Annotated in this window: 58 protein-coding genes; 29 read left to right on the forward strand and 29 right to left on the reverse strand. The window is 66.8% G+C overall.

What is annotated here, in order from left to right:
• Both HNQ66_RS06995 and HNQ66_RS07000 read right to left on the reverse strand, forming a co-directional pair.
• The coding region (locus HNQ66_RS06995) for a DnaJ domain-containing protein (protein ID WP_184142268.1) at nt 1-164 on the reverse strand (164 nt) is incomplete at its 3' end.
• 71 nt (nt 165-235) lie between these two features.
• Complete coding sequence (locus HNQ66_RS07000) at nt 236-667, reverse strand: MarR family winged helix-turn-helix transcriptional regulator (protein WP_184142270.1); 432 nt, start codon at nt 665-667, stop codon at nt 236-238.
• A 164-nt stretch (nt 668-831) separates the two neighbouring features.
• On the opposite strand from HNQ66_RS07000, the gene HNQ66_RS07005 reads away from it, so the two are divergent.
• A complete protein-coding gene (locus tag HNQ66_RS07005) occupies nt 832-2,649 on the forward strand; it encodes a chloride channel protein (RefSeq protein ID WP_184142272.1) in 1,818 nt (605 codons plus the stop codon).
• Nucleotides 2,650-2,691: 42 nt separating this feature from the next.
• On the opposite strand, the gene HNQ66_RS07010 is transcribed toward HNQ66_RS07005, so the two are convergent.
• Nucleotides 2,692-3,012 (reverse strand): hypothetical protein, encoded by a 321-nt coding sequence (locus HNQ66_RS07010; RefSeq protein WP_184142274.1) that lies wholly within the window; start codon nt 3,010-3,012, stop codon nt 2,692-2,694.
• Nucleotides 3,013-3,161: 149 nt separating this feature from the next.
• Between HNQ66_RS07010 and HNQ66_RS07015 the strand changes: the two genes are divergently transcribed.
• From HNQ66_RS07015 to HNQ66_RS07025, 3 genes are read left to right on the forward strand one after another with little or no spacing between them, the layout of a single operon-like run.
• Nucleotides 3,162-5,063, forward strand: coding sequence for a potassium transporter Kup (locus tag HNQ66_RS07015; protein WP_184142276.1), 1,902 nt, complete (start codon nt 3,162-3,164; stop codon nt 5,061-5,063).
• Nucleotides 5,064-5,114: 51 nt separating this feature from the next.
• Nucleotides 5,115-5,681 carry a TetR/AcrR family transcriptional regulator gene (locus HNQ66_RS07020; protein WP_184142278.1) on the forward strand — a complete coding sequence of 189 codons (567 nt, stop codon included), beginning with the start codon at nt 5,115-5,117 and terminating at the stop codon, nt 5,679-5,681.
• Nucleotides 5,682-5,731: 50 nt separating this feature from the next.
• Nucleotides 5,732-6,709, forward strand: coding sequence for a quinone oxidoreductase family protein (locus tag HNQ66_RS07025; RefSeq protein WP_184142280.1), 978 nt, complete (start codon nt 5,732-5,734; stop codon nt 6,707-6,709).
• A 7-nt stretch (nt 6,710-6,716) separates the two neighbouring features.
• Here HNQ66_RS07025 and HNQ66_RS07030 read toward each other — a convergent pair whose 3' ends face one another.
• Genes HNQ66_RS07030 through napE form a run of 6 tightly spaced genes read right to left on the reverse strand, consistent with a single transcriptional unit; the run spans nt 6,717 to nt 11,349 of the window.
• Nucleotides 6,717-7,421, reverse strand: a complete 705-nt coding sequence (locus HNQ66_RS07030; RefSeq protein WP_184143261.1) for a cytochrome c3 family protein — start codon at nt 7,419-7,421, stop codon at nt 6,717-6,719.
• A gap of 5 nt (nt 7,422-7,426) precedes the next feature.
• Nucleotides 7,427-7,918 (reverse strand): nitrate reductase cytochrome c-type subunit, encoded by a 492-nt coding sequence (locus HNQ66_RS07035; RefSeq protein WP_184142282.1) that lies wholly within the window; start codon nt 7,916-7,918, stop codon nt 7,427-7,429.
• Nucleotides 7,888-10,392, reverse strand: a complete 2,505-nt coding sequence (napA, locus tag HNQ66_RS07040) for a periplasmic nitrate reductase subunit alpha (RefSeq protein WP_184142284.1) — start codon at nt 10,390-10,392, stop codon at nt 7,888-7,890. The genes HNQ66_RS07035 and napA overlap by 31 nt, the downstream gene beginning before the upstream one ends.
• Nucleotides 10,367-10,651, reverse strand: coding sequence for a chaperone NapD (locus HNQ66_RS07045; protein WP_184142286.1), 285 nt, complete (start codon nt 10,649-10,651; stop codon nt 10,367-10,369). Before HNQ66_RS07045 ends, napA begins: the two co-directional genes overlap by 26 nt.
• Entirely contained in the window at nt 10,644-11,156 is a 513-nt protein-coding gene (gene napF / locus HNQ66_RS07050; protein ID WP_184142288.1) for a ferredoxin-type protein NapF, read from the reverse strand. Before napF ends, HNQ66_RS07045 begins: the two co-directional genes overlap by 8 nt.
• Before the next feature lie 10 nt (nt 11,157-11,166).
• On the reverse strand, nt 11,167-11,349 hold the full coding sequence (gene napE, locus HNQ66_RS07055) for a periplasmic nitrate reductase, NapE protein (protein WP_343059465.1): 183 nt from the start codon (nt 11,347-11,349) through the stop codon (nt 11,167-11,169).
• A 392-nt stretch (nt 11,350-11,741) separates the two neighbouring features.
• Here napE and HNQ66_RS07060 point away from each other — a divergent pair, with 392 nt between their 5' ends.
• Genes HNQ66_RS07060 through HNQ66_RS07100 form a run of 9 tightly spaced genes read left to right on the forward strand, consistent with a single transcriptional unit; the run spans nt 11,742 to nt 17,391 of the window.
• Nucleotides 11,742-12,182 (forward strand): Rrf2 family transcriptional regulator, encoded by a 441-nt coding sequence (locus HNQ66_RS07060; RefSeq protein WP_210308703.1) that lies wholly within the window; start codon nt 11,742-11,744, stop codon nt 12,180-12,182.
• 16 nt (nt 12,183-12,198) lie between these two features.
• The gene (gene ccoN, locus HNQ66_RS07065) at nt 12,199-13,857 is read left to right on the forward strand and encodes a cytochrome-c oxidase, cbb3-type subunit I (protein ID WP_184142294.1); all 1,659 of its coding nucleotides are present in this window, start codon (nt 12,199-12,201) and stop codon (nt 13,855-13,857) included.
• 2 nt (nt 13,858-13,859) lie between these two features.
• Nucleotides 13,860-14,594, forward strand: a complete 735-nt coding sequence (gene ccoO, locus HNQ66_RS07070; RefSeq protein ID WP_184142296.1) for a cytochrome-c oxidase, cbb3-type subunit II — start codon at nt 13,860-13,862, stop codon at nt 14,592-14,594.
• 2 nt (nt 14,595-14,596) lie between these two features.
• A complete protein-coding gene (locus tag HNQ66_RS07075) occupies nt 14,597-14,767 on the forward strand; it encodes a cbb3-type cytochrome c oxidase subunit 3 (RefSeq protein ID WP_184142298.1) in 171 nt (56 codons plus the stop codon).
• 2 nt (nt 14,768-14,769) lie between these two features.
• Nucleotides 14,770-15,648, forward strand: a complete 879-nt coding sequence (gene ccoP / locus HNQ66_RS07080; protein WP_184142300.1) for a cytochrome-c oxidase, cbb3-type subunit III — start codon at nt 14,770-14,772, stop codon at nt 15,646-15,648.
• On the forward strand, nt 15,645-15,848 hold the full coding sequence (locus tag HNQ66_RS07085; RefSeq protein ID WP_184142302.1) for a hypothetical protein: 204 nt from the start codon (nt 15,645-15,647) through the stop codon (nt 15,846-15,848). Before ccoP ends, HNQ66_RS07085 begins: the two co-directional genes overlap by 4 nt.
• A gap of 15 nt (nt 15,849-15,863) precedes the next feature.
• Complete coding sequence (locus HNQ66_RS07090) at nt 15,864-16,649, forward strand: DUF2189 domain-containing protein (RefSeq protein WP_184142304.1); 786 nt, start codon at nt 15,864-15,866, stop codon at nt 16,647-16,649.
• Entirely contained in the window at nt 16,646-17,113 is a 468-nt protein-coding gene (locus HNQ66_RS07095) for a group III truncated hemoglobin (protein WP_184142306.1), read from the forward strand. Before HNQ66_RS07090 ends, HNQ66_RS07095 begins: the two co-directional genes overlap by 4 nt.
• Nucleotides 17,110-17,391, forward strand: a complete 282-nt coding sequence (locus tag HNQ66_RS07100; RefSeq protein WP_184142308.1) for a DUF6522 family protein — start codon at nt 17,110-17,112, stop codon at nt 17,389-17,391. The genes HNQ66_RS07095 and HNQ66_RS07100 overlap by 4 nt, the downstream gene beginning before the upstream one ends.
• A 3-nt stretch (nt 17,392-17,394) precedes the next feature.
• Here the strand turns inward: HNQ66_RS07100 and HNQ66_RS07105 are convergent, their stop codons facing one another.
• Complete coding sequence (locus tag HNQ66_RS07105) at nt 17,395-18,111, reverse strand: histidine utilization transcriptional repressor HutC (RefSeq protein ID WP_184142310.1); 717 nt, start codon at nt 18,109-18,111, stop codon at nt 17,395-17,397.
• Between the two features lie 123 nt (nt 18,112-18,234).
• Between HNQ66_RS07105 and HNQ66_RS07110 the strand changes: the two genes are divergently transcribed.
• The 9 genes from HNQ66_RS07110 to HNQ66_RS07150 all read left to right on the forward strand — a co-directional run bounded on the left by HNQ66_RS07110 (nt 18,235) and on the right by HNQ66_RS07150 (nt 26,424).
• Nucleotides 18,235-19,407 carry a CaiB/BaiF CoA transferase family protein gene (locus HNQ66_RS07110; protein ID WP_184142312.1) on the forward strand — a complete coding sequence of 391 codons (1,173 nt, stop codon included), beginning with the start codon at nt 18,235-18,237 and terminating at the stop codon, nt 19,405-19,407.
• On the forward strand, nt 19,404-20,558 hold the full coding sequence (locus tag HNQ66_RS07115; RefSeq protein ID WP_184142314.1) for an acyl-CoA dehydrogenase family protein: 1,155 nt from the start codon (nt 19,404-19,406) through the stop codon (nt 20,556-20,558). The genes HNQ66_RS07110 and HNQ66_RS07115 overlap by 4 nt, the downstream gene beginning before the upstream one ends.
• Before the next feature lie 64 nt (nt 20,559-20,622).
• Nucleotides 20,623-21,441 (forward strand): transporter substrate-binding domain-containing protein, encoded by an 819-nt coding sequence (locus HNQ66_RS07120; protein ID WP_184142316.1) that lies wholly within the window; start codon nt 20,623-20,625, stop codon nt 21,439-21,441.
• Nucleotides 21,442-21,580: 139 nt separating this feature from the next.
• On the forward strand, nt 21,581-22,228 hold the full coding sequence (locus HNQ66_RS07125) for an amino acid ABC transporter permease (RefSeq protein WP_184142318.1): 648 nt from the start codon (nt 21,581-21,583) through the stop codon (nt 22,226-22,228).
• Nucleotides 22,228-22,890, forward strand: coding sequence for an amino acid ABC transporter permease (locus tag HNQ66_RS07130; protein WP_184142320.1), 663 nt, complete (start codon nt 22,228-22,230; stop codon nt 22,888-22,890). The genes HNQ66_RS07125 and HNQ66_RS07130 overlap by 1 nt, the downstream gene beginning before the upstream one ends.
• A 1-nt stretch (nt 22,891) precedes the next feature.
• The gene (locus HNQ66_RS07135) at nt 22,892-23,665 is read left to right on the forward strand and encodes an amino acid ABC transporter ATP-binding protein (RefSeq protein WP_184142322.1); all 774 of its coding nucleotides are present in this window, start codon (nt 22,892-22,894) and stop codon (nt 23,663-23,665) included.
• A 199-nt stretch (nt 23,666-23,864) separates the two neighbouring features.
• Nucleotides 23,865-24,944 carry a methionine ABC transporter ATP-binding protein gene (locus HNQ66_RS07140; RefSeq protein ID WP_184142324.1) on the forward strand — a complete coding sequence of 360 codons (1,080 nt, stop codon included), beginning with the start codon at nt 23,865-23,867 and terminating at the stop codon, nt 24,942-24,944.
• Nucleotides 24,934-25,602 (forward strand): methionine ABC transporter permease, encoded by a 669-nt coding sequence (locus HNQ66_RS07145; protein ID WP_184142326.1) that lies wholly within the window; start codon nt 24,934-24,936, stop codon nt 25,600-25,602. The genes HNQ66_RS07140 and HNQ66_RS07145 overlap by 11 nt, the downstream gene beginning before the upstream one ends.
• A gap of 45 nt (nt 25,603-25,647) precedes the next feature.
• A complete protein-coding gene (locus HNQ66_RS07150) occupies nt 25,648-26,424 on the forward strand; it encodes a MetQ/NlpA family ABC transporter substrate-binding protein (RefSeq protein ID WP_184142328.1) in 777 nt (258 codons plus the stop codon).
• Between the two features lie 68 nt (nt 26,425-26,492).
• On the opposite strand, the gene HNQ66_RS07155 is transcribed toward HNQ66_RS07150, so the two are convergent.
• The 7 genes from HNQ66_RS07155 to araD all read right to left on the reverse strand — a co-directional run bounded on the left by HNQ66_RS07155 (nt 26,493) and on the right by araD (nt 34,911).
• Nucleotides 26,493-27,557, reverse strand: a complete 1,065-nt coding sequence (locus tag HNQ66_RS07155; RefSeq protein ID WP_184142330.1) for an Ldh family oxidoreductase — start codon at nt 27,555-27,557, stop codon at nt 26,493-26,495.
• A gap of 62 nt (nt 27,558-27,619) precedes the next feature.
• Nucleotides 27,620-29,140: an ABC transporter substrate-binding protein gene (locus HNQ66_RS07160; RefSeq protein ID WP_184142331.1), complete on the reverse strand. Its 1,521-nt coding sequence runs from the start codon at nt 29,138-29,140 to the stop codon at nt 27,620-27,622.
• Between the two features lie 150 nt (nt 29,141-29,290).
• Nucleotides 29,291-30,199, reverse strand: coding sequence for a dihydrodipicolinate synthase family protein (locus HNQ66_RS07165; protein WP_184142333.1), 909 nt, complete (start codon nt 30,197-30,199; stop codon nt 29,291-29,293).
• Nucleotides 30,196-31,101, reverse strand: a complete 906-nt coding sequence (locus tag HNQ66_RS07170; protein WP_184142336.1) for a 5-dehydro-4-deoxyglucarate dehydratase — start codon at nt 31,099-31,101, stop codon at nt 30,196-30,198. The genes HNQ66_RS07165 and HNQ66_RS07170 overlap by 4 nt, the downstream gene beginning before the upstream one ends.
• Nucleotides 31,102-31,249: 148 nt before the next feature.
• Nucleotides 31,250-31,960 carry a ribonuclease activity regulator RraA gene (locus tag HNQ66_RS07175; RefSeq protein WP_184142338.1) on the reverse strand — a complete coding sequence of 237 codons (711 nt, stop codon included), beginning with the start codon at nt 31,958-31,960 and terminating at the stop codon, nt 31,250-31,252.
• Between the two features lie 12 nt (nt 31,961-31,972).
• The gene (locus tag HNQ66_RS07180) at nt 31,973-33,163 is read right to left on the reverse strand and encodes an L-talarate/galactarate dehydratase (protein ID WP_184142340.1); all 1,191 of its coding nucleotides are present in this window, start codon (nt 33,161-33,163) and stop codon (nt 31,973-31,975) included.
• 11 nt (nt 33,164-33,174) lie between these two features.
• Nucleotides 33,175-34,911 carry an L-arabinonate dehydratase gene (gene araD / locus HNQ66_RS07185; protein WP_184142342.1) on the reverse strand — a complete coding sequence of 579 codons (1,737 nt, stop codon included), beginning with the start codon at nt 34,909-34,911 and terminating at the stop codon, nt 33,175-33,177.
• 142 nt (nt 34,912-35,053) lie between these two features.
• Here araD and HNQ66_RS07190 point away from each other — a divergent pair, with 142 nt between their 5' ends.
• Entirely contained in the window at nt 35,054-35,770 is a 717-nt protein-coding gene (locus tag HNQ66_RS07190; RefSeq protein ID WP_184142344.1) for a GntR family transcriptional regulator, read from the forward strand.
• A gap of 6 nt (nt 35,771-35,776) precedes the next feature.
• On the opposite strand, the gene HNQ66_RS07195 is transcribed toward HNQ66_RS07190, so the two are convergent.
• The 5 genes from HNQ66_RS07195 to HNQ66_RS07215 form a co-directional block, all read right to left on the reverse strand.
• On the reverse strand, nt 35,777-36,724 hold the full coding sequence (locus tag HNQ66_RS07195) for a 2-hydroxyacid dehydrogenase (RefSeq protein WP_184142346.1): 948 nt from the start codon (nt 36,722-36,724) through the stop codon (nt 35,777-35,779).
• Nucleotides 36,721-38,355: an ABC transporter ATP-binding protein gene (locus tag HNQ66_RS07200; RefSeq protein ID WP_184142348.1), complete on the reverse strand. Its 1,635-nt coding sequence runs from the start codon at nt 38,353-38,355 to the stop codon at nt 36,721-36,723. Before HNQ66_RS07200 ends, HNQ66_RS07195 begins: the two co-directional genes overlap by 4 nt.
• A complete protein-coding gene (locus tag HNQ66_RS07205) occupies nt 38,348-39,274 on the reverse strand; it encodes an ABC transporter permease (RefSeq protein WP_184142350.1) in 927 nt (308 codons plus the stop codon). The genes HNQ66_RS07200 and HNQ66_RS07205 overlap by 8 nt, the downstream gene beginning before the upstream one ends.
• Nucleotides 39,275-39,277: 3 nt before the next feature.
• Complete coding sequence (locus HNQ66_RS07210; RefSeq protein ID WP_184142352.1) at nt 39,278-40,192, reverse strand: ABC transporter permease; 915 nt, start codon at nt 40,190-40,192, stop codon at nt 39,278-39,280.
• Nucleotides 40,193-40,369: 177 nt separating this feature from the next.
• Nucleotides 40,370-41,245 carry a DMT family transporter gene (locus HNQ66_RS07215; RefSeq protein WP_184143263.1) on the reverse strand — a complete coding sequence of 292 codons (876 nt, stop codon included), beginning with the start codon at nt 41,243-41,245 and terminating at the stop codon, nt 40,370-40,372.
• A gap of 210 nt (nt 41,246-41,455) precedes the next feature.
• Here HNQ66_RS07215 and ku (HNQ66_RS07220) point away from each other — a divergent pair, with 210 nt between their 5' ends.
• Complete coding sequence (gene ku, locus HNQ66_RS07220) at nt 41,456-42,286, forward strand: non-homologous end joining protein Ku (RefSeq protein WP_184142354.1); 831 nt, start codon at nt 41,456-41,458, stop codon at nt 42,284-42,286.
• Nucleotides 42,287-42,288: 2 nt separating this feature from the next.
• Nucleotides 42,289-44,826 carry a DNA ligase D gene (gene ligD, locus HNQ66_RS07225; RefSeq protein WP_184143265.1) on the forward strand — a complete coding sequence of 846 codons (2,538 nt, stop codon included), beginning with the start codon at nt 42,289-42,291 and terminating at the stop codon, nt 44,824-44,826.
• A 3-nt stretch (nt 44,827-44,829) separates the two neighbouring features.
• On the opposite strand, the gene ku (HNQ66_RS07230) is transcribed toward ligD, so the two are convergent.
• Together ku (HNQ66_RS07230) and HNQ66_RS07235 are read right to left on the reverse strand one after the other, a co-directional pair.
• Nucleotides 44,830-45,627, reverse strand: coding sequence for a non-homologous end joining protein Ku (gene ku, locus HNQ66_RS07230; protein ID WP_184142356.1), 798 nt, complete (start codon nt 45,625-45,627; stop codon nt 44,830-44,832).
• Nucleotides 45,627-45,848: a hypothetical protein gene (locus HNQ66_RS07235; protein WP_184142358.1), complete on the reverse strand. Its 222-nt coding sequence runs from the start codon at nt 45,846-45,848 to the stop codon at nt 45,627-45,629. Before HNQ66_RS07235 ends, ku (HNQ66_RS07230) begins: the two co-directional genes overlap by 1 nt.
• Before the next feature lie 105 nt (nt 45,849-45,953).
• Here HNQ66_RS07235 and HNQ66_RS07240 point away from each other — a divergent pair, with 105 nt between their 5' ends.
• Entirely contained in the window at nt 45,954-46,247 is a 294-nt protein-coding gene (locus HNQ66_RS07240) for a DUF3175 domain-containing protein (protein WP_184142360.1), read from the forward strand.
• On the opposite strand, the gene HNQ66_RS07245 is transcribed toward HNQ66_RS07240, so the two are convergent.
• Nucleotides 46,248-47,165 carry a LysR family transcriptional regulator gene (locus HNQ66_RS07245; RefSeq protein WP_246434229.1) on the reverse strand — a complete coding sequence of 306 codons (918 nt, stop codon included), beginning with the start codon at nt 47,163-47,165 and terminating at the stop codon, nt 46,248-46,250.
• A 110-nt stretch (nt 47,166-47,275) separates the two neighbouring features.
• On the opposite strand from HNQ66_RS07245, the gene HNQ66_RS07250 reads away from it, so the two are divergent.
• Nucleotides 47,276-48,142 carry an aldo/keto reductase family oxidoreductase gene (locus HNQ66_RS07250; RefSeq protein WP_184142362.1) on the forward strand — a complete coding sequence of 289 codons (867 nt, stop codon included), beginning with the start codon at nt 47,276-47,278 and terminating at the stop codon, nt 48,140-48,142.
• Nucleotides 48,143-48,161: 19 nt separating this feature from the next.
• Here HNQ66_RS07250 and pcaF read toward each other — a convergent pair whose 3' ends face one another.
• Genes pcaF through HNQ66_RS07265 form a run of 3 tightly spaced genes read right to left on the reverse strand, consistent with a single transcriptional unit; the run spans nt 48,162 to nt 50,771 of the window.
• Nucleotides 48,162-49,367 (reverse strand): 3-oxoadipyl-CoA thiolase, encoded by a 1,206-nt coding sequence (gene pcaF / locus HNQ66_RS07255; protein ID WP_184142364.1) that lies wholly within the window; start codon nt 49,365-49,367, stop codon nt 48,162-48,164.
• Nucleotides 49,368-49,377: 10 nt separating this feature from the next.
• Nucleotides 49,378-50,067: a CoA transferase subunit B gene (locus HNQ66_RS07260; protein ID WP_184142366.1), complete on the reverse strand. Its 690-nt coding sequence runs from the start codon at nt 50,065-50,067 to the stop codon at nt 49,378-49,380.
• Complete coding sequence (locus tag HNQ66_RS07265) at nt 50,064-50,771, reverse strand: 3-oxoacid CoA-transferase subunit A (RefSeq protein ID WP_184142368.1); 708 nt, start codon at nt 50,769-50,771, stop codon at nt 50,064-50,066. Before HNQ66_RS07265 ends, HNQ66_RS07260 begins: the two co-directional genes overlap by 4 nt.
• Before the next feature lie 374 nt (nt 50,772-51,145).
• Between HNQ66_RS07265 and HNQ66_RS07270 the strand changes: the two genes are divergently transcribed.
• Together HNQ66_RS07270 and HNQ66_RS07275 are read left to right on the forward strand one after the other, a co-directional pair.
• Nucleotides 51,146-51,901, forward strand: coding sequence for an IclR family transcriptional regulator (locus tag HNQ66_RS07270; protein WP_184142370.1), 756 nt, complete (start codon nt 51,146-51,148; stop codon nt 51,899-51,901).
• 60 nt (nt 51,902-51,961) lie between these two features.
• Nucleotides 51,962-52,612, forward strand: coding sequence for a sulfite oxidase-like oxidoreductase (locus HNQ66_RS07275; RefSeq protein WP_184142372.1), 651 nt, complete (start codon nt 51,962-51,964; stop codon nt 52,610-52,612).
• Here the strand turns inward: HNQ66_RS07275 and HNQ66_RS07280 are convergent.
• A complete protein-coding gene (locus HNQ66_RS07280) occupies nt 52,597-53,478 on the reverse strand; it encodes a helix-turn-helix domain-containing protein (RefSeq protein WP_184142374.1) in 882 nt (293 codons plus the stop codon). The two genes, HNQ66_RS07275 and HNQ66_RS07280, sit on opposite strands and share 16 nt — an antisense overlap.
• Between the last annotated feature and the right edge of the window lie 41 nt (nt 53,479-53,519).

Below are 53,519 nucleotides of genomic sequence, written 5' to 3' on the forward strand. Positions count from 1 at the left end.
AGAAGGTCGTAGGCGGCCGCCACCTCCTTGAACTTCTCCTCCGCCGACTTGTCGCCCGGATTGAGGTCGGGGTGCAGCTTCTTGGCAAGCTTGCGGTAGGCACTCTGGATCTCGGCCGGCGAGGCGCTCGCCGAAACGCCAAGAACCTCATACGGATTGCTCACGGGTACGCTCCGGTTGGGATTGAATTCGTCATTATATGAGGTCGGAGCCCGCCTTCGGCAACGGGCAGCCTTTACGCGTTCGCCTCCCGCGCCTCCTGCAGCCGCATCAGGATATCGATGAGGCGAGGGGCCATTTCTCGGATCTCGGTGAGGTGGATGGCGGTCAGCCGTTCGAGCACGTCGTCGGCCTTGTCGGTCAGTTCCAGCGTCTGGCGGCGGCGGTCGGCCGGATCGGTGCGGCGGCGCACATAGCCGGCGGCAACCAGCCGGCCGACCAGTTCTGTCGCCGAATGGGGCGCGATCAGCAGGCGCTCGGCGAGCTTGCCCACTGTCATGGCCTCGCCCTCCCGATAGCCGCGGATCGCCAGCAGGGCCTGATGCTGCTGGGGCGGCAGCCCCTCGCCATGGGCCGCCGACGTGCTGAAATCCATGAACCGCCGCAGCGTGTAGCGCAGGTTGGACAGGCCCTCGTAGTCGGCATCGGTCAGTTTTTCCTTCGGCATTCCCCCATCCCTGCTTTCCGTGACGCGTGCAACCAGCCTTAACCCATTGCGCCGCAAACGTGTAGGCCGGCCCGATGTCGTCGCTTCGGCACGGCACCTGTTGATTTATATCGCAGTACGATATATTGGCGGCCTCCACCAGAACGCAAGCGACAGGACGCAGCATGCCGCAACAGAAAAGCCCTCACCGGCCGCACGACTTCACCGGGGGCCTTGCCCGGCGCGAGGCCGGAGACTTCACGACGGACAGGCGCGTCCTCGCGCTGATCGGCATGGCGCTGATCATCGGCACCGCCGGCGCCTTCTCCGCCCGGCTGCTGCTGGATCTCATCGCGCTCGTCACCAACCTCGCCTGGTTTGGGCAGTTCAGCATCGGCCCGGCCACGCCCGGCGAAGCCCACCGCTCGCTGTGGATGGTCGCGGTGCCGGCCATCGGCGGCCTCATGATCGGCCTGATGGCCCGCTACGGATCGGAGAAGATCCGCGGCCACGGCATTCCCGAGGCCATCGAGGCGATCCTCATCGGCGGCAGCCGCATGTCGCCGAAGGTCGCGGTGCTGAAGCCGCTCTCCTCGGCGATCTCCATCGGCACGGGCGGCCCCTACGGCGCGGAAGGCCCGATCATCATGACGGGCGGGGCCATCGGCTCGCTCTTCGCCCAGTATTTCCACCTGAGTTCGGCCGAGCGCAAGACGCTGCTGGTCGCCGGCGCCGCCTCCGGCATGACGGCGATCTTCAGCTCGCCGATCGCCGCCGTGACGCTCGCCGTCGAACTCCTGCTCTTCGAATGGAAGCCGCGCAGCTTCATTCCGGTCGCCGTCGCGGCCTGCGTGTCGGCCTGCTGGCGCCCCTTCCTGTTCGGCAGCGGCGCGCTTTTCCCCAAGCAGTTCCACATGGACCTGCCCTGGTGGGTCATCGGCCTCTGCGCGCTGATGGGCATCGTCACCGGCCTGCAGTCCGGCCTCTTCACCGCGCTGCTCTACAAGATCGAGGACACCTTCGAGGCGCTGCCCATCCATTGGATGTGGTGGCCGGCCATCGGCGGCGCCATCGTCGGCCTCGGCGGCCTGATCGAGCCGCGCGTGCTCGGCGTCGGCTACGACATCATCGACGGCCTGCTGAACAGCCGGCTGCTGCCGCAGGCGGTGCTGACGATCCTCGTGGTCAAGGCCTCCGTCTGGCTCGTCTCGCTCTCCTCCGGCACATCGGGGGGCGTGCTTGCGCCGCTCCTCATCTTCGGCGGGGCGCTCGGCTGGCTGATCGGCCTCGTCTTGCCCGGCGACCCGGGCTTCTGGGCGCTGCTCGGCATGGCCGCCATGATGGGCGGCACGATGCGCGCGCCGCTGACCGGCACGTTCTTCGCGATGGAGCTGACCGGCGACGTCTCGATCCTGATGCCGCTTCTGGCGGCGACGGTCTCGGCCTATGCCGTGACCGTGCTCCTCCTGCGCCGGTCGATCCTCACGGAAAAGATCGCCCGCCGCGGCCAGCACATCACCCGCGAATACGGCATCGATCCCTTCGAATACACGCGGGCGCGCGACATCATGATCGGCGAGGTCGACACGCTGCCGGCCGACATGACGGTCGAGGCGGCCTCCGCCTTCTTCGCCGAGACGGCGCGCACGCACCGCGTCTATCCGGTCGTCGATGCGGACGGGCTGGTCAAGGGCCTCGTCTCGCGCGGCGACGCGCTGCGCTGGCAGCAGGACCGGACGCCGGACAAGCAGACCCTCGACGATCACGTCTCCGACACGTCGGTGCCCGTCGCCCATCCCGACGACACGATCGGCTACGTCGCCGACCTGATGCTCGCCGCCGATGTCGGCCGCATCCCGATCGTCGATCCGCAGACGGGACGCCTGCAGGGCCTCCTGGCCCGCAAGGACCTGCTGCGGCTTCGCCATGCGGCCAATGCGCTGGAAAACGAGCGGAAGCCCTATCTCGGGCCGAAAAAGGCGGAAGCCGGCAAGGCCGGCTGAGCGGCGCTGCCGCGGCGGCGGCGGCCAAGGCCGCCGCGCTTCTCAGCGCGGGAGCACGGAGCCCTGCGTGGGGGACTGGCCGGCCGGTTCCGTGTTGAACCCGGAATCCACTTGGCTCATCCACTGGCGGGCATGGTCGAAGAGCAGCGCGAAATCGTAGCGCCATTCGAGGAGAAGAAGCTGCCACGCATTGCCGTCGAGGCTGCCCAGCCGCTCGTCGAGCTTGCTCTTCAGCGCCGCCATCTGCCCCGAGGGAGGCGTGGCGGCGGCCTCCGGCCCGTGCGCCTGAGGGCGCGCGGCAAGCTGGAGTTGGCGGTCCAGTTCGAGAAGCTCGGCTTTCAGGCTTTCCAGGTTTTCGGACATGGCTTCGGGTCTCCATCCAAGATCGCCATTATATCGTATCACGATATAATTTCAAGCTGGCCGCGCGGGCCCGGAACCGGACCGCATTGCAAGCGATTGTGCTTTGCACCATATTCCCGCTCACCAAGCAGATCGCAGGGATCCATTCCATGACATCGTTGCACGCCGCCGCCGGCGACAAACCCGAACTGCGCAAGTTCCTTGTGCTGCTTCTCGGCTCGATCGGTGTCGTCTACGGCGACATCGGCACCAGCCCGCTCTATGCCTTCCGCGAGGCGCTGCGGCCGTTCGTGGCCAACGGGGTCGTCCGGCAGGACGTCGTCATCGGCCTCATCTCGCTGATGGTCTGGACGCTGACGGTCATCGTCACCTTCAAATACGTGCTGTTCCTGCTGCGCGCCGACAACGACGGGGAGGGGGGCACGCTCTCGCTGCTCGCCCTTCTCATGAAGAAGTCGGGCAGCTACCTGCCGGTCCTCTTCTTCGCCGGCGTCATCGGCGCGGCGCTCTTCATCGGCGATGCGATGATCACCCCCGCGCTCTCCGTCATGTCGGCGCTCGAAGGCCTCAACCTCGTGACGCCGGCCTTTGCCGGCTACGTGCTGCCCATGTCGGCGGCGATCATGGTGGGGCTCTTCCTCGTCCAGTCGAAGGGCACCGCCGCCGTCTCCAACTTCTTCGGCCCGGTCATGGTGCTCTGGTTCTTCGCCATGGCCTGGGGCGGCCTCATCCACATGGGCGACGACCTGACGATCCTTGAAGCGCTCAACCCGCTGAACGCGCTCTGGTTCATCACCCATGCCGGCAGCGTCGGGCTGATCGTGCTCGGCGCCGTCTTCCTCACCGTCACCGGTGCCGAGGCGCTCTATGCCGACCTCGGCCATTTCGGCCGCAAGCCGATCCAGATCGCCTGGTTCATCCTCGTCTTCCCGGCGCTCGCGCTCAACTATCTCGGCCAGGGCGCGCTGATCCTCACCCATCCGGAGGCGGTCGCCAATCCGTTCTTCCTGCTCTATCCCGACTGGGCGCTGCTGCCCATCGTCATCCTCGCCACCATGGCGACCATCATCGCCAGCCAGGCGGTGATCACCGGCGCCTTCTCGCTTGCCCGCCAGGCCGTGCACCTCGGCTTCCTGCCGCGCCTGATGATCAAGTTCACCTCCGAGACCAATACCGGGCAGATCTACGTTCCGGCGGTCAACGGGGTCCTCTTCATCGGCGTCATCGTCCTCATCTTCTCCTTCCGCAGTTCCGAATCGCTGGCGACGGCCTACGGCATCTCGGTCACCGGCGCGATGGTCGTCACGACGCTGATGGCGCACCAGTTCCTGCGGCAGATCTGGCGCTATTCCACCGTCACCGCCACGCTGCTCCTCCTGCCGCTCCTCATGATCGAGGGCGTGTTCCTGGCGGCGAACCTCCTGAAGATCCATGACGGCGGCTGGGTGCCGGTGGCGCTCGCGCTCTCCATCATGATCGTCATGTGGACATGGACGCGCGGCACGAAGTACCTCAAGGACAAGACAGCGCAGAACGACGTCCCGCTCACCGACTTCATTGCCGCGCTGGACAAGAAGTCCGCCCATGCCCCCGCCATCGTGCCCGGAACGGCCGTGTTCCTGACCAGCGTGCCGGATCGCACCCCGGCAGTCCTCCTGCACAACATCAAGCATAACCACGTCCTGCACGAGCGGAACGTCATCCTTACCGTCTGGACGCAGGACAAGCCCTACGTGCCGGAGGAAAACCGCATCGCCATGCAGACGCTCAGCGACCGCTTCCTGCGCATCGACCTCACCTTCGGCTTCATGGAGGAGCCGAACATCACCAAGGCCCTCAGCCTCTGCCGCAAGAAGGGCTTCAAGTTCGAGATCATGCAGACCTCGTTCTATCTCGGCCGGCGCAACCTCGTGCGCTCGCCGACGGTCGGCCTGCCGGCCTGGCAGGAGCGGCTCTACATCGCGCTCGCCGATTTCGGCATCGACCCGTCGGACTATTTCCGCCTGCCGGCCAACCGCGTCGTGGAACTCGGCGAGCAGGTCGCGATCTGAGGCCCGAACCTAATTCTTGACAGATCGTTCCAGTATTCCTATATCCCCCTCATGGCACGGAACAAGGAATTCGACAGGGACGACGCGCTGGACGCGGCAATCGGGGTTTTCCGGGAGCACGGCTTCGAGGGCACGTCGACGGACATGCTGGTGCGGGCGATGAAGATCGGCCGGCAGAGCCTCTACGACACCTTCGGCGACAAGTGGAAGCTCTACTGCCTCGCCGTCGAGCGCTATTCCATCGCCGAGACGCGCGCCCATATCGCCACGTTGCGCGGCGAACCCCGCGCGGTGGACGGCATCCGGGCGATGATCGGACGCGTCGTCGAGGATGCGCAGCGGGCGTGCCTCGGGGTCGGCTCGATCTGCGAATTCGGCGAGAGCCGGCAGGAGCTCTCGGCGCTCCGCCAGACCGCCGGGCTCCAACTCAAGACCGCCGCCGAGGAGCGTATCCGTAAGGCACAGGCCGACGGCGACATCGCCGTCGACGCCACGGCAGGGGAGATCGCGAACTTCCTCATCGCCGGCATCGCCGGGATCCGCGTTGCAGCGCGGGGAGGGGCGAGCCGCGACGACCTGCGCTCGCTGGGCAGGATGACGCTCCGCGCCATCGCCTGAGCAAAAAATTTTCGTTAATTCTGGAATAAACAGTCAAGAAAGGACACGAAATGAAAGCCATCGTCATGAACGGCATCGGCGGGACCGATGTCATGGACCATGTCGACCGCCCCGAACCTGTGGCCGCGCCCGGGCACGTCGTCGTCGAGATCGCCGCCGCCGGCGTGAACTTCATGGATATCGGCGTCCGCCAGGGCATGGCCTGGACCGAGACGGCGAACCCGAAGGTTCTGGGCGTCGAAGGGGCAGGACGGATCCTCGCCCTCGGCGAGGGCGTGCGGGACTTTGCCATCGGCGACCGGGTGGCCTGGGTCTATGCGCCCGGCAGCTATGCCGAGCGGCTTTCGATACCGGCGGATGGGCTGGTCGCCATTCCGGACGGCGTCGACGACCGCACCGCCGCCGCCGTGATGATGCAGGGGCTGACGGCAAGCCACTTCGCCACCGATTTCTACCCGGTGCAGCCGGGCGACACCGCGCTCGTCCACGCCGCCGCCGGCGGCCTCGGCCTGCTCCTCACCCAGATCGTCCGGATGCGCGGCGGGCGCGTGATCGGCCGGGTCTCGTCCGAGGCCAAGGTCGCCGCCGCCAGGGAAGCCGGCGCCGAGTACGTCGTCGTGGATGCGAAGGGAGAATTCGCCGATGCCGTGCTGGCGCTGACCGGCGGGGAGGGCGTGAACGTCGTCTATGACGGCTCGGGGCCGGCGACCTTCCAAGGCTCGCTGGCCGCGCTCAGGCGGTCCGGCACCTTCTGCTGGTACGGCCCGGTGCTCGGCGGACCGGGGCCGCTCGACATCATGAGCCTGCCGAAGAGCATCAAGCTCGGCTATGCCGTGTTCTCCGACCACATCCACACCCCGGCGCTTTTCCGCGCCCATGCGCAGCAGCTCTTCCGGTGGATCGGGGAGGGGGCGTTGAAGGTGAAGATCGGCAACGTTTATCCGCTCGCCGATGCCGCCGCGGCCCACGCGGCGATGGAACGCCGGGAGACCACCGGAAAGCTGCTCCTCGTCCCCGGCATGTCCTGAGCGGACGTCAGAAGGCGACGAACTGGTGGGCGCTGGCGACGGCCTTGCGGAGATCGCCGATCGCGTCGTTCGAGGCGGCCGGCAGCTCCTCGCCCTCCAGTTCCCTCGGCATCTTCCAGCCGGGATCGACGCCCTTCATGTTCGGCAGCTCGTGCGCGATGCCCTTGTGGCAGTCGATGCAGGTCGCCTTGCCGGTCAGGAGGTATTTCGAGTGGATGTCGGCGGCGCGCTGCGTCTGCTTGGTGAAGTCCATCGCCACGGCCGAATGGCAGTTGCGGCATTCCAGGCTGTCGTTCGCCTTGAGGCGCGCCCATTCGTGCTTGGCAAGCTCCAGCCGCTTGTCGAGGAATTTTTCGCGCGTGTTGATCGTGCCGAAGATCTTGCCCCAGACCTCCTTGGAGGCCTGCATCTTGCGGGCGATCTTGTCGGTCCACTGATGCGGCACATGGCAATCCGGGCAGGAGGCGCGCACGCCCGAACGGTTGGTGAAGTGCACCGTGTTGGTCAGCTCCTGATAGACGTTGTCCCGCATCTCGTGGCACGAGGTGCAGAACTTCTCCGTGTTCGTCAGCTCCAGCGCGGTGTTGAAGGCGCCCCAGAACATGACGCCGCCGACGAAGCCCCCGAGCGTCAGGAAGGCGAGGCTGAGGGTCGCCGCCGGCGTGGTCAGGATCGTCCAGACCCAGAGGAGGATTGCCTTGATGCGCGCCATCATCGTCACTCGCTTCCCGCGCCGGTGACGCCAAGCTCGCTCATGTCCTTGAACGTGTTGCCGACGAGCGGCTTCCTGTCGGCCTGCGGCACATGGCAGGCGGTGCAGAAGTAGCGGCGCGGCGAGACGTCGGCGAGCATCTGGCCCTCGCGGGTCATGTAGTGGGTGACGCTGATCATCGGCGCGCCGGCATCCTGCGAGAACTCGCGCTTGTGGCAGGAAAGACAGCGGTTGGTGTTGACCGAAAGCTGGTAGCCGTCGATCGAGTGCGGAATGATCGGCGGCTGCTCGGGATAGGCGCGCATGCGCCGCAGGTCGTCGATGATCCATTTCGGCAGCGGGTCGGCCGGCAGCGTCTGCATCTTGTCGCCGTCCGGACCGGAAAGCTGCGGCACCATCTGCGCCATGGCGCTGGTGGCGATGACGGCCACGCCGAGCGCGGCGAAGACCCACCTGCGACGGGGGGTCATGCGACGGGTTCGATCTTGACTGCGCATTTCTTGAAATCCGTCTGTTTCGAGATGGGATCTGTGGCGTCGAGCGTGACCTTGTTGATGAGCTGGCTGGCATCGAACCACGGCACGAAGATCACGCCGGGCGGCATGCGGTTGCGCCCGCGCGTCTCGACCCGCGAACGGATCTCGCCGCGCCGCGAGACGATGCGGATTTCCGAGCCCTGGTTGAGGCCGCGCTTGCGCGCGTCGTCCGCATTCATGAAGCAGCGCGCGCCGGGAAAGGCCTTGAAGAGCTCGGGAACGCGCATGGTCATGGAGCCGGAATGCCAGTGCTCCAGCACGCGGCCGGTGACGAGCCAGGTGTCGTATTCCTCGTCGGGCGATTCGGCCGGCGGCTCGTAGGGCACGGCGATGATCGCCGCCTTGCCGTCCTTGTTGCCGTAGAACTTCACGCCCTCGCCGGGCTTCACATAGGGGTCGTACCCTTCGCGGTAGCGCCACAGCGTCTCCTTGCCGTCGACAACCGGCCAGCGCAGGCCGCGCACCTCGTGATAGGTGTCGTAGGGCGCAAGGTCATGGCCGTGGCCGCGGCCGAAGCTGGCATACTCCTCGAAGAGACCCTTCTGCAGATAGAAGCCGAAATGCTGCGCCTCGTTGTTGTCGTAGCCCGGATCGACCTCGCTTAACGGGAACTTGGCGACGTCGCTCTCGGCATAGAGGACCTGGTAGAGCGTCTTGCCCTTGTATTGCGGGTTTGCGGCGAGGATATCCGCCGGCCAGACCTCGTCCGTCGTGAAGCGCTTGGAGAACTCGACGAGCTGCCAGAGGTCGGAGCGCGCCTCGCCGGGCGCCTGCACGAGCTGGTGCCAGACGTGTGTGCGCCGCTCGGCATTGCCGTAGGCGCCTTCCTTCTCCACCCACATGGCGGCCGGCAGCACGAGATCGGCGCTCATCGCGGTGATCGTCGGATAGGCATCCGAGACGACGATGAAATTATCGGGGTTCCGGTAGCCCCGGTAGGTCTCGTTGGAGGTGTTCGGCCCGGCCTGGACGTTGTTGTTGACCTGCACCCAGTAGAAATTGAGCTTGCCGTCCTTCAGCATGCGGTCCTGCTCGACGGCGTGATAGCCGGGTTTTTCCGGGATGATGCCGTGCGGGATGCGCCAGATCTCCTCGGCGTGCTTGCGGTGCTCGGGGTTCGTCACCGTCATGTCGGCGGGCAGGCGATGGGCGAAGGTGCCGACCTCGCGCGCCGTGCCGCAGGCCGAAGGCTGGCCGGTCAGCGAGAAGGGGCTGTTGCCCGGTTCGGAGATCTTCCCCGTGAGCAGGTGCAGGTTATAGACCATCTGGTTCGCCCAGACGCCGCGCACATGCTGGTTGAAGCCCATGGTCCACAGCGACATGACCTTTCGGTCGGGGTCGGCATAGAGCTCGGCGAGCTGCTTGAGGAAGCCGGCCTCCACGCCCGTCATCTCGACGGCCTTCTCCAGCGTGTATTCCGAGACGAAGGCCTTGAAGGCCTCGAAATCGATCGCCTCGGTCTTGCCGGGATCGGCCGAATTGGCCGCATTCACCTCGCGCGGATTGTCCGGGCGCAGGCCGTAGCCGATATCCGTGACGCCGCGCACGAACTTCGTGTGGTTCTTCACGAAATCCTCGTTCACCCGGCCGGACTGGATGATGTGGTTGGCGATATAGTTGAGGATGACGAGGTCCGTGCCCGGCTTGAAGACCACCGGGATATCGGCAAGGTCCATGCTACGGTGGGTGAAGGTGGAGAGCACCGCCACGCGCACATGCTCGTTTCCGAGCCGCCGGTCGGCGATGCGCGTCCACAGGATCGGGTGCATCTCCGCCATGTTCGAGCCCCACAGCACGAAGGCGTCGGCATGCTCGAAATCGTCGTAGCAGCCCATCGGCTCGTCCATGCCGAAGGTGCGCATGAAGGCGTAGGCGGCCGAGGCCATGCAGTGGCGGGCGTTCGGATCGAGGTTGTTCGAGCGGAAGCCGGCGCGCATCAGCTTGGTCGCGGCATAGCCCTCGAAGATCGTCCACTGGCCCGAGCCGAACATGCCGAGCGCCGTCGGTCCCTTCTCCTTCAGCACCTTCTTGGCCTGCTGGGCCATCACGTCGAAGGCCTCTTCCCAGGTGATCGGCTCGAACTCGCCGTCCTTGGCGTAGGCGCCGTTGCGCTTGCGCAGGAGCGGCGTCGTCAGCCGGTCGGCGCCGTACATGATCTTGGAGAGGAAATAGCCCTTGATGCAGTTGAGGCCGCGGTTGACCTCGGCCTGCATGTCGCCGTGGGTGGCGACGACCTTGCCCTCCTTGACGCCCACCATGACGCCGCAGCCCGTGCCGCAGAATCGGCAGGGGGCCTTGCTCCACTTGATTTCCAGCGCGCTCACCCCGCCGGGCACCGGCTGGGCGGCCGCGGGCAGGGCGATGCCGGCGGCCGCTGCCGCCACGCCCGCCGCCTGGGCCTTCAGGATGTCACGCCGCGTCAGTTCGCTGCCCATCAGCCTCGTCCTCTTCCATTTCGACATGTTCGAAAACCATGTTTGCCGCGATGACCCCGTCGAGGACGGAGATGCGCATCAGCGTATCGCCGAGCACGCCGGTCGACGGCCCCTCGATGACGATCACGACCTTGCCCTTGTCCGCGCCGTGCACCTCGACATTCTCGAAGCCCGCAAGGGCGGCAAGCACCGCGTCGAGGCAGCCCGGCTTTGCGGCGATGACCGCGCTTGAAATGTGATGGCGCCGCACCTCAGGCATGGGCGGCCTCCATCTCCGGCAGCGCCACCGCGACCGCCCCGACGGGACAGACGGCGATGCACGCGCCGCAGCCCGTGCAGGCATCGGCGGCAAGGTCCGGCACGAAAGGCCCGCCGCGCACCGGGCGAAAGCGGATCGCCCCCGTCGGACAGGCATCCCGGCAAGCCTGGCAGTCCACGCCCTGGAAGGGCAGGCACGAGGCGGAGAAGGCGACGATATGGTCGAAGCGGCCGGCAACGCCATCGGCGAAGACCGGCTCGGGACAGTGCTGCGCGCAGGCGCCGCAGAAGGTGCATTCGCCGACCGCAAAATCCACGGCCGGCAGGCCGTCCGCAAGGCTGAGGATGCCGGCCGGACAGTGCGCGACGCAGGCGCCGCAGCCGGTACAGGCGGCAAGCCCGTCCTCGGCCCCGTCCTCGGCAAACCCGGGCGGACGGATGCGCAAGGGGCCGGCCCGCCGGCTGCCTCTCAGGAAATCACGCCTCGACAGTGCCTCGTGCCGCATGGCGCCGCCCTCAATGTCCGGGCGGGCCGGGCGGCCCGTAGATGATCTGGAACATCCAGACGAGGAAGCCGTAGCCGCCGACCACGCCGACCGCGACGACCGGCCAGATGCCGAAGGCGAGAACGAGGAAGGTGATCAGCTCCCGGCGCCGGCTGGAGCGCGGCACCTGCGAAGGCGCTTGTTCTGTCGAAATCTCTGACAAGACACTTCCTCGCTTAGGCAAATCGGTGAGCGGATACTAGCATCATCGCCTTGAAAAGAAAGTAGAATAAACTTTGTTCCCGCAATCGCCATGAAAATCGCGTAACAACAGTTATGGAACTATTCCGGAAAATACATCGCTCTGCACCAAATCGGAACGGAACGCCCGTGCAGTTCAAGATTTCCTAAATTCTAAATTTGACGCGTGCCGGGAATTACATGCGAAGGCGCGCCCGCCTTCCCCGGCACCCCGGCATCGTTTCTCCACGATGCCCCTGCGACGCTATTGCACTTTCACCGTGCGGTCCGTTGCGCTAAAAGTGGCATCGCAAATACCTCTTATCGCATGCGGCCCGTCCATGGCCCGGGGGACATTCCGTGCGGATGACGCTTCACACCGATTATGCCTTGCGCATGCTGATCTACATCGCCTCGCGCCGGGACGGCCTGTGCACCGTCAACGACGTCGCGGAGGCCTATCGCCTGTCGCGCAACCACCTCCTCAAGGTGGCCCAGACGCTGCGCGGCCTCGGCATCATCGAGACGACGCGCGGGCGCAGCGGCGGCATCCGCCTCGCCATGGCGCCGGGCGAGATCAGGGTCGGTGCGCTGGTGCGGGCAACGGAAGAGGAGTTCTCGCTCACCGAATGCATGCAGGCACACGGCCGGTCCTGTGCGATCTCCCCGGCCTGCCGGCTCAAGGGAATGCTGCACGAGGCACTCGCCGCCTTCCTGGCGGTACTCGACAAATATACACTCGAAGATATCGTACGCAACAGGGCCACGCTCGGCCCTCTGCTCGGGCTCGACGCCGCGGCGGCGTAAGACGGAAGGAAAACGGATGGTCACGGGATTGACGGTTTCGGAGCGCCATATGGCTCTCTTCGTGCTCGGCGCGCTGGCGCTCGCCGGGCTTGCCATGGCGGTCGGCGGGCGCGGCGATCCGCTCGCCGTGCACGGCTATATCGTTCTCGCCTTCAGCCTCGGCCTCGGCTTCGTCGTGCTCTCGGCGCTCTTTGCGCCGGAGCCGCCGGAAAGCCGGCTTTCGGAATATTACGACGACCCGACGCGGGTGGGCATCATCCTGTCGCTCGCCTGGGCGGTCGCCGGCATGTTCGTCGGCGTATGGGTCGCCGCGCTTCTCGCCTGGCCGGAGCTGACCTTCGTGGATTCGGCCTGGGCCAGCTTCGGCCGGCTGCGGCCCGTGCACACCAGCGGCGTCATCTTCGGCTTCGGCGGCAACGCGCTGATCGCCACGTCCTTCCACGTCCTCCAGCGCACCTCGCGCGCCCGCCTGCCCGACCAGTTCAGCCCGTGGTTCGTGCTGATCGGCTACAACCTCTTCTGTCTGATCGCCGCGAGCGGCTATCTCATCGGCGTCACCCAATCGAAGGAATATGCCGAGCCGGAATGGTATGCCGACATCTGGCTGGTCATCGTCTGGGTCGCCTATTTCGTGCTCTACATCCGCACGCTCCAGCGCCGCAAGGAGCCGCATATCTACGTAGCCAACTGGTACTACATGGCCTTCATCCTGGTCGTGGCGGTGCTGCACATCGTCAACAACCTCGCCGTGCCCGTCACCTTCGGCCATGCCAAGAGCTATTCGCTGTTCTCCGGCGTGCAGGATGCGATGACGCAATGGTGGTACGGCCACAACGCCGTCGCCTTCTTCCTCACCTCCGGCTTCCTCGGCATGATGTACTACTACCTGCCCAAGCGCGCGGGACGGCCGATCTTCTCCTACCGGCTCTCCATCATCTCCTTCTGGGGCATCACCTTCATGTATATGTGGGCGGGCGCGCACCACCTGCATTACACGGCGCTGCCGCAATGGGTGCAGACGCTCGGCATGACCTTCTCCCTCGTGCTGCTGGTTCCCTCCTGGGCCTCTGCCGGCAACGCGCTCGCCACGCTCAACGGCGCCTGGCACAAGGTGCGCGACGACGCGACGCTGCGCTTCATGATGGTCGCGGCCGTGTTCTACGGGCTTTCCACCTTCGAGGGCTCGTTCATGGCGATCCGCGCCGTCAACTCGCTCTCGCACTACACCGACTGGACGGTCGGCCATGTCCATGCCGGCGCGCTCGGCTGGGTGGCGATGATCACCTTCGGCTCGCTCTACGCCCTCGTGCCATGGATGTGGAAGACGGAGCGCATGTATTCGCCGAGGCTGATCGAATTGCATTTCTGGCTCGCGCTCGCCGGCACCGTCGTCTACGTCTTCGCCATGTGGAATTCGGGCATCATCCAGGGCCTGATGTGGCGCACCTATAACGACAGCGGCACACTCGCCTACTCCTTCATCGACAGCCTGGTTGCCATGCACCCCTATTATATCGCCCGCGCCTTCGGGGGCCTCCTGTTCCTGACCGGCGCCGTCGTGTGCTGCGTCAACGTCGCCATGACGATTCGCATGGCGCGCCATGCCCGCAAGGCCGAAGCCGGCGGCGACGTGCCGCTCTACGGCCAGGCCGGCGCGGCACAGGCAGGAGAATGATCATGAAGGAATTCTTCCACCGCAAGATCGAGCGCAACGCCATCGGCTTCGTGCTCGCCATCGTCGGCGTCGCCTCCATCGGCGGCCTCGTCGAGATCGCCCCGCTCTTCACCATCCACGAGACGGTGGAGGAGGCACCGGACATGCGGCTCTATACGCCGCTGGAGCTGGCCGGGCGCAACATCTACATCCGCGAGGGCTGTTACGCCTGCCATTCGCAGATGATCCGCACGCTGCGCGACGAGGTGGAGCGCTACGGCCCCTATTCGCTGGCCGTGGAATCGAAATACGACCACCCGATGCTCTGGGGCTCCAAGCGCACCGGGCCGGACCTTGCCCGCCTCGGCGGCAAGTATTCCGACGCCTGGCACGTCGCGCATCTCATGAACCCGCGCGACGTGGTGCCGGAATCGGTGATGCCGCGCTACGGCTGGCTGAAACGCAACGCGCTCAGGATCGACGACCTCGGCGAACACCTCGCCGCCCAGCGCGACGTCGGCGTGCCCTATACCGACGCGATGATCGAGAACGCCGTGGCCGATGCCCGCGGACAGGCGAACCCCGACGGCCCGGAAGCCGGCGGCGTTGCCGAGCGCTACGGCGAAGCGACGAACGTGCGCGCCTTCGACGGCAACCCGGGCACCCTGACGGAGATGGACGCACTCGTCGCCTATCTCCAGATCGTCGGCCAGCTCACGCAGGCCGCCCATCAGGAAACGGCGGCGAAGGAGGAATGACCATGGGCATCGACCACGAAAGCGTCGTCGCCGTCTCCAAGAGCTGGGGGCTGTTCTACCTCATCGCCATGGCGGCCGGGGTCCTCGTCTACACGCTCTGGCCGGGCAACCGGAAGCGCTTCACCCGCGCCAAGACGAGCATTCTCGACAAAAACGACCGGCCGGGGGAATAGGCATGGCAACGGAACGACACGATCCCGCCACCGGGCGGCTGACCACCGGGCACGAATGGAACGGCATCGAGGAACTGGAGACGCCCATTCCGCGCGTCGTCTTCTTCTTCCTCGCCGTCACCACGCTCTTCGCCATCGTCTACTGGATCCTCATGCCGGCCTGGCCGGTCGGCGTCACCTATACCAAGGGCCTGCTCGGCATCGACCAGCGCGCCGTGGTGACGAAGCAGGTGGAGGACGCAGCCACCGCGCGCGCCGCCTGGACCGGCCGCGTCACTGAAGCGAGCCTTGCCGACATCGCCGCCGACCCCGAGCTGATGCACCACGTCCGCGAGACGGGCCGCACGCTCTTCATCGACAATTGCGCCGCCTGCCACGGCGTGCGCGGCACCGGCGGGCCCGGCTTCCCGAACCTTGCCGCCAAGGCGTGGCTGTGGGGCGGCGATCCGGACACGATCGAGGAGACGATCCGCATCGGCATCAACGGCACGAGCCCGGACACCCGCGTCTCCGAGATGATGGCCTTCGGCCGCGGCGGCATCCTGGAAACCGACCAGGTGCGCGCGGTGGCCGCCTATGTGCGCTCGCTCTCCAACCTGCCGATGGGCGAGGCCGACAAGACGCGCATTCCGGCGGGCAAGGAGATCTTCGCCGAGAACTGCGTGGCCTGCCACGGCGAGGATGCCCGCGGCAGCACGGATGCCGGCGCGCCGAACCTCACCGACGCGGCCTGGATCTACGGCAGCGACGCGCAGACCGTGTTCACCACGATCTATTCCGGCCGGCAGGGCCATATGCCGAGCTGGGAGGGCCGCCTTTCGCCCGTCGACATCAAGATGCTGGCGCTCTATGTCGGCACGCTCGGGGCGGAAAACCCATGAGTGCCGGCGCAAGCCCCGGGGCACCGCGCATCAACTGGCGATGGACGTCGCTTGCCATCGTCGTCGCCGGCACGCTGCTTTTCATCGGCGCCAATGCGCATCTCGTCCATGTCGCGCTGCGCTCGCAGCCCGACTGCGTGCAGCACCTGAAGAGCGAAGGCGCGGGCGGAACGTTCCGCGCCGCGCAATCGTCCTGCTGAAAGGAGGAACATCCCATGGCCACGAGCGAAAAGATCGCTGACGCCCCGCTGCCGCTCGCCGAACAGCGTCGCCGCCACCTGCCGGCCGGCGCGGCCTTCGGCTGGCTTGCCGCCGGCTGGCGCGACCTCTGGCGCACCCCGCTGCCGAGCCTCGTCTACGGCTTTGCCGTCTTCCTCCTGTCGGCGGCGGTCGTCTGGTGCCTCTTCCGCATGGAGCTGGACTATATCCTCTTCCCGGCGCTTGCCGGCTTCATGGTGGTCGGCCCACTGGTGGCCATCGGCCTCTACCGCAAGAGCCAGGACCTCGAGGCGGGCATCCAGCCGAGCCTTGCACGCATGGTCTTCGTCAAGGCGCAGTCGGGCGCGCAAGTCTGGTTTACCGGCGCGATCCTGTGCCTCCTGATGCTGGTCTGGATGCGCGCGGCCGTCATCATCTACGCGCTCTTCGTCGGGCTTCGCCCCTTCCCCGGCCTCGACAACATCGTCGCCATGCTCACCTCGACGCCGGAAGGGCTCGGCATGCTCGTCGTCGGCACCGCCGTCGGCGGGCTCTTCGCCGCCTTCTCCTTCGCCATCAGCACCTTCGCCATCCCCATGCTGCTGGCCGAGAAGACCGACGCCTTCACCGCCATGGGCACCAGCATCTCGCTCGTCTTCCGCAACCTGCCGGTCATGCTCGCCTGGGGCGCCATCGTGCTTGTCCTTACCCTCATCGGCCTTGCGACGGGGCTTCTCGGCCTCATCGTGATCTTCCCGCTGCTCGGCCACGGCACCTGGCACAGCTACCGGGCGATCCGATGAGAGGAAGGCCCGCTCCCGCCCGCACCGTGGTCATCGACGGCAAGCTCCTGCCGGAGGTGCTCGACGAGGCGATGGTCCACGCCGTCGTGCACGGCTTCTACGACGAGATCCGCAAGGACGACCTGCTCGGCCCGATCTTCAACGGCGTGATCGCGCCAGAGGACTGGCCGGTGCACCTCGCCAAGATGTGCGACTTCTGGTCCGCCACGCTGCTGCGCACCGACCGCTACGACGGCCGGCCCCTGCCGCCGCATCTCGCCATCCCCGAACTCGGGCAGGAGCATTTCCACCGCTGGCTCTCGCTCTTCCGCGCCACGGTCGAACGGCTCTGCCCGCCGGAGGTCGCCGACCTCTTCCTCGACCGGGCGCTGCGCATCGCCCATTCCTTCCGCCTCGCCATCGCCTTCCACCGCGGCACGGATACCACCGGCATCGTGCCGATCTCGCGGGAGGCGTTGTCATGACGAAAGGACCGCTCACGCTCGCCCGCGATGCGGAGGGCGAATTCGTATTGCCGGCGGACCTGCTGGCCGAGCGCTTCGGCTGGCCGACGCAGACATTGCGCGACTACATGCGCCGCGGCCTCGTCGCCTCGCGGGTCGAGCGCGGCGAGGGAGAGGACGAGGGCCGCTGGCGGCTTTCCGTGCGCTGCGGCAACCGCCGCTGGCGGGCGGTCGTCGAGGCCGACGGCACCGTCGGCGCCCAGCAGGTCGACGTCCTTTCCGCCCAGGCGCCTCGTTAAAGTCTACCCCGAACGCCCCTCGGTGCTGACGAAATGCCCCGGATGGAAAGCGACGCGCACGGTGGTGATGGGGCCGAGGTCGTTCCATGTCGTGCGATGGAGGACCAGAAGCGCCTCGCCGTGACGCGCCCCGAGCAGCCGCGCGTCCCGCCGGTCGGCGTTCTCTGCCGAGAAGGCGAGATCGGCGTGCAGGTAGGGCGTGTTGAGCACCAGCCATTCATTGGCGTTGAACCGGCCGAGATCCACCTTCTCCAGTCCCGGCACGGCCTGCGGGTTCAGCCAGCGGTCCTCGATCTGGAACGGCCGCCCGTCGCCGTAGTGCACGGCCCGCATGTGAACCAGCACCTCGCCCTCCGGCAGGGCGAGTCGCGCGGCGATCTCCGCGGGGATGGGGCTTTGCCGGTACGCGACCACCCGATGGCTGTAGGCCATGCCTGCCTGCTCGACCTGTTCGCGCACGACGGGAATGGCGAAGACCGCCTTGTGATGGATGGCGACGCGCGTTCCCGCGCGGCGGCGGCGGTCCAGGAAACCCTCGTCCGCCAGCATCTGCAGGGCCTTGTTGACGGTCGCGCGCGCGGCGTCGAATTCGATGGCGAGGTCCGCCTCGTCCGGGATGCGGTCGCCATGGCGCCATTGGCGCTCGACGATGCGCCGCCGCACCTCGGCGGCGATGGCCTGCGCCTTGGCGACCGCGGAACCTGATCGCTTTCCGGTCATCCGCCCCTCCCCCTGCCGGTCGATGCACACCGGTGGATTCACACATAGCACAAAAATATGTCTAGACATATGAAGTGTTATGTTTATACATATTGGCGTGGATCGGCTGGGAGGGCGCATCACATGCAGGCATCGTGCGACAAGGCGTCCGCGCCTCTTGCCGGCATCAAGGTGCTGGATCTTTCCCGCGTTCTGGCAGGCCCCTACTGCACCGCGCTGCTCGCCGATCTCGGCGCCGAGGTCATCAAGCTGGAGCCGCCGGCCGGCGACGACTATCGCCATATCGGCCCGTTCCGCGACGGCGAAAGCGCCCTCTTCACCCTGAACAACCGCGGCAAGAAGAGCCTCGTGCTCGACCTCAAGGACCCCGAGGACCAGGCGATCGCGCAGGCCATTGCCGGGCGCGTCGACGTGGTGGTCGAGAATTTCCGCCCCGGCGTCGCCGCACGGCTCGGCCTCGGCGCCGAGACCTTGCGCGCGGCAAACGCCCGGCTGGTCTATTGCTCCATCTCCGGCTTCGGCCAGCAAGGCCCCTTCAAGGACCTGCCGGCCTACGACCTCGTGGTGCAGGCCATGTCCGGCCTGATGGCCGGCACGGGCGAGGAAGGCGGCGCGCCGCTGAAGACCGGCGAAAGCATCGCCGACCTCGTCGCCGGGCTCTTCGCGAGCTGGTCGATCATGGCCGCGCTGGTGCAGCGCGAGCGGACGGGACAGGGCGCGACGCTGGACGTCGCCATGTACGACGCCCTCTTCTCCATGCTGACCACCAGCCATGCGCTGCATTTCTATGCCGGCGCCCTGCCGCAGCGGGTCGGAAACCGCCATCCGCTCTCCACCCCCTTCGGCTGTTTCGCGACGAAGGACGGCCAGGTGGTGATCGCCGTCCTCAGCGGCAAGCAGTTCGCCGCCCTCGCCGCGCTGATCGGAGCGCCGGAAGCGGCAGGCGACCCGCGCTTTGCCAGCGACGAGAGCCGCACGGCGCACGAGCCGGAGCTGAAGGCGCTGATCGAGGCCTGGTCGCGCGGCCTGACGACGGAAGAGGCCGTGGCCGCGCTTTCCGCCGTGGGCCTTCCGGCCGCGCCGATCTGGGATATCGCGCAGGCCGCCGGCAACGAACATGCCGCCGCCCGAAACCTCGTCAGCCACCTGCCGCATCCGGTGCTCGGCACGGCCCCGACAATCGGCCAGCCGGTGCTTTTCGACGGGAAGAAGCCCGCCGCCACCACCTCCGCCCCGCGCCTTGGCGGCGACATCGCCGCGATCCTGAAAGAATTCGGACTGGAGCAGACCCGATGAGCGACGACTGGCACATGCTTTCCGAGGAAGAGGCGCTGTTCTGCGACGTGCTGACCCGCGTCTGCGCCGAGCAGATCGCCCCCCTCGCCCACGAGACGGACGAGACCTCCGCCTTCGTCCACCGCCAGCTGAAGATCCTCGGCGACGTCGGCATGATGGGCGCGAACCTGCCGGAAGAATACGACGGCAGCGGCATTTCCGCGCCGGCCTTCCTGCGCGCGGTGTCCATCGTCGCCGGCGCGTGCGGCTCCACCGCCTCGGCGCTGACGGCCCATTATCTCGCGACCGATTCCATCCTCATCGGCGGCAGCGAGGCGCAGAAGCGGGAATGGCTGCCGAAGGCGGCCAGCGGCGCGGCACTTGGCGCCTTCGCGCTCACCGAGCCGGGCGCCGGCTCCGACCCCGCCGACATGAAGACCCGCGCGCGCCGCACCGATGCCGGCTGGCACGTCAAGGGCACGAAATGCTTCATCTCGAACGGCGGGGTGGCGGATTTCATCGTGCTCTACGCCGTCACCGACCCGGAAAAGGCCCATCGCGGCATTTCCGCTTTCATCCTGCCCAAAGGCACGCCCGGCCTTGACGCCGGCCCGGCGGAAAAGACCATGGGCCTCAAGGGCGGCCACGTCTTCACCCTCAACATCGACTGCCACCTGCCGGAAAACGCGCTTCTCGGCGAGGAAGGCCGCGGCTTCCGCACCGCCATGCAGGTGCTCGACAACGGCCGCATCGAAGTCGCCGCCCAGTGCCTCGGCCTTGCCGAGGCGGCGATGACATCCGCCATCGCCTATACGAAGGAACGCGTGATCGGCGGCCAGCCGCTCAGCGAGCGGCAGGGCATCCGCTGGATGATCGCCGACATGGGCGTCGCCTACCGTTCCGCCCTGCTGCTCTCGCAGGATGCCGCGCGCCAGCGCCAGAAGGCCCATGACGAGGGCGGCCGCTTCACGCTCGCCTCCTCCATGGCCAAGCTTGCGGCCTCGGAGGCCGCGGCCAAAGTGGCCGATACCGCGCTGCAGCTTCACGGCGGCTACGGCTACACCCGCGACTTTCCCATCGAGCGGATCAACCGGGATCTGCGCATCATGCGGATTTACGAGGGATCAAGTGAAATCCAGCGCATTATCATCGCCGGCAATATGCTAGCGTGACGTTCGACGGTGCGCCGGACACGCATTGAATACCAACCAACCAGAGTCTAACCAGGAGGATGAAATGACCCTTTCGAAAACGTTGAAATCCATGCTGTTCGGCGTCGCGGCCCTTGCGCTTGCCGGCCCGGCCCTTGCCGACCAGCTCGCCGACATCAAGGCCGCCGGCAAGATCGTCACGGCGACCGACATGCACTACGCCCCCTTCGACATGCTGGTCGACGGCACCTATGACGGCATGACGAAGGACCTCTTCGACGGCGTCAGTAAGGAACTCGGCGTCGAGCCGGTTTATCAGGACATTCCGTGGACGGCCGAGCTGCCGGGCCTCGAAGTCAAGAAGTTCGACATCGTCATCGCGCCGGTCACCATCACGCCGGAGCGCCTCGAGCGCTACGCCTTCTCGCTGCCGATCGCCGATGCGACCGTCTCGCTGGTCAAGGCCGCCGGCAACAAGGACCTGAACAAGCCCGAGGACATCAAGGGCAAGACCGTCGGCGTCCAGCAGGGCACCGCGCAGTTCCGCCAGCTCGAAGCCTACGGCAAGGAGCTGGGCGGCGTGACCGTCAAGGAATACGGCACGACCGACGAAGCCTATGCCGACCTTGCCGCCGGCCGCCTCGACGCCGTCGCCGGCTCGCTGCCGAACCTCACCTACCTCGTGAAGAACCGTCCGGAGAGCTTCGCCCTGTTCGAGCCGGCTTCCTTCGGCCAGCCGACCTACTTCGCCTGGGTCGCCCGCAAGGACGCCGACAGCGACAGCTTCGTCAAGGCCGTCAACGACGCCCTCCTGAAGATGACCGACGACGGCCGCATCAAGGCCATCCAGGAAAAGTGGCTCGGCGCCTACACCGAGCTGCCGCGCGAAGTGCCGACCAAGTAAGAAAAGCCGCGGGCGGGGCCTTGCGCCCCGCCCGCCTTCCGGCCCGGCCGCTGCGAAGCGTTGCGGTTTGCGGCCCGGAAAGATAGAGCGTTTGCGCGCCCGGAAAGGCCGGCGGCGCGCCGAACCACCGCGAGGGGCCATGTTCTCCATCTCCGTCTTCCTGGAAAGTTTCGGCCCGTTGTTCTGGGCGGCGCGCTACACGCTGCTGATCTCGGTGCTGGGCATCGGGCTCGGGCTCGTGATCGGAACGCTGATCTGTGCGGCGCGGCTGTCGCCCTATGTCTGGCTTCGCCGCTTCGCCATGCTCTGGGTCAGCTTCCTGCGCGGCGTGCCGCTTCTCGTCCAGCTTCTCGTCTTCTACTACACGCTGCCGGTGATCGGCCTCGACGTGCCGGCCATGGTGGCGGCGGTCGTGACCGTCGGCATCTGCGCCAGCGCCTATATCTCGGAAATCTGGCGCGGCGCCATCGCCGCCCTGCCGAAGGGTCAGGCGGAAGCCGCCATCGCCATCGGCATGACCCCGCAGGACGTGTGGATCCGGGTGATCCTGCCGCAGGCCTTCAATCTGTCGCTCCCCGCCCTCATCAACGAACTGATCCTCCTCGTGAAGGCCTCCTCGCTGGTCTCCGTGGTGGGCATCCTCGAAATCACCCGCGCCAGCCAGGCGCAGGCCGCGACCACCTTCCGGCCGCTTGAGGTCTATATCGCGGCTGCCTGCATCTACCTCCTGATCAACCTGTGCCTTGCGGTGCTCGGTCGCTATCTCGAACACAGGACGGCTATCTGATGGACTGGAGCATCCTGCAGCAATACGGCCCCGGCCTTCTCAGCGGCTTCGGCACGACGATCCTGTGCTGGCTGCTGGGCACGGTCTTCGGCATGGCGCTCGGCCTTGTCCTCGCCCTTGCCCAGCGCTACGGCGCGCGCTGGCTGAACCGGGTCATCCAGGTCTATGTCGAGATCATCCGCGGCACGCCCTTCCTCGTGCAGCTCTTCGTGCTCTATTACGGCGGCCCGCTGGTCGGCCTCCGGCTCGACGCCCTGCCGGCGGGCCTCCTCGGCCTCACCGTCTACGGCAGCCCCTATTTCGCGGAAATCTTCCGCTCGGGCTTCCGCGCCGTGCCGCACGGCCAGATCGAGGCCGCCCGCGCCATCGGCATGACAGAGGCCTCCATCGTGCGCCGCATCCTGCTGCCGCTCGGCCTCGTCTCCTCGCTGCCGGCGCTGGTGAATTTTTCCATCATCCTCACCAAGGAAACGGTCATCCTGTCCATCATCACCGTTCCCGAGCTGATGTACCAGGTCCAGCGCATGTCGACCGAGACCTTCCGCTACCTCGAAGCCAACCTCGTCCTGGCGCTGTTCTTCTGGGCGCTCGTCGAGGCCATCTCGAATGCCGGCCGCTGGCTCGAGGCGCGCATCACCAAACACCTCGTCGAAAGGACCTGAGATGGTTTCCGCATCCTCCGTCGAAATCCGCAAGGTCAACAAGCACTACGGCACCTTCCACGCGCTGAAGGACATCGACCTCGTCATTCCGCCGGGCAAGGTGACCTGCCTCATCGGCCCGTCCGGCTCGGGCAAGTCCACGCTGCTGCGCTGCGTCAACTTCCTGGAGGAATACGATTCCGGCGAGGTGCTGATCGACGGCACGATGATCGGCTACGAAGCGCCCGGAAAGAAGATGCCCGGCCGCAAGCTCCGCGAGATGCGCCGCTCGATCGGCATGGTGTTCCAGCAGTTCAACCTTTGGCCGCACATGACCGCCCGCGAGAACGTCGCCGAAGGGCTGATCCGCGTGCGCGGCCTGTCGAAGAGCGAGGCGCACCGGCGCGCCGCCGACGCGCTCGCCAAGGTCGGCCTTGCCGACAAGATGGCGAACCACCCCTCGCGCCTTTCGGGCGGCCAGCAGCAGCGCGTCGCCATCGCCCGCGCCATCGCCATGGAGCCGCGGCTGATGCTGTTCGACGAGCCGACCTCCGCGCTCGACCCGGAACTGGTCGGCGAGGTGCTGAACGTCATGAAGACGCTGGCGAGCGAGGGCATGACCATGGTGGTCGTCACGCACGAGATGGGCTTTGCCGCCCATGTCGCCGACCAGGTCGTCTTCATGGAGAAGGGCGAGCTCGTCGGCGTCGACAGCCCCGACCGCATCCTGCACCATCCCGAGGACGCCCGCATCCAGTCGTTCCTGCGCACCTATCACGAGCGCAACAGCTTCTAGGAGCGGCCTTGCGGCGGGCGTCCGACGACGATATTCCCGCAACGCGGAATTTTTAGGAATTCCATTTCTGTCAAATTGCGGCGGCGCGGGGCAAACCTGTGCCCGTCGCCTGTGACGCAGGGTCGCTCCCCGCCGTCTTCGCATCGCGGAGTGGCGATGCTATCCCGTCGGGCGACCTGACTGAAAGCGTGAGCTGAAAATGACACTTCCCACCGCCTCGAAGGACGAGGCGCAATCCGCCCCCATGGTGCTCTTTGCGGGCGCGACCAAGCGCTTCGGCGAGGGCGACAATGCCTTCGTCGCGCTCGACGGCGTCGACATGGCCGTCGGCCGCGGCGCGATCACCGGCATCATCGGCCGCTCGGGCGCCGGCAAGTCCACCCTCATCCGCCTCGTCAACGGCCTGGAGAAGGCGACGTCCGGCAAGGTCGTGGTGGACGGAACGGAGGTCGGCGGGCTGGACGAGACGGGCCTTCGCACCCTTCGCCGCGAAGTCGGCATGATCTTCCAGCACTTCAACCTGCTCTCCTCGCGCACCGCCTTCGACAACATCGCCCTGCCGCTGGAGATCGCCGGGCTCGACCGGGCCGCGATCCGCGCCAAGGTCGGCCCCCTTCTCGACCTCGTCGGCCTCGGCGACAAGGCGGAGCGCTATCCGTCCGAGCTTTCCGGCGGCCAGAAGCAGCGCGTCGGCATCGCCCGCGCGCTTGCCACCTCGCCGAAGCTGCTGCTGTCGGACGAGGCGACCTCGGCGCTCGACCCGGAAACGACGCAGTCGATCCTCGCGCTCCTCAAGCAGATCAATGCCGAGCTCGGCCTCACCGTACTCCTCATCACCCACGAGATGGAGGTGGTGAAGACCATCGCCTCGCATGTCGCCGTCATCGACAGGGGCCGCATCGTCGAGCAGGGGCCGACCTTCGGCATCTTCACCGCCCCGCAGCACGAGACGACGCGCATCCTCCTTTCCTCCGCCCTCGGCACCACACTGCCGGAATGGCTGCGCTCGGGCATCAAGCCTGAACCCGCCGCCGGCGACCGCGTCCTCGTGCGGCTCACCTTCTTCGGCGCAACGGCCTTCGAGCCGCTGACAGCCCGGCTCGTCACCGAGATCGGCGGCAACGTCAACATCCTTGCCGGCGCCATCGAGGAGATCGCGGGCGAGCCCTTCGGCACGCTCGTCGTCGCCTATCCGGCAACGCCCGATGTCGTCGCACGTGCCGACCGCTTCTATGCCGAAACCGGCCTTGCCACGGAGGTGCTCGGCTATGTCGCCTGAAATGCTCGTCGATCTCTTGTGGAAATCGCTGCTCCAGACGCTGCAGATGGTGGCCGCCTCGGGCCTTCTCGGCTCGCTGATCGGCCTGCCGATCGGCATCTTCCTCGCCACCAGCGGCAAGGGCGAGCTCTTCCCCGCGCCGGCGCTCAACCGGGCGGTCGGGCTCATCGTCAACGCCGCCCGCTCGACGCCCTTCATCATCCTCGTCGTCGCGATCATTCCCTTCACGCGGCTCCTCACCGGCACGTCGATCGGCACCACGGCCGCCATCGTGCCGCTGACCATCGCCACCATCCCCTTCTTCGCGCGCCTCGTGGAGGCGGCGATCCGTGAGATCGACAAGGGGCTGATCGAGGCCGCCCGCGCCATGGGCGCGACGCCCATGCAGATCGTCTTCAAGGTGCTGCTCGCCGAAGCGCGGCCGGCCATCCTGCTCGCCTTCACCATGACCATCGTCAGCCTCATCGGCTATTCGGCCATGGTCGGGGCGGTCGGCGGCGGCGGGCTCGGCGACCTCGGCATCCGCTACGGCTACCAGCGCTTCATGCCGGACGTGATGCTGGCCGTGGTCGTCGTCCTCATCGTCCTCGTCCAGCTCGTCCAGAGCGCAGGCGACGCCCTTGCCCGCAGCTTCGACAAGCGCAACCGTAAGGGCTGATTTTACTCCTCCCCTCCCAAGCCATGTAATATCAAGGAGATACACATGTTGAAGTTCCTCGCCACGGCGGCGCTTGCCGCCCTCATCAGCGTTCCGGCACTCGCCGAAGACATCAAGGTCGGCGTGACGCCCGGCGAACACGCCGAGATCATGGAGAAGGTCAAGGACATCGCCGCCAAGAAGGGCCTCAATATCGAGATCCTGGAATTCTCCGACTACGTCGTGCCGAACCAGGCGCTGGCCGACGGCGACCTCAACGCCAATTCCTTCCAGCACCAGCCCTATCTCGACAACCAGATCGCCGACCGCGGCTTCGATCTCGTTGCCGTCGGCAAGACGATCACCACGCCGATGGGTGTCTATTCCAAGAAGGTGAAGAGCCTCAGTGAGCTTGCCGACGGCGCGACCGTCGCCATCCCGAACGACCCGACGAACGGCGGCCGCGCCCTCCTCGTCCTCGCCAAGGAAGGCCTCATCAAGGTCAACCCGGATGCCGGCCTGAAGGCAGGCCCGGCCGACATCATCGAGAACCCGAAGAACATCCAGATCTCCGAGCTCGACGCCGCCCAGCTTCCCCGCTCGCTGGACGACGTGGACGCCGCCGTCATCAACACGAACTACGCGCTGGAAGCCGGCCTCAACCCGACGAAGGATTCCATCGCCATCGAAGGCAGTGAGTCGCCCTATGCCAACGTGATCGTCGTGCGCAGCGCCGACAAGGACGCTCCGTGGGTGAAGACGCTTGTCGAAGCCTATCACGACGACAGCATCAAGGCCTTCATCACCGACCATTACAAGGGCGCGATCATCGCTTCATGGTAACAGTCGGGCTCATCGCCCAAAAAAGCAACGCCCTGCCGAACGGCAGGGCGTTGTCGTTTCAGGACCGGTCAGCCGGCCGCCGGCTGCGGCGCGGGCATGGCGACGCCGAGCCGTTCGGCATCGCGGCGGAGCTTTTCCCACGCGGCTTCGCCGACCGGCACGCCCTTCTCCAGCGCCGCCCGGCGCTTCTTCGCCGCACTGTCGCCGGGCACGCGCACGGCCCCCTTGTTCCAGGGCGCCGGCGGGTTGCTGCGGCAGGCCTCGGCCGTGAAGTCCGCCTCGGCGGTAAAGGCATCGAGCCCGGCGAAGAAGGCGGGGTCCATGACCTGGAGATAGGCGCTCTGGGCGAAGGTGCCGGCGGGCGTGTTCGCCCTGCCCTTGCCGGAAAGGCCCTGCCCCATGATGTCCACCATGAGGGCGAGGCCAAAGCCCTTGTGCCCCTTGTCGACGCCGCCGAGCGGCATCATCGTGCCGCCGCGCTCGGTGATCTCGCGCGGCTCGTCGGTCGGCTCGCCAGCGGCGGTGAGGCCCCAGTCGCCCGGGAACTTCTCGCCGCGCTTGGCGAGCGTCTGCGTCATCGTCGTCGTGGTGATCGAGCACGAGACGTCGATGAGGATCGGATCGCCCGAGGTGGGATAGCCCGCCGCCGTCGGGTTGGGCGTCAGGAGCGGCTTCGTGCCGCCGTAGGGCGCGACGCGCGCGGCCCCGGGATTGGAGACGGAAAGCTGGACGATGTAGCCGCGCTCCGTGACACGGCGCATGAAGGCCGAAAGGGCGCAGGTATGGTGGCAGTTGCGGATGGCCGCCGCGACGATGCCGTGATCGGCGATCCGCTGGCAGGCCTGGTCGAGCGCTTTGGTCAGCAGCCAGGCCCCCGGCAGGAGATTGCCGTCCCACACGAAGGTCGCGCCCCGATCGGCCACCACGTCGTAGCTGCCGGCCTTTGCCATCGAGCCTTCCTCGATCGCTTCGAGATACCAGTGCAGGAGGCCGACGCCGTGGGTCTCATGACCGATCATGTCGCCCTCGACGAGGATTTCGGCGGTCGCCGCGGCCTTGTCGGCCTCCATGCCGACGCGGGCGAGCATGTGTTCGACGAAACCCGTCAGGGCGCGCTGGTCGATAAGGGGCATGGAAGATCCGTTCTTTCTCTGTCGAAGCGCGGGCCGGCCTCAGCCGGCCCGCGGATGGCTTTCTACTTGAACTTGATCTGGGCAAGCTGGAGTTCGGAGTTTGCCGCAATCGTCGGCTTGAAGTCCAGACGCGGCGAGACGCGGGTGAAGCCGACCATGTGGAACATCGGGATATCGGCGATGATCTCCTCGTTCACCTTGGCGAACAGCTCCTTCCACAGCTTGGTGCGCTCGTCGCCCGTCGCCGTCGTCGCCTTCTCGATGAGGGCGTCGACCGCCGGGTCGCGTACCATCGAATGGGCCCCTTCCGAGGCATATTTCACGAAGGCGGTGAAGACCGGGTCGCCGGTGGCGTTGTCATGCTGCGACTGGGTCAGCGTCGGGCCGGAATCGGCGACATAGGGCGCGACGAAGTAGTTGTTCCACACCGACACGTCGTACATGTCGAGCTTCACGTTGAGGCCGATGTCGTGGAGCATCGCCATGATGGCTTCCATCGCCTCGGTGGCGTTCGGATACTGCCCGTTGCGGCCGATGATGCGGATCTGCGTGTCGACCGGCACGCCGTCGGCCTTGGCTTCCTCCACCAGCTTCCTGGCCTTGTCCGGATCGTAGGGCCAGACCGGAATATCGGCGTTGTAGCCGATGGTGGTCGGCACGACGAGCTGGGTCGCGACCTTCGCCTGTTCGGGGAAGAGCGTGCCGATCATGGCCTGCCGGTCGATCGCAAGGTTCATCGCCTCGCGGATGCGCCGGTCGTTGGTCGGTGCGATGCGCGTATCGATGCGCAGCGACGTCGTTTCCGAGTTGGGATAGGCGAAGTCCGTTTCCTTGTTCGTCGCATCCTGGAGCGCGATCGAGGGCACGATATCGGCTTCGCCCGCCCCGACCATGGCAGCGGCGACGGCACTGTCGGACCGGAAGAGATAGGTCGCCTTCTCGACCGCCGGCTGGTCGCCCCAATAGTCCGGATTGCGTTTGAGGGTGATCGACTGGCCGACTTCCCAGTTGTCGAACGTATAAGGGCCCGTGCCGACCGGTTTGCGCGTGAATTCGTAGGCCGGCGTCGCATCGGCCGATTCCACCGGCATGACGGTCATCAGCAGCGGAAGGATCGGCTGGGCGGGGTTGGTCGTGATGCGGATCGTGTGCGGATCGGGGCTTTCGAAGCTGAACTCGGTGCCGCCGAAATACTTGCCCCCGACCTCGCAACTGAACTTGGCGTTCTTGTTGCGCTCGATGGTGAACTGCACGTCCTTGGCGGTGAATTCCTTGCCGTCGTGCCACTTGACGCCCGGCCGCAGCTTGAACTCCCAGGTGTCGGCGTCGACCTGCGACCATTCGGTGGCAAGGCGCGGCTTGAGGCCGCCGTTCACATAGTCGAACTCGACGAGCATCTCGTTGACGTTCTCGGAGATGACGCGGCCGACATCCTGGCGTGCGGCCATGCAGGGCTCGACGACGTCGACGGTTTCGGCAAGCACGATCGTCACGTCCTTGCTCTTGTCCTGTGCCATTGCGGGGACGGCGCAGAACGCCAGTGCGGTGGTTGAAAGGCAGAAAGCTGCCATGCGGAGTTTCATTTCGGTCTCCTCCCTGCGTCCCGCGGGACGCCTCTTTCAATGATGAAAATCAGACCTTGAGGCCGTGGTGATGATCCGAACGGCAATTCCCCTCCGAATTGCGGATCATCTTATGCACATGCATACTAATATTTCAATTTACCTCCTATTTCAAGCGTGGATGAGTCGGTTGGCTTTCAGAAAGCGCTCCAGAACCGCCTGCTGCTCGGCCGTCAGCGGCCAGGAAGCCGGCGGGCGCGTGGGACCGCAGTCGGTGCCCATGGCGGCAAGGGCCGCCTTGACGCCGGTGACATTGGTGCCGTTGAGCTCCATCGCCCGCACCGCCTCGAAGGGCGCCATGTCGGCGATGAGCACGCGGGCGCCGGCATAGTCGCCGCCGTCGAGCGCGGCGAGGATGGCGAGCGAGCGCTCCGGCCAGACATTGATAAGGCCGGAGGTGAAGCCCCGCGCGCCGACGGCGTAGAGCGCGGGCGCCCACACTTCGGCAAGGCCGCCGACCCAGAGGATGGCCGGATCGCAGGCGGCGATGGCCTCGGCAAGCTTCATCGGGTTGGGCGTCGCCCATTTGACCCCGACGACGCCGGGCACGGCGCAGAGCGCGGCGATGGCGGCCGTCCCGATGGCGTCGTTGCGGAGATAAAGCATGATCGGCAGGCCGTCCGCCGCCTCCGCCACCCGCCGCACATAGTCGGTAACGCCGCGCGGCGAGGCGAAGGGATCGGGCGGCTGGTGGATCATCAGGCCCGCCGCACCCTCCCGCCGCGCCGCGGCGGCAAGGCGGCAGGCCTCCTTCACCGAGCGCCCGACACCGGCAAGCACCGGCGCCCGGCCATCGACCAGCGCGCAGACCTCGCCGATCATCGCCTCGGCCTCGTCGACCGCCAGTGCGTAGAACTCGCCGGTATTGCCGTTGACCACCGGCACATGCAGGCCGGCGGTAAGCGCCCGGTCGAGGATCGGCCGCAGGCGCGCCGGCGCGATGCGGTCGTCCGCATCGAACGGCGTCACCAGGATGCCGGAGATGCCCGCAAGCGCCTCTCTCAACGGAGCCGGCGTCATTTGGCGGACTCGATGAGCTGCCGCATCATGTCGACCTCCTCCTCGGTGAGGTCGGTGAGCGGGGCGCGGACCGGACCGGCCGTAAAGCCGCGCAGGCGAACGCCGGCCTTGACGGCAGAGACGGCATAGCCGGTCTTGCGGTCGCGGATACGGGCGAAGGGATAGTAGAAATCGCGCAGCATCTGCTCGCAGGTCGCATCGTCGCCGGCAAGGAAGGCGCCGTGGAACTTCAGCGCCGTCTCCGGCACGAAGTTGAACACCGCCGAGGAATAGGTCGGCATGCCCGCGCCGCGATAGGCCTGGGCGAAGAGCTCGTGCGTCGGCATGCCGCCGATATAGGAGAGGCGGTCGCCGAGCATCACCGTCACGCGGCGCACGGTGTCGATGTCGCCCGTGCCGTCCTTGAAGCCGATGAGGTTCGGGCATTCGTCGGCGAGTTTCGCGAGCTGGTCGGCCGAAACGCGGGCCTGGCCGCGATTATAGACGATGACGGCCATGCTGGTCGCCTTGCAGACGGCGCGGATGCGCGCGGCGATGCCCTCCGGCGGGGCTTCGGTGAGGTAATGTGGCAGGAGCAGGATGCCGTCGCCGCCGGCCGCCTCGATCTCGCGCGCCATGTCGCAGGCGATGCGCGTGCCGTAGCCGCAGCCGGCGATGACCGGCGCGTCCTTCGAGACGGCGCGCGCCGTCCGGACGACCTCGACCACCTCGCCCGGCGTCAGCGAGAAGAGCTCGCCCGTGCCGCCGGCGACGATGAGGCCGGCGACGGGATAGGAGGAGAGCCATTCGAGATGCGCCGCGAACGGCTTGGGCGAAAAGCGGTCCTCGGCATCGAACGGCGTGACGGGGAAGGACAGGAGGCCGTTGCGGATGATCTCGCGCAGGTCGGTGGGGGCGATCATGATGTTCTCCTCATTCGGTTGCGCCGGCCTTCGGACGGAAGAGCGACGGGAAAATTCCTAAGCTGGAGGACCCGCGGCACGCGGGTCCCCATGGCCGGAACGCGCGGCTCCGGACCCAGACTGTCTTTCTTTCGGCTGTGCGCCCGGCCTAGCGGCCGTTCGCGGCCCGCCATTCAGCAAACAGCGTAAGATTGCTTTCGTCCGTCGCCGGATAGAGGCCTACGATGGTGTGGCCCGCCTTCACCCGCTCGACGACGAAATCCTCGTAAGCGGTCATCTCGACGGCCTCGTCGGCGATCTCGTCGGCGATCTCCTGCGGGATGATGATGACGCTGTCGTCGTCGCCCACCACCACGTCGCCGGGAAACACCGCGACGTCGCCGCAGCCGATCGGCACGTTGATGTCGATGGCCTCGTGCAGCGTCAGGTTCGTCGGGCTGGACGGGCGGTTGTGATAGGCGGGGATGTCGAGTTCGGCGATGGTCATGGAATCGCGGAAGCCGCCGTCGGTCACCACCCCTGCCCCGCCGCGCACCATGAGCCGCGTGATGAGGATATCGCCGGCCGAGGCCGCGCGCGGGTCCTTGCGGCTGTCCATGACGAGCACGGCGCCCTCGGGGCACGTCTCGATGGCCACGCGCTGCGGGTGCTTCGGATCACGGAAGACCGACATGGGATTGCGGTCCTCCCGTGCCGGCATGTAGCGCAGCGTGAAGGCAGGCCCGACCATGTTGCGGCCCTTCGGCCGCACGGGGCGCACGTCCTGGATCGTCTGGTTCTTGAGGCCGCGCTTGTAGAGCGCCGAGCACAGGGTCGCGACGGAGACGCCCATCAGCTTTTCGCGGGTTTCGGGTTTCATGGTTCCTCCTCCTCAATGGCCGAAGCTGCGGGTTTCGACGGTCCAGTCGCGCGCCTTGCCCGTCAGGGAGCAGCCGAGGCCGGGGCGCGGCGGCACGACCATGCGGCCGTCCCTGATCTCGAGCGCCTCGTTGAAGAGCGGCGCCAGCCAGTCGAAATGCTCCACCCAGGGCTCGTGCGCATAGGCGGCGGCGAGGTGCAGGTGGATTTCCATGGCGAAATGCGGGGCAAGGCGCATGCGCCTGGCCTCGGCCTGCGTGCAGATGCGCAGGAACGGCGTGATGCCGCCGACGCGCGGCGCGTCGGGCTGGATGAAATCCACCGCATCGGCCTTGATGAGCGCCATGTGCTCGTCGGCGCTGGCAAGCATCTCGCCGGTCGCGATGGGCGTTGCAAGCTCGCGGGCGAGCGCGGCGTGGCCTTCGGCATCGTAGGCGTCGAGCGGCTCTTCGATCCATTCGAGGTTCAGCGGCTCGACCAGCCGGCCGAAGCGCAGCGCCGTCGTGCGGTCCCATTGCTGGTTGGCGTCGACCATCAGCGGCGCGCGGCCGGCAAGATGGCTGGTGACCGCATCGAGACGCCTCAGGTCCTCCATGGGGTCCGGCTGGCCGACCTTGATCTTGATGCCGCCGATGCCGGCCGCGAGCGAAAGGTCGATGGCGGCGCAGATCTCCTCCACGCTGGACGACAGGAAGCCGCCCGAGGTGTTGTAGCAGGCGACGCTGTCGCGATGCGCGCCGAGCAGCTTGGCGAGCGGCAGGCCGGCACGCTTGGCCTTCAGGTCCCAGAGCGCGATGTCCATGGCGGCGATGGCCTGCGTGGCGATGCCGGAGCGGCCAACCGAGGCGCCCGCCCAGCAGAGCTTGTCCCAGAGCCGGGCGGTGTCGTTCGGGTCCTCGCCGATGAGGTTTTCCGCGATCTCGCAGGCATGGGCGTAGAGGCCCGGCCCGCCGGCGCGCTTGGAATAGCTGAAGCCGAGGCCCTCATGGCCGGCTTCCGAGACGATCTCGCAGAAGAGGAAGGCCACCTCGGTAAGCGGCTTCTGCCGGCCCGTCAGCACCTTGGCGTCGCTGATCGGCCGGGCGAGCGGCAGGTAGGCGAGCGAGAGCTTGACGGAGCGGATGGCGTCCAGCTTGGCAGGCCCTGCCGCAAAGCCGGCCTTCGGCGGCTGGGCGGGGATGACGCGGACATCGGGATTAAACATGGCCCTCTTCCTCAGTTGATCGCCGGTTCCGGCGTCTTGCCGCCGAACTCAGTGCGCAGGAAATCGAAGTCGCAGCCCTTGTCGGCCTGCTCGATATGCTTGGTGAACATGAAGCCGTAGCCGCGCTCGTAGCGGGGCTCGGGCGCCTGCCAGGCGGCGCGGCGCGCCGCCAGCTCGTCCTCCGCCACCAGCATGTCGAGGCTGCGGGCGGGAATGTCGAGCTCGACGATGTCGCCGGTCTTCAAAAGGGCGAGCGGCCCGCCGACGAAGGCTTCCGGCGAGACATGCAGCACGCAGGCCCCGAAGCTCGTGCCGGACATGCGGGCATCGGAAATGCGCACCATGTCGCGAAGGCCGAGCTTCAAGAGCGCCTTGGGCATCGGGATCATGCCCCATTCCGGCATGCCGGGGCCGCCCTGCGGGCCGGCATTGCGCAGCACCAGCACCGTGTCGGGCGTCAGCGGATAATCCGGGTCGTCGATGATCTTCTTCATCTCGGCATAGCTGTCGGCGACGAGCGCCGGGCCGCGATGGCGGTGGAATTTCGGATCGCACGCCGCCGGCTTGATGACCGCGCCGTCGGGCGCGAGATTGCCCTTGAGGACGGCAAGCGAGCCCTCGTGGTAGACCGGGTTGGAGAGCGGCCGGATCACGTCGTCGTTCCACACCTTGACGTCCTCCAGCCCTTCCACGAGCGGCCGGCCGGTGACGGTGATGGCGGTCGGGTCCAGCTTGTCGCCGAGCTGCTTCATCAGCGCGCGAAGCCCGCCCGCATAGAAGAAGTCTTCCATGAGGTAGGTCGTGCCGGAGGGGCGGATATTGGCGATCACCGGCGTCGTGCGGCCGATGCGGTCGAGATCGTCGAGTTCGAGCGGAATGCCGGCGCGGCGCGCCATGGCGATGAGATGGATGATCGCATTGGTCGAACAGCCCGTTGCCATGGCGACCGTCACCGCGTTGTTGACGGCGGCCGCGGTGAGGATCCTGTCGGGCGTCAGGTCCTCCCAGACCATCTCGACGACGCGCCGGCCGCAGGCGGCCGACATGCGCTGGTGGTTGGCGTCCGCCGCCGGGATCGAGGAGGCGCCCGGCAGGGTCAGCCCCAGCGCCTCGGCGATGGCCGTCATGGTGGAGGCGGTGCCCATGGTCATGCAATGGCCGTAGCTGCGGGCGATGCCGCCCTCGATGCCCTGCCATTCCTCCTTGGAAATGGTGCCGGCGCGCCGCTCGTCCCAGTACTTGAAGCCGTCCGTACCCGAGCCCAGCGTCTTGCCGGCATAGTTGCCGCGCAGCATGGGGCCGGCCGGAAGATAGACGAAGGGAATGCCCATCGAGACCGCGCCCATGACCAGCGCCGGGGTGGTCTTGTCGCACCCGCCCATCAGCACCGCGCCGTCGATGGGGTGGGAGCGCAGCAGCTCCTCCGTCTCCATCGCCAGCATGTTGCGGTAGAGCATGGTCGTCGGCTTGACGAAATTCTCCGACAGCGAGAGCGCCGGCAGCTCCATGGGAAAGCCGCCCGACTGCAGGATGCCGCGCTTCACCCAGTCCACGCGCTCGCGGAAATGCATGTGGCAGGGCTGGGCATCCGACCAGGTGTTGATGATCGCGATGATCGGCTTTCCCTGCCAGTCCTCCGGCGAGTAGCCCATCTGCATCGTGCGCGAGCGGTGCCCGAACGACCGCTGGTCGTCCGGCATCATCCAGCGCGCCGAGCGCAGCTCCTCGTAGGTTTTCCTCCCGGTCATGTCCGTCTCCTTTCGCGGCAGACCATTGCCGCGCCTCATCATCCATACTAATATTTCAGTTCGACATCTATATCAACACCTATATTTCTATTCTTGTGTATGAGTTGCGGCCCGGCTAACACTGAGCGAAAAGGATCACCCCATGAACACATCGCTTGCCCAGACATTCGGACTTGCCCCTTCCGGCTTTCCCTCGGTCGCCGGCAGCACCGTCCAGCGGGTCTATGACGACCTGCGCAAGCGGATCATCACCATCCAGCTTCCGCCGGACACAACGCTCTCGCGCACGGAACTGACGGAGACCTACGAGGTGAGCCAGACGCCGATCCGCGAGGCGATGCAGCTTTTGAAGCAGGAAGGGCTGGTGCGCATCTATCCGCAGTCGCGCACCGTCGTCACACGCATCGACGTGCCGCAGATCTACGAGGCGCATTTCCTGCGCGTCGCGCTGGAGACGGAGGTGTGCCGCCGCCTTGCGCTGGAGCCCGATTCCCCGACGGTCATGCGGGCGCGCTCGATCATCAAGATGCAGGAAGCCGTCGCCGACGACCCGGAGCAGCTCTCGATCTTCCAGGAGCTGGACGAACTGTTCCACCAGACGCTGTTTGCCGGCGTCAGGCGCAGCGGCCTGCACCAGCTCATCCGCGAGCGCTCCGGCCACCTGGAGCGCATCCGCCGCCTGCACCTTCCCGAGAAGGGCAAGATCATCAACATCCTCGACGGGCATCGCGCCATCGTCGAGGCGATCGCGGCCGGCGACGAGACTGCCGCCATCGCCGCCATCCGCGATCATCTCAGCCGCACGGTCTCCAAGGTCGAGGACCTGCGCGCGGAGTTCCCGCACTACTTCGCCGCCTGACGCCGGTCAGTTCACGGGCGTCAGCAGCGGCTTACCGGCGAAGAAGGCCGCAAGGTTGTCGATGACCAGCTGGGCCATCCGGTCGCGCGTCTCCTCCGTGCCGCTGGCATGGTGCGGATAGAGCACGACATTGTCGAGCGCAGCGAAGGCCGGGTCCGGGTTCGGCTCGTTGAGATAGACGTCGAGCCCGGCAGATGCGATGCGTCCCTCCTGGAGGGCGCGGATCAGCGCCGGCTCGTCGACCACCGTGCCGCGCGAGATGTTGACGAGGCTGCCTTCCGACCCGAGCGCGTCGAGCACGTCCGCGGAAATCAGCTTCTCCGTCTCCGCCCCGCCCGGCGTCGCGACGATGAGGATGTCCGCCCAGGCGGCGAGCTTCACCGGATCGTCGAAATAGGCGTAGTCGTTGCCGGCCTTCTTCGATCGGCCGTAGTAGCCGATCGTCAGGCCGAGGGCCTCGCAGCGCCGCGCGATGGCAAGGCCGATGCGCCCGAGCCCGACGATCCCCGCCTTCTTGCCGGAAGTCGAGGTCGTCAGCGGCATCATGCCCTTGCGGCCCCAGTCGCCCGAGCGGACATAACGGTCGCCCACCACCAGCCGGCGGCGCGCCGCCAGCATCAGGAGCAGCGCCATGTCCGCGACATCGTCCAGCAGCACGTCCGACGTGTTGGTGAGCGTGATGCAGCGCCGGGTCATCGCCGCAACGTCCATCTGGTCGAAGCCGGCCGAGGAGCAGGCGGCGATCTTCAGCGCGGGCAGTCTTGCGAGGAACGCGTCGTCGATGGCGACATGGCCGTTCACCACCATGGCGGTGCAGCGCGGGCCGACCTCGGCCAGCATCGCCTCGCGCGCCTCGCCCTCCAGCAGGTCGAGACGGTGCACCGTATAGGTCTTTTCCAGCATCTCCATCTGGCGGGGACGCAGGGGATAGGCGACCAGAACATCGGGTTTCATGCTATTTCAAGTCCTTCTTCGAGGTTGCGGGCGGCACGGCGGGCGGCCTGGATTTCCGGATCGGGATCGAGGCTCGCGGCAAGAAGCGCGCGGGTATAGGGATGGGCGGGCGCATCGAAGATCTGCCGCACCGGCCCCTCCTCCACGATTTCCCCGTCCTTCATGACGACGACACGGTCGGCGAAATCGCGCACCACCGGCAGGTCGTGGGCGATGAAGAGATAGGACAGGCCGAACTCGCGCCGCAAGCCGTCGAGAAGCGCGATGACCTGCGCCTGGATCGAGACGTCGAGGGCGGACACCGCCTCATCGCAGACGATGAGCTTCGGCTCCATGGCGAGCGCCCGGGCGATCGCGATGCGCTGGCGCTGGCCGCCGGAGAACTGGTGCGGGTAGCGCGCCGCCATGTCCGGCTTCAGGCCGACCTTGACCAGAAGCTCGGCCACCCGTTCCTTCCAGCGTGCCCGCGGCAGGATGCCGGGATGGATGGCCCAGGCCTCGGAGATGAGCTGGAACACCGTCATGCGCGGGTTGAGCGACTGCGTCGGATCCTGGAAGACCATCTGCAGGTCGCGGCGAAGGCCAAACAGCTCCCTGGGGCTCATCGCCAGGAGATCGCGGCCGCGATAGAGCACCTGCCCCGAATTGGGATCGTCGAGGCGCAGGATCGCCCGCGCCAGCGTCGACTTGCCCGATCCGCTCTCGCCGACGACCGCCACGGTCTCTCCCGGCATGATGGCGATATCGACGCCCTTCAATGCATGGAACGCGCCGTAGGTCTTGTGCAGGCCGATGGCCGAAAGCAGCGGCTCGCCCTTGCGCTCCTGCTCGTCCGGCATCTCGCCCTTGCCGGGCGCGGCGTCGATGAGCTTCTTCGTATAGGGGTGCTGCGGGTTGCGGTAGACTTCCGCGGCATTGCCGGATTCGACGATGCAGCCGGAATTCATCACCACCACCCGGTCGGCGATCTCGGCGACGACGCCGAGGTCGTGGGTAATGAGCAGGAGGCCCATGCCGGTCTCGTCCTGCAATTCGCCCAGAAGCTCCAGCACCTGGGCCTGCACCGTCACGTCGAGCGCCGTCGTCGGCTCGTCGGCGATCAGGATGTCCGGCTTGCAGGCAAGCGCCATGGCGATCATCAGGCGCTGGCGCTGGCCGCCGGAGAACTGGAACGGATATTTGTTCATCGCCAGCTCGGGCCGCGGGATGCCGACGCGCTTCATGAGGTCGAGCGCGCGCGTGCGCGCCTCCTCGCGCGGGGCGCCGTGGGTCGTCATCATCTCCGTGATCTGCCAGCCGACCGTATAGACGGGGTTGAGATGGGCGAGCGGGTCCTGGAAGATCATGGCGATGCGCGCGCCGTTGATCGCCCGGCGCTCCTCCGCGCTCATCGCCAGCATGTCGCGGCCGTTGAAGAGGATCGTGCCGCTGGTGATCCTGCCCGGCGGCATGTCGATGAGGTTCATGATCGCCGAGGCGGAGACGGACTTGCCCGACCCGCTTTCGCCGAGGATCGCCAGCGTCTCGCCGCGGTCGAGATGCCAGCTCACGTCCTGCACGGCCTTGACCGTGCCGGCGGCGGTGTGGAACTCGACCGAAAGGTCGCGCACTTCAAGCAGGTGTTCAGCCATTTTTCCGGCCTCTCATTTCAAGGCGCCAGCGCTGCGCCGGATCGAGCGCGATGCGCAGCCAGTTCGACAGCAGGTTCAGCGACAGGGTGGTGAGGATGATCGCAAGGCCCGGCCAGAAGGAAAGCCACCAGGCATTCGTCAGATAGGGCCGGCCCTGGCTGACCATGAGGCCCCAGGTGATCTCCGGCGCCTGGATGCCGATGCCGAGGAAGGAGAGCGAGGATTCGGCCAGCATGACGAAGGCGAAGTCGAGCGTGGCGATCGTCACCAGCGTCGGCAGGATGACCGGCAGGATATGGCGGAAGACGATGCGCCGGTGCGAGGCGCCCATGACGGTCGCCGCCTGCACGAACATGCGCTCGCGCACCTCCAGCACCTCGGCGCGCGTGGTGCGCAGGTAGATCGGGATGCGCGTGATCGCCAGCACCAGCACGATATTGGCGACGGACGGCTCCAGCATGTAGAGCACGATGACGGCAAGCAGCAGCGAGGGGAAGGACATGATGACATCGCCGAGCCGCATGATCCACTGGGCGGCCGAACGCCGGCTGTAGCCCGCAACGAGCCCGAGGGCAGCGCCGACGACAGAGGAGGCCGCCACGGCTCCCGCGGCGACCAGCATGGTGTTCTGCGCCGCCACCACGATGCGGGCGAGGAGCGGCCGGCCGAGCGCATCGGCGCCGAGCACGTAGATCCAGCCATGGGTGAGGTCGAAGGGCGGGGCGTTTCGCCCGCGCAGGTTCTGCTTGGTGGCATATGCATCCAGGAAATGCGGGCCGAGGATCGCACAGAGCAGCACGACGAAGAGGAAGAGCGCGGCGAAGAAGGCGAGCTTGTCGGCCCACAGCATGGAGAACCAGCGCCCGAGCGCCCCGCTCTGCTTTCGCCCGGAAAGGATTTGCGTGTCTGTCATGGCCATCGCTCAATACCGGATGCGGGGATCGAGCAGCGCATAGGCGAGGTCGATCAGGAGGTTCATGATGAAGATCGCCAGCGCCGACACCATGATGACGGCGAGGACGACGGCAAAATCGCGCAGCAGGATGGAATCGATCATCAGCTTGCCGATGCCGGGAAAGCCGAAGACGGTCTCGACCACGACCGCGCCGTTGAGGATGGCGGCGGCCTGGTCGCCGATGACCGTGATGACCGGCAGCATGGCATTACGCAGGCCGTGCACGAAGATGATGACGGGCGTGCGCACGCCCTTGGCGCGGGCCGTCTTGACATAGGCGGAGGAGAGGACGCCGATCATCGAGCCGCGCACCACCTGGAGGATGAGGCCGAAGGGGCGGATGAAGAGCACGGAGACGGGAAGGATCCAGTGCCAGGGCGTGCCCGTTCCCGAGGTCGGCAGCCAGTGGAGCTTGACCGCGAAGATGACGATCGCCACGATGGCGAGCCAGAAATCCGGCGCGGCGGCGCCGATCAGCGAGAAGAAGGTGGCGATGCGGTCGAAGATGCCGCCGACGCGGAAGGCGGCGAGCGAGCCGATGACGATGGCCGCCAGCGTGACGCAGGACATGGTGATGACGGCGAGCCAGAAGGTCCAGCCGAACGCCTCGAGCACCACGTCCATCGCCGGGCGCGCCTGGCGCAGCGACTGGCCGAAGTCGAGCCGGGCGAGATCGGCGACATAGCGGCCGAACTGCACGATCAGCGGATCGTTGAAACCATGCATCTGGCGGAACTGGTCGCGCATTTCCGTGGATGCGTCGAGCGGCAGGTAAAGGTCGGTCGGGTCCCCCGTCAGCCTCGACAGAAAGAACACGAGCACGACGAGCCCTATCAGCGAGACACCGCTCGCAAGGGCCCGCTTGCTGATGAATGATTTCATATCACTCCTCCCGAGTGAGAATTTCGTTGCACGGCATTCTCCGGGGTCGTGCCCGCGAAAGCCGCCGTTCCGGCTCATTGGCTCCTCAGGAGCGGGCACGGACCGCGGTCCGAACTCACATCCGAGTAATATATTAGTGCATCTGAGATTTTTGTGCATCTGTTTTTTTGACCTTCATCAGCCTTCGTCCTCGAAGCGGCGCCGGCGAAGGCGCGCGCCGCCGGCGGCGGCGAGGGTCGCGACGAAGATCGTCGCCGCGCCGATCCAGGTCGTCACGGGCGCCACCTCGCCGAAGAACAGGAAGGCCATGACGGCCACGACCGGCAGGCGCAGGAAATCGAGCGGCGCGAGATAGGAGGCGCTCGCCATGGCGAAGGCCCGGGTGATCAGCGTCATGTTAAGCGCCCCGAGCACGCCCTGCAGGGCGAGGAGGCCGAGCTGCATCGGCGTCGGCGTGACCCAGACAGGCACGGCGGCAAGCAGCCCCAGCCCCACCATGGCGAGGAGGTTCCAGGCGACGAGGCGGTCCGTCGTGTCGCGCAGCGCCATGCGCCGCAGCATCAACTGGCTGACGGCCGTGAGGATCGCGCCGGCAAGCGCGAAGAGCAGCCAGGGGTCGAACGTGCCCGCCCCCGGCCGCACGATGATCATGACGCCGACAAAGCCGGCAAGCACGCCGCCGATGACGGAGGGCGCGACCTCCTCCTTGAGGAAGAGCCAGGCGCCGAGCGTGAGGAAGATCGGCATGGTGAAGTTGAGCGCCGTCGCATCGGCAAGCGGCGCATGGGCGTAGGCGATGAAGAGGGCGACGAGCGAGGCGAACTTCAGCCCCGCCCGCACGACATGCGCCGCCCGATAGGGCGAGGCCAGAAGCTGGACCCGGCGCATCATGAAGGGCAGCACCGCGCAAAGGCCGAACAGGGCCCGGAAGAACGCGATGGTGAAGGGATGCACCCCGCCGGCGAGCATGCGCACGATGACCGCATCGAACCCTGCCAGGATGGACGCCGCCGCCATGATAAGGACGGCGGCGCCCGTCCGCTGGCCGCTCATGAGCCCGCTCATCGGATCCGGCCTCGAACCATGACGGACCGGCATCGACAGGATTTCATGGCGCTCTCCTCACTGCTACGGATCGTCTTATACACTAAAATATAAGAACACCAGTCCGCAAATCGGCTTGCCCACGGGTGTGCGTCGGAGGCTTCAAGGAACAATCGCGGCCGCGCCGCATTGCTTCCGCTTTGCAGCGGAGGGCGAAACGTGGCGCCGAGAGCCAACTGGAAAGGTTTCCTGAAACTGGGAGAGCTGGTCTGTCCGGTCGCCCTTCACACCGCCGCCTCGACGAGCGAACGCGTCTCCTTCCACCTCGTCAACCGCAGGACGGGTAACCGGCTGCACCGGGAATTCATCGACAGCGAGACGGGCAAGCCCGTCGAGAAGGAAGACCAGGTGAAAGGCTACGAGACCGGCGAGAACGACTATATCGTGCTCCAGCCGGAGGAGATCGCCGCCGCCGTGCCCGAGAGCGACAAGACGATGGCCGTGGAAGCCTTCGTCGCCTGCTCCGACATCGACGACCTCTACTTCGACAAGCCCTATTACCTGCGCCCCGCCGACCGGCAGGGCGAGGAGGTCTTTGCGCTGATCCGCGAGGGCATGGAGGCGAAGAAGGTGGCGGCGGTGGCGCAGGCCGTGCTCTTCCGCCGCGCCCGCACCCTGATCATCCGCGCCCACGATGCGGGCCTCATCGCGACGACGCTCGCCTACGACTACGAGGTGCGCTCCGCCAAGGAAGCCTTTTCCGACATTCCCGATATCGAGGTGAAGGGCGAGATGCTGGAGCTTGCCGAGCACATCATCAGGACGAAGAGCGGCCGCTTCGATCCCAAGGGCTTCGACGACCGCTACGACGCCGCCCTTGCCGAGGTGGTGAAGGCGAAGATCGAGGGCCGCAAGATCAAGCCTGTCCGGCCGAAGGCCGAGGGCAAGGTCATCGACCTGATGGAAGCGCTGCGCCAGAGCGCCGGCGAAACGAAGAAGAAACCCGCGGCGAAGCGCAAGCCGGCAGCCGGCCGGCGGAAGGCAGGATGAGAATGGCGACGCTCGACGTCTACCGGCAGAAGCGGGATTTCCGCACCACCGCCGAGCCGAAAGGGCGCAAGGGCCGCAAGGGCGGCCATAGCTTCGTGATCCAGAAGCACGACGCCACGCGCCTCCACTACGACTTCCGCCTCGAGATGGACGGCGTGCTGAAGAGCTGGGCGGTGACGCGCGGCCCGAGCCTCGTGCCGAGCGAAAAGCGCCTCGCCGTGCATGTCGAGGATCATCCGCTGGACTACGGCGACTTCGAGGGCACCATCCCCAAGGGCGAATATGGCGGCGGCACCGTCATCGTCTGGGATCGCGGCACGTGGACCCCGCTCGGCGACGCCCGCAAGGCCTATGCCAAGGGCCATCTCGAATTCGAGCTCGACGGGGAGAAGCTGCACGGCCGCTGGCATCTCGTGCGCATGCACGGCAAACCGGGCGAGAAGCGCGAGAACTGGCTGCTGATCAAGGGCGACGACGAATTCGCCGTGCCGGAAGACAAGGACGATCTTCTCGAGGAACGGCCGGAATCGGTGAAGACCGGACGCGACATCGAGGACGTCGCCGGAGAAGCGCCCGGCTGGTCGTCGAAGACCGGCCGCATCCGCAAATCCGCCCGCCGGAAGGCCGAGCCCGAAAAGGAGAAGCCCGAAGCCGAGGCACCCGATCCTTCCGCCATCAAGGGCGCGCGCAAGGCGAAGCTGCCCGATTTCGTCCCGCCCGCGCTGGCGACGCTCGCCGCCGCCCCGCCGCCCGGCGCACGCTGGCTGCACGAGATCAAGTTCGACGGCTACCGCCTGCAGGCGCGCATCGAGGCGGGGCGGGTGAAGCTCCTCACGCGCAGCGGGCTCGACTGGACGAAGAAATTCGGCAAGGCTGTCGTCGCCGCGCTCGCTGAGCTTCCGGCCGGCACGGCGCTCATCGACGGCGAGCTCGTCGTTGAGACCGGCTCGGGCGCCTCCGATTTCTCCGCCCTCCAGGCCGATCTCAGCGAGGGGCGCGACGACCGCTTCGTCTTCTACGTCTTCGACCTTCTCCATCTCGACGGCTACGATCTCACCCGCCTGCCGCTGGAAGAGCGCAAGGCCCTGCTCGAAAAGCTCGTGCCCGGCAACGGCGGCATCCTGCGCTACAGCCACCATTTCGAGGAAAGCGGCGCGCTGGTGCTGAGCCATGCCTGCCGCCTCAGCCTCGAAGGCGTCGTCTCCAAGCTGCGCGATGCGCCCTATCGCGGCGGGCGCAGCAAGAGCTGGATCAAGTCGAAATGCTCGGCCCGGCAGGAATTCGTGATCGGCGGCTTCGTGCCCTCCTCCGTCTCGCGCCAGGCGATCGGCTCGCTTCTCCTCGGCGTCTACCGGGACGGCAAGCTGATGCCGGTCGGCCGCGTCGGCACCGGCTTCGGCGCGGCGGTCGCCACGGACCTTTTCCGCCGGCTGAGCCGCATGCGGACGGACGAGAGCCCCTTCGGCCGGAAGCTGACGGCGGACGAGGCGCGGCAGGCACGCTACGTGCGGCCGGAACTGGTGGCAGAGGTGGAATTTCGTGCCTGGACGGCGGACGGGCATTTGCGCCATGCTTCCTTCCGGGGCCTGAGGGAAGACAAGCCGGCAAGGGAGGTCGTTGCGGAAATGCCGAAATCGAAAACCGCACCCGCGGCCGAGAAGCCGCCGCGACGCACCGTGCGCCTCACCCACCCCGACCGGATCTACTGGCCGGGCGAAGGCGTCACCAAGGAAGGGCTTGCCGACTATTACACCGAGGTCTGGCGCTACATGGCCCCGCATGTCGTCGGCCGGCCGCTCGCGCTCCTGCGCGCGCCGAGCGGCATCGACGGCCAGACCTTCTTTCAGAAACACGCCTGGAAGGGCATCAACGCCAATATCATTCAGGTGCAGGATCCGAAGGAGAAGGACGAGGAGCCCTATGTCGCGATCAACGATTTCGACGGCCTGATGGGCCTCGTGCAATCGGCCACGCTGGAAATTCATCCCTGGGGCTCGACCCTTGCGGACTGGGAGCGGCCGGACCGCATCATCATGGACCTCGACCCCGGCGAGGGCGTCGCCTGGCAGGCGGTGATCGACGCGGCGGAGGAAACGCGCCGGCGCCTCGAGGCGGCCGGCCTCAACGCCTTCGTGAAGACCTCCGGCGGCAAGGGCCTGCATGTCTGCGCGCCGCTGAAGCCTTCGGCCCGCTGGCCCGCCGTCAAGGCCTTCTGCAAGGGCATCGCCGACGCCATGGCGAAGGACAGCCCCGAAAGCTACGTGTCGACCATCACCAAGTCGAAGCGCCGCGGCAAGATCCTCATCGACTACCTGCGCAACCAGCGCGGCCAGACGGCGGTCGCCCCCTACTCCACCCGCGCCCGGTCGGGCGCGGCCGTCTCCATGCCGCTCGCCTGGAGCGAGCTCAGCCCGGAAATCGGCCCGGCCTATTTCACCGTGGAGAACACGCCGACGCGCCTTCACGCGCTGAAGGCCGACCCGTGGGCGGATTTCAAGGCGGCGGCCGAGCCGCTGAAGGCGGGAAAGGCGAAGGGGTGAGGCCTATTTGCCCTTCCCCTCGGCCTTGATGCTGCGACGCAGGGCATCCATGATGTTGACGACATTGCCTGCGGTCGGCGGCGGGGCCTTGCGTTTGGCCGGGCGCTTGCGGCCCTTCTTCTTGGCCGCGATGATATCGAGCAGGCGGTCCTGCACGGGATCGTCCGCCATCTTCGGATCCCATTTCTTCGTGCGCTCCTTGATGAGCGCCTTGACCAGCGAGAGCGCCCTGGCCTCCGGCTTCGCCTTTCCGAGGCCGGAGAAATAGTCCTTCTCGTTGCGTACCTCGTCGCCGTAGCGCAGCGTCCACAAGACGATGCCCTTGCCACGCGGCTCCAGCATGACGGCCCGCTCGCGCCGGTAGAGCACGAGGCGCGAAATGCCGACCGTGCCCGTCGCGGCCATGGCCTCGCGGATGACGGAGAAGGCCTCCTCGCCCACCGTGTCGTTCGGCACGAGGTAGTGCGGCGTGTCGTACCAGATCCAGGCGATCGTCTCGCGCGGCACGAAGGTCTCGATGTCGATGGTGCGGGTGCTTTCCAGCGCCACCGCCTCGATCTCCTCGTCCTCCAGCATCACATAATCGTTCTCGCCGCGCGGATAGCCCTTCACCTCGTCGTCCTCGTTCACCGCCTTGCCGGTGACGGCATCGACGTAGCGGCTGACGACGGGATTGCCCGTCTTGCCGTTGAGGGTGCGGAAGCGCACCTTCTCCTCCTCGGAGGTCGCCGGCATCATCGCCACCGGGCAGGTGACGAGCGAGAGCTTCAGGTAACCCTTCCAGAACGAGCGCGACGCCATCAGCCCTTCCCTCCGATCGGCAGATGCCTGGAGAGGGCGAAGCGCTCGGCGAACTTTATGTCTTCCTGCGTGACGACGGGGATGGGATCGGAAAGGATCGCAAGCAGCGCCTCGCGCGGGATGGAATCCTCCTCCAGCGCCTCCATCAGCGCGCCGCGGGTCTCGCGTTCGGCCCGCAGCAGGGCGGCGAGCGCCAGTATCAGTCGGTCCTTGTTGTCCATGGCAGTCTCCGGCAAGGGCGCATTCACACGACTAATGCGCCATGCGCCCGCGGGTTCCGGAACATTCGGCGGGGCTGCGCGGTTCGCTCCCGAAAGGAGGCTGAGATGGCCGCGAAACGCAAATGGTCGCAGGACGTGACCGAGAACAGCGATGCGATGGACCTCAAGGAAGGCGTCTTCAAGCAGCGCAGCGCGAAGAAGATCGCCGATTCCCTCAAGCATTCGGCGGAAAGCAGCCACCGGCGCAAGTCGAGCCCGTTCCGCTCGGCCATGTCCATGCTGACCTTCTACATCAACCGCGCGGGCGACCAGCTTTCAGACAGCCGCCGCCGGACGCTGGAAAAGGCCAAGGACGAACTGCGCAAGGACTTCGGCAAGGAACCGAAGTCCGGCAAGTGACTAGCGTTCCCCCGGCATCGCCTTGACGAAATCGATGAAGGCCCGAAGCGGCGCCGGCACCAGCCGCCGGCCGGGATAATAGAGGAACGGGCCGGAAAAGCTCTGCCACCAGGGCTCCAGCACGGGAACGAGGGCGCCGCTCGCAAAATGCGGCCGCAGCCAGTCCTCGAAGAGCGAGACGATGCCGGCCCCGTCGATGGCGGCCATCACGCCGAGATCCGAGCCGCCGCCGGCCTGCACGACGAGGCTGGCCGGCGGATCGACCCGCACCAGCTCCCCTTCCCGCTCGAACTCCCAGGGCATCAGCGGCCGGCCGGCAAAGCGCGAGCGGATGCAGGCATGGGCAAGAAGGTCCCGCGGATGCTCCGGCCGGCCCCGCGCGGCAAGGTAGGCGGGCGACGCGCCGCTGGCGAACCGCTGGACGCGCGGGCCGATCGGCACGGCGATCATGTCCTGCTCCAGCCGCTCGTCGTAGCGGATGCCCGCGTCGCAGCCGGCGGCGATGATATCGACGAAATTCTCGTCCGTGACGATTTCCAGCCGGATATCCGGATAGGCCGCCAGGAACGGCGGGACGATCCTCGGCAGCACCAGCCGCGCCGCGCTGACCGGCACGTTGAGCTTCAGGGCACCGGCCGGCCGGCCGCTGAGGTTCCTGGCATGCTCCAGCGCGGCGCCGATCTCGCCGAAAGCCGGTCCCGCCCGTTCCATCAGGACGCGCCCCGCCTCGGTCGGTACGACGCTGCGCGTGGTGCGGTTGAGAAGCCGCACGCCAAGCCGCGCCTCGAGCCTTCGCACCGCATCGCTGAGGGCGGACGAACTGCTGCTCGTCACCCGCGCGGCCTCCCGGAAGCCGCCCGCCTCGGCCACCGCGAGGAAGGCGCCGATATCCGCCATGTCCGCTTCGCCGTGCTTCATGCCGCCTCCATCGATTGTCCGCTTTTGCGGACAGCCTGTACGGATTAATGCGGATTATCGAACGGGGCAACTGCGCCTATCTCCAGGGCGTCTGAAGAATGGAGGCACATATGTCCAATCTCGAAAAATCCGGCACGTTCCCGCTCGGCGGCTTCACGGTGAAGCGGCTCGGCTACGGCGCCATGCAACTTGCCGGCAAGGGCGTCTTCGGCCCGCCGAAGGATCGCGCCGAGGCGGTCGCCGTCCTGCGCGAGGCCGTGGAGAGCGGCGTCGACCACATCGACACCAGCGATTTCTACGGCCCGCACGTCACCAACCAGATTATCAGGGAGGCTTTGCATCCCTATCGGGACGGCCTCGTCATCGTCACCAAGGTCGGCGCGACGCGCGGTGCGGACGCTTCCTGGAACCCCGCCTTCTCGAAGGAGGCGCTGACGGCGGCCGTGCACGACAACCTGAAGAACCTCGGCCTCGACGTCCTCGACGTCGTCAACCTGCGCGCCATGTTCGATGTGCACGGGCCGGCGGAAGGCTCGCTGGAGGAGCCGCTCACGGTGCTCGCCGACCTGCAGCGGCAGGGGCTCATCCGGCATATCGGCCTTTCCAACGTCACCGCCCGGCAGATTGCCGACGGCCGCAAGATCACGGAAATCGCCTGCGTCCAGAACCAGTACAACCTCGCCCATCGCGGCGACGATGCGCTTATCGACCAGCTGGCGCGGGACGGCACGGCCTATGTGCCCTTCTTCCCGCTCGGCGGCTTCTCGCCGCTGCAATCGGCGACGCTCTCGACCGTCGCCGCAGAACTGGAGGCAACGCCGATGCAGGTGGCGCTCGCCTGGCTTCTCCAGCGCGCGCCGAACATCCTGCTGATCCCCGGCACGTCGTCCCGCGCGCACCTCCGGGAAAACCTCGCGGCGACCGATATCGCGCTTCCGCCGGACGCGCTCGCGGCCCTCGACAGCATCGCCGGCTGAGGCATAGGCACTGGAGCGGTCAGGCCCGCTCCAGTGCCACCGCGATGCCCTGGCCGACGCCGACGCACATGGTGGCGAGCGCCCGCGCCTTGCCGGTGAGGGCGAGTTCCAGCGCCGCCGTGCCGGCGATGCGCGCACCGGACATGCCGAGCGGATGGCCGAGCGCGATCGCCCCGCCGTTCGGATTGACGGCCGCGGCATCGTCCGCAATGCCGAGCTCGCGCAGCGTCGCAAGCCCCTGCGAGGCGAAGGCCTCGTTGAGCTCGATCACGTCGAAATCGGACGGCTTCAGGCCGAGACGGGCGCACAGGCGCTCGGTGGCCGCGACAGGGCCGATGCCCATGATGCGCGGCGGAACGCCGGCCATGGCCCCGCCGAGGATGCGGGCGACGGGCGTCAGGCCGTATTTCTTCACCGCGGCCTCGGAGGCGACGATGAGCGCCGCCGCGCCATCATTGACGCCGGAGGCATTGCCTGCCGTCACCGTGCCACCTTCCTTCCTGAACGGGGTCGGCAGCCTGGCGAGCGCTTCCAGCGACGTGGCGCGCGGATGCTCGTCCTTCTCGACGACGACGGGATCGCCCTTCCGCTGGGGAATGGTGACAGGGGTAATTTCCTTCGCCAGCCGGCCGTTTGCCTGCGCGGCCGCGGCCTTTTCCTGCGAGCGGACGGCGAAGGCATCCTGGTCCTGGCGGGAGACCTTGAAATCCTCCGCGACGTTCTCGCCCGTCTCCGGCATGGAATCGACGCCATATTGCTGCTTCATCACCGGGTTGACGAAGCGCCAGCCGATGGTCGTGTCGTGGATTTCCGCATGGCGGGAAAAGGCGGTCTCCGCCTTGGGCATGACGAAGGGCGCGCGGCTCATGCTCTCGACGCCGCCGGCGATCATCAGCTCCGCCTCGCCCGCCTTGATGGCTCTAGCGGCGGCGATGACGGCATCCATGCCGGAGCCGCAGAGCCGGTTGATCGTCGTGCCGGACACCGAGACGGGAAGACCGGCGAGAAGCAAGGCCATGCGCGCCACATTGCGGTTGTCCTCGCCCGCCTGGTTGGCGCAGCCGAGGATGACGTCATCGACGGCCTCCCAGTCGATGCCGGTATTCCGCGCCATCAGCGCCTTCAGCGGGATCGCGCCGAGATCGTCGGTCCGCACGGAGGAGAGTACCCCGCCGAAGCGGCCGATGGGCGTGCGGATATAGTCGCAGATATAGGCTTCGGACATCGTTTCCCCCCTAGAGTTCCGGCACGACGAGATCGGCGACGGGGCCTTCGACATGCAGCCTCGCGCCCGTCATCGCCTGCAATTCCTCCAGGCTCATGCCGGGCAGCTTCTCGCGCAGCACGAAGCGGCCGCCGGTAACGTCGATGACGGCGTGGCTCGTATAGACACGGGTGATACAGCCGACGCCGGTCAGCGGGAAGGTGCATTTTTCGACAAGCTTCGGCTCGCCGTTCTTGGTGACGTGCTCGGTGATGACGACGACCGACTTGGCGCCGTGCACGAGGTCCATCGCCCCGCCGACGGCCGGAACGCCCTTCGAGCCGACCCGCCAGTTGGCAAGGTCGCCGTTCTCGGCCACCTGGTAGGCGCCGAGGATGGCGACGTCGAGATGGCCGCCGCGCACCATGGCGAAGCTGTCGGCATGGTGGAAGAAGGCCGAGCCCGGCTTCAGCGTCACGGCCTTCTTGCCGGCGTTGATCAGGTCCCAGTCCTCCTCGCCCGGCGGCGGGGCCTCGCCGAAATCGAGGATGCCGTTCTCCGTGTGGAAGATCGCCGAGCGGCCTTCCGGCTGGTAGCGGGCGACCATCTCCGGAAAGCCGATGCCGAGATTCACATAGGCGCCGTCGGCGATATCCTGTGCTGCGCGCCAGGCGATCTGGGCGTTGGAAAGTTTGATATCTTCGCGTGTGTCGGTCGTCATGCGTAGGCCACTCCTGCGCGGATGAGCTCTTCTTCCTGCCTTGCATCCGCCACCTCGACCACATGGTCGACGAAGATGCCGGGGGTGACGACATGCTCCGGGTCGATGCCGCCCGGCTGCACCAGCTTCGAGACCTGCACGACGGTTGTCGCGGCGGCCATGCACATCAGCGGGCTGAAGTTGCGGGCGGCCTTGTTGTAGGAAAGGTTGCCATGCGTATCGCCGACATGGGCCTTGACCAGCGCAAAATCCGCCTTCAGCCAGCGCTCCTGCACATACATGCGGCCGTCGAATTCCGCGACCGGCTTGCCCCTGGCGAGTTCGGTGCCGTAGCTCGTCGGCGTGTAGAAGGCGGGAATGCCTGCCCCGCCGGCCCGGATGCGCTCGGCAAGCGTGCCCTGCGGCACCAGCTCCAGCTCGATCTCGCCGGCGAGGTACTTTTCCGTGAAGGCGCGCGGATCGGACGAGCGCGGGAAGGAGCAGATCATCTTCCGCACCATGCCGGCGTCGATCATCGCCGCGATGCCGATGCGGCCGTTGCCGGCATTGTTGTTGATGACCGTCAGGCCCTTCGGCCCCTTGTCGATGAGGGCATGGATCAGCTCGATCGGCGCGCCGGAGCCGCCAAAGCCGCCGATCATCACCGTCGCCCCCTCGCCGATGCCGGCAACGGCCTCTCTCAGGCTCCCGATGCTCTTGTCCATGCGAAATCTCCTGTGGTCGCACTAGAGGTAAATCCGGACGCGGCGTGCGGCAATCGCTTTGTGCGTTATTTGACTTTTGTTCAATTATCGCACAAACTGCTGTGACACCCTGACGAATGCGCTACCTCTCCCTTCGTCATCCTCGGGCTTGACCCGAGGATCCACATTCCACGGCACGCCGCGGCTTGCGGCATGGATGCTCGGGTCAAGCCCGAGCATGACAACGGAGAGGGCAGAGAAGGCGGGAGAAAGCGGAGAGAGCGTAGAGACGAAGAAGGCAGAGCGTAGAGAAGACGGAGAAGCGAAGACGGCGGAAAGAGGCGCCGCTGCGAAAGTTCAAGGAGCGGCCATACCGCCGCCGGCTGGAGGTATCGATGCGCGAAACGGATTTCATCGGCGGCTTCGCCAAGGGGTTGAGGGTCATAGAGGCCTTCGGCGAGGCGAAGCCGCGTCTCACCATCACCGATGTCTCGAAGGACACCGGCCTCGACCGCGCGACGGCGCGGCGCTGCCTGCTGACGCTCGCAGAACTCGGCTATGCCGCCTATGACGGAAAGTTCTTCGAGCTGACGCCGAAGATCCTCAGGCTCGGCCATGCCTATCTTTCGGCAACGCCGCTTCCCCGCATCGTCCAGCCCTATCTCGACCAGCTTTCCGAAAAGGTCGGGCAGAGCGCCTCCGTCTCCGTGCTCGACGGGGCGGAGATCGTCTATGTCGCGCGGGCGGCGCAGAAGCGCGTCATGTCGATCAGCCTGATGCCCGGCTCGCGCCTGCCGGCCTATTGCGCCTCGATGGGACGCGTGCTGCTCGCGGCCCTTCCCGAGGCCGAGGCGCGGGCCATCGTCGAGGCCTCCGACCGGCGGGCGAATACGCCCTTCACGAAAACCGACCCCGAAGCGCTGATGGAGGAGCTTTCCCGCGTGCGCCGGCAAGGCCATGCGCTGATCGACCAGGAACTGGAGATCGGCCTGCGCTCCATCGCCGTGCCGCTGGAAAACGCCCGCGGGCGCGTGGTCGCCGCGCTCAACATCGGCGCGCCGGCCGCCCATGCGGCGGCCGAGGACATGGTCGCGCGCTACCTGCCGGAAATGCGCGCGGTCCAGGCGGCGCTACGCCCCCTCCTCGCCTGACCGATCCTTGACAAACGCCAGGGCGCGGCCCCACCTTTTGCACCGCAACAGGAGGCCGCCATGAGCGACGACGAGACCAAGCTCACCCGCACCAAGCGCCAATGGGCGGACCAGGGGAAATTCCTGACCGGCCGCATCGCACGGCCGGAGACCGATCGCCTGCCGCCGGGCCAGCATCTCGTCAGGGACTGGCCGGTGCTCGACCTCGGCCAGCAGCCGGTGATCCGCCCCGAAAGCTGGCGGCTCGACGTCAAGGGCGGCGCGGAGAACCCGGTCTCCCTTGGCTGGACCGATTTCCTCGCTTTGCCGCAAAGCCACAAGCTCACCGACATCCATTGCGTGACCACCTGGTCGCGCTACGACAACCGCTGGGAAGGCGTCGCCACCCGCGACCTCCTCGACCTCGTCATGCCGCGGCCGGAAGCGCACTTCGTGATGCTGACGAGTTACGACGGCTACACGACGAACCTGCCGCTTGCCGATTTCGCCGCCGAGGACGCCATCCTCGCCACCCATTGGGAGGGCCGGCCGCTTTCCGTCGAGCATGGCGGGCCGATGCGCCTCGTCGTGCCGCACCTCTATTTCTGGAAGAGCGCCAAGTGGCTGACGCGCATCGATTTCCTGCCCGGCGACCAGGCCGGCTTCTGGGAGCGCAACGGCTATCACATGCGCGGCGACCCGTGGGCGGAGGAGCGCTACTCCGCCGACTGAGCGGCAAGCCGCGCCCGCTCGGAAAGCCGGAAGGCGCGCGGCGTCTCGCCCGTCTCGCGCAGGAAATAACGCGAGAAATAGGCGGGGTCGGCAAAGCCGAGGCGAAGGCCGATCTCCTGCGCGGCAAGGTCGGTGAAGACGAGTTCGCGCTTCGCCTCGTCGATCAGCTTACGGCCGATATAGGCATGGGCCGTCAGCCCCGTCGCCGCCTTGACGATGCGGTTGAGATGGGTCGGCGAGATGCCGAGTTCCTGCGCATAGAATCCGGCCGGCTTCTGGCTACGGAAATGCTGCTGGACGAGGCCGTTGAGATGTTCCATCCGCCGCTCCGCATCGTCCGCGTCCTCCGGGGTGCCGCGCCCCCATAGCCGTGCCGTCAGCGTCAAGATGGAGACCAGATAGGCCTCCATCAGGTCCGTGCGCCCGCCGCGCCGGCCCGCCCATTCGCCGGCCAGCCGTTCGAGCGTCGCCAAGACGAAGGCGCCGTCCGCATCGAGGGGATCGAGGGCGGTGACGCGCGGCGCCGCCGCAAAGCGCCCCACGGCGCCGGAAAGGCGCAGATGCGAGGCGAGCAGCGTGAAGACATAGCCGTCGATATCCCGCGAGAAGCGGAACCCGTGACTCACGGCCGGCGGCACGGTGACGACGGCGGAAGGCTTGAGGGCAAGGCGCTCGCCGCCGAACAGCGCATCGCCCGATCCGGCGGAAATGTACAGGATCTGGAAGAAGCTCTCGTGCCGGTGCAGGCCGATCTCGTAGCGGTGCAGGCTGCTGCGCGAGGGGATCGTTTCGCAGTGCAACCAGAAATCCGGGGCATTTCCGGTCTTTTCACCGTAGAGCTCGTAGGTCGGGACAGGTCTCGTCATCTCGGCACCCGGATTTTCGATGTTCGATTTGTACAAGCGGA

This window comes from Shinella fusca (assembly GCF_014203155.1).
GTDB classification, from domain to species: Bacteria; Pseudomonadota; Alphaproteobacteria; order Rhizobiales; family Rhizobiaceae; genus Shinella; species Shinella fusca.

Excerpts from the sequence above, each read along its gene's own strand:
- HNQ66_RS07250 (WP_184142362.1), top strand. The coding sequence starts at position 47,276 with ATGTCCAATCTCGAAAAATCCGGCACGTTCCCGCTCGGCGGCTTCACG.
- HNQ66_RS07240 (WP_184142360.1), top strand. The coding sequence starts at position 45,954 with ATGGCCGCGAAACGCAAATGGTCGCAGGACGTGACCGAGAACAGCGAT.
- ccoP (WP_184142300.1), top strand. The coding sequence starts at position 14,770 with ATGGCAACGGAACGACACGATCCCGCCACCGGGCGGCTGACCACCGGG.
- HNQ66_RS07180 (WP_184142340.1), bottom strand. The coding sequence starts at position 33,163 with ATGTTTAATCCCGATGTCCGCGTCATCCCCGCCCAGCCGCCGAAGGCC.
- HNQ66_RS07025 (WP_184142280.1), top strand. The coding sequence starts at position 5,732 with ATGAAAGCCATCGTCATGAACGGCATCGGCGGGACCGATGTCATGGAC.
- HNQ66_RS07030 (WP_184143261.1), bottom strand. The coding sequence starts at position 7,421 with ATGGCGCGCATCAAGGCAATCCTCCTCTGGGTCTGGACGATCCTGACC.
- HNQ66_RS07145 (WP_184142326.1), top strand. The coding sequence starts at position 24,934 with ATGTCGCCTGAAATGCTCGTCGATCTCTTGTGGAAATCGCTGCTCCAG.
- HNQ66_RS07110 (WP_184142312.1), top strand. The coding sequence starts at position 18,235 with ATGCAGGCATCGTGCGACAAGGCGTCCGCGCCTCTTGCCGGCATCAAG.
- ccoN (WP_184142294.1), top strand. The coding sequence starts at position 12,199 with ATGGTCACGGGATTGACGGTTTCGGAGCGCCATATGGCTCTCTTCGTG.
- HNQ66_RS07270 (WP_184142370.1), top strand. The coding sequence starts at position 51,146 with ATGCGCGAAACGGATTTCATCGGCGGCTTCGCCAAGGGGTTGAGGGTC.
- HNQ66_RS07215 (WP_184143263.1), bottom strand. The coding sequence starts at position 41,245 with ATGAGCGGCCAGCGGACGGGCGCCGCCGTCCTTATCATGGCGGCGGCG.
- ku (WP_184142356.1), bottom strand. The coding sequence starts at position 45,627 with ATGGCGTCGCGCTCGTTCTGGAAGGGTTACCTGAAGCTCTCGCTCGTC.
- HNQ66_RS07035 (WP_184142282.1), bottom strand. The coding sequence starts at position 7,918 with ATGCGCAGTCAAGATCGAACCCGTCGCATGACCCCCCGTCGCAGGTGG.
- HNQ66_RS07090 (WP_184142304.1), top strand. The coding sequence starts at position 15,864 with ATGGCCACGAGCGAAAAGATCGCTGACGCCCCGCTGCCGCTCGCCGAA.
- HNQ66_RS07170 (WP_184142336.1), bottom strand. The coding sequence starts at position 31,101 with ATGATCGCCCCCACCGACCTGCGCGAGATCATCCGCAACGGCCTCCTG.
- HNQ66_RS07210 (WP_184142352.1), bottom strand. The coding sequence starts at position 40,192 with ATGAAATCATTCATCAGCAAGCGGGCCCTTGCGAGCGGTGTCTCGCTG.
- pcaF (WP_184142364.1), bottom strand. The coding sequence starts at position 49,367 with ATGTCCGAAGCCTATATCTGCGACTATATCCGCACGCCCATCGGCCGC.
- HNQ66_RS07200 (WP_184142348.1), bottom strand. The coding sequence starts at position 38,355 with ATGGCTGAACACCTGCTTGAAGTGCGCGACCTTTCGGTCGAGTTCCAC.
- araD (WP_184142342.1), bottom strand. The coding sequence starts at position 34,911 with ATGACCGGGAGGAAAACCTACGAGGAGCTGCGCTCGGCGCGCTGGATG.
- HNQ66_RS07275 (WP_184142372.1), top strand. The coding sequence starts at position 51,962 with ATGAGCGACGACGAGACCAAGCTCACCCGCACCAAGCGCCAATGGGCG.
- HNQ66_RS07095 (WP_184142306.1), top strand. The coding sequence starts at position 16,646 with ATGAGAGGAAGGCCCGCTCCCGCCCGCACCGTGGTCATCGACGGCAAG.
- HNQ66_RS07085 (WP_184142302.1), top strand. The coding sequence starts at position 15,645 with ATGAGTGCCGGCGCAAGCCCCGGGGCACCGCGCATCAACTGGCGATGG.
- HNQ66_RS07280 (WP_184142374.1), bottom strand. The coding sequence starts at position 53,478 with ATGACGAGACCTGTCCCGACCTACGAGCTCTACGGTGAAAAGACCGGA.
- HNQ66_RS07020 (WP_184142278.1), top strand. The coding sequence starts at position 5,115 with ATGGCACGGAACAAGGAATTCGACAGGGACGACGCGCTGGACGCGGCA.
- HNQ66_RS07265 (WP_184142368.1), bottom strand. The coding sequence starts at position 50,771 with ATGGACAAGAGCATCGGGAGCCTGAGAGAGGCCGTTGCCGGCATCGGC.
- HNQ66_RS07160 (WP_184142331.1), bottom strand. The coding sequence starts at position 29,140 with ATGAAACTCCGCATGGCAGCTTTCTGCCTTTCAACCACCGCACTGGCG.
- HNQ66_RS07015 (WP_184142276.1), top strand. The coding sequence starts at position 3,162 with ATGACATCGTTGCACGCCGCCGCCGGCGACAAACCCGAACTGCGCAAG.
- HNQ66_RS07195 (WP_184142346.1), bottom strand. The coding sequence starts at position 36,724 with ATGAAACCCGATGTTCTGGTCGCCTATCCCCTGCGTCCCCGCCAGATG.
- HNQ66_RS07005 (WP_184142272.1), top strand. The coding sequence starts at position 832 with ATGCCGCAACAGAAAAGCCCTCACCGGCCGCACGACTTCACCGGGGGC.
- ccoO (WP_184142296.1), top strand. The coding sequence starts at position 13,860 with ATGAAGGAATTCTTCCACCGCAAGATCGAGCGCAACGCCATCGGCTTC.
- HNQ66_RS07235 (WP_184142358.1), bottom strand. The coding sequence starts at position 45,848 with ATGGACAACAAGGACCGACTGATACTGGCGCTCGCCGCCCTGCTGCGG.
- HNQ66_RS07260 (WP_184142366.1), bottom strand. The coding sequence starts at position 50,067 with ATGACGACCGACACACGCGAAGATATCAAACTTTCCAACGCCCAGATC.
- HNQ66_RS07190 (WP_184142344.1), top strand. The coding sequence starts at position 35,054 with ATGAACACATCGCTTGCCCAGACATTCGGACTTGCCCCTTCCGGCTTT.
- HNQ66_RS07120 (WP_184142316.1), top strand. The coding sequence starts at position 20,623 with ATGACCCTTTCGAAAACGTTGAAATCCATGCTGTTCGGCGTCGCGGCC.
- HNQ66_RS07125 (WP_184142318.1), top strand. The coding sequence starts at position 21,581 with ATGTTCTCCATCTCCGTCTTCCTGGAAAGTTTCGGCCCGTTGTTCTGG.
- HNQ66_RS07105 (WP_184142310.1), bottom strand. The coding sequence starts at position 18,111 with ATGACCGGAAAGCGATCAGGTTCCGCGGTCGCCAAGGCGCAGGCCATC.
- HNQ66_RS07140 (WP_184142324.1), top strand. The coding sequence starts at position 23,865 with ATGACACTTCCCACCGCCTCGAAGGACGAGGCGCAATCCGCCCCCATG.
- HNQ66_RS07175 (WP_184142338.1), bottom strand. The coding sequence starts at position 31,960 with ATGAAACCCGAAACCCGCGAAAAGCTGATGGGCGTCTCCGTCGCGACC.
- HNQ66_RS07245 (WP_246434229.1), bottom strand. The coding sequence starts at position 47,165 with ATGAAGCACGGCGAAGCGGACATGGCGGATATCGGCGCCTTCCTCGCG.
- HNQ66_RS07135 (WP_184142322.1), top strand. The coding sequence starts at position 22,892 with ATGGTTTCCGCATCCTCCGTCGAAATCCGCAAGGTCAACAAGCACTAC.
- HNQ66_RS07130 (WP_184142320.1), top strand. The coding sequence starts at position 22,228 with ATGGACTGGAGCATCCTGCAGCAATACGGCCCCGGCCTTCTCAGCGGC.
- HNQ66_RS07155 (WP_184142330.1), bottom strand. The coding sequence starts at position 27,557 with ATGCCCCTTATCGACCAGCGCGCCCTGACGGGTTTCGTCGAACACATG.
- HNQ66_RS07060 (WP_210308703.1), top strand. The coding sequence starts at position 11,742 with ATGACGCTTCACACCGATTATGCCTTGCGCATGCTGATCTACATCGCC.
- ligD (WP_184143265.1), top strand. The coding sequence starts at position 42,289 with ATGGCGACGCTCGACGTCTACCGGCAGAAGCGGGATTTCCGCACCACC.
- HNQ66_RS07045 (WP_184142286.1), bottom strand. The coding sequence starts at position 10,651 with ATGCCTGAGGTGCGGCGCCATCACATTTCAAGCGCGGTCATCGCCGCA.
- napF (WP_184142288.1), bottom strand. The coding sequence starts at position 11,156 with ATGCGGCACGAGGCACTGTCGAGGCGTGATTTCCTGAGAGGCAGCCGG.
- HNQ66_RS07010 (WP_184142274.1), bottom strand. The coding sequence starts at position 3,012 with ATGTCCGAAAACCTGGAAAGCCTGAAAGCCGAGCTTCTCGAACTGGAC.
- napA (WP_184142284.1), bottom strand. The coding sequence starts at position 10,392 with ATGGGCAGCGAACTGACGCGGCGTGACATCCTGAAGGCCCAGGCGGCG.
- HNQ66_RS07165 (WP_184142333.1), bottom strand. The coding sequence starts at position 30,199 with ATGACGCCGGCTCCGTTGAGAGAGGCGCTTGCGGGCATCTCCGGCATC.
- HNQ66_RS07000 (WP_184142270.1), bottom strand. The coding sequence starts at position 667 with ATGCCGAAGGAAAAACTGACCGATGCCGACTACGAGGGCCTGTCCAAC.
- HNQ66_RS07100 (WP_184142308.1), top strand. The coding sequence starts at position 17,110 with ATGACGAAAGGACCGCTCACGCTCGCCCGCGATGCGGAGGGCGAATTC.
- HNQ66_RS07115 (WP_184142314.1), top strand. The coding sequence starts at position 19,404 with ATGAGCGACGACTGGCACATGCTTTCCGAGGAAGAGGCGCTGTTCTGC.
- HNQ66_RS07150 (WP_184142328.1), top strand. The coding sequence starts at position 25,648 with ATGTTGAAGTTCCTCGCCACGGCGGCGCTTGCCGCCCTCATCAGCGTT.
- HNQ66_RS07205 (WP_184142350.1), bottom strand. The coding sequence starts at position 39,274 with ATGGCCATGACAGACACGCAAATCCTTTCCGGGCGAAAGCAGAGCGGG.
- HNQ66_RS07075 (WP_184142298.1), top strand. The coding sequence starts at position 14,597 with ATGGGCATCGACCACGAAAGCGTCGTCGCCGTCTCCAAGAGCTGGGGG.